Origin of the sequence: Isoptericola halotolerans, from assembly GCF_003003075.1 — a bacterium.
GTDB lineage: Bacteria > Actinomycetota > Actinomycetes > Actinomycetales > Cellulomonadaceae > Isoptericola > Isoptericola halotolerans_A.
On record NZ_PVTX01000014.1, the window covers coordinates 1 to 57671 of the forward strand.

The 57671-nt window shown below is 73.9% G+C and carries 46 protein-coding genes and 1 tRNA gene (1 of these 47 running past the window's edge); 23 read left to right on the forward strand and 24 right to left on the reverse strand.

The window, feature by feature from the left end:
• Positions 1-341 precede the first annotated feature (341 nt).
• Positions 342-431, reverse strand: a tRNA-Ser gene (locus tag BCL65_RS16555).
• 367 nt (positions 432-798) lie between these two features.
• Positions 799-2544: a glycosyl hydrolase family 18 protein gene (locus BCL65_RS18380; RefSeq protein ID WP_106269626.1), complete on the reverse strand. Its 1746-nt coding sequence runs from the start codon at positions 2542-2544 to the stop codon at positions 799-801.
• A gap of 248 nt (positions 2545-2792) precedes the next feature.
• Between BCL65_RS18380 and BCL65_RS16565 the strand changes: the two genes are divergently transcribed.
• From BCL65_RS16565 to BCL65_RS16580, 4 genes are all read left to right on the forward strand, one after another.
• Positions 2793-3452: a PAS and ANTAR domain-containing protein gene (locus BCL65_RS16565; protein ID WP_243401133.1), complete on the forward strand. Its 660-nt coding sequence runs from the start codon at positions 2793-2795 to the stop codon at positions 3450-3452.
• Between the two features lie 260 nt (positions 3453-3712).
• Positions 3713-4354 (forward strand): DUF4956 domain-containing protein, encoded by a 642-nt coding sequence (locus BCL65_RS16570; protein WP_106269628.1) that lies wholly within the window; start codon positions 3713-3715, stop codon positions 4352-4354.
• 35 nt (positions 4355-4389) lie between these two features.
• A complete protein-coding gene (locus BCL65_RS16575; protein ID WP_165800057.1) occupies positions 4390-5160 on the forward strand; it encodes a polyphosphate polymerase domain-containing protein in 771 nt (256 codons plus the stop codon).
• A gap of 20 nt (positions 5161-5180) precedes the next feature.
• Positions 5181-6833 (forward strand): carbohydrate-binding domain-containing protein, encoded by a 1653-nt coding sequence (locus tag BCL65_RS16580; RefSeq protein ID WP_106269629.1) that lies wholly within the window; start codon positions 5181-5183, stop codon positions 6831-6833.
• 50 nt (positions 6834-6883) lie between these two features.
• Here the strand turns inward: BCL65_RS16580 and BCL65_RS16585 are convergent, their stop codons facing one another.
• Both BCL65_RS16585 and BCL65_RS16590 read right to left on the reverse strand, forming a co-directional pair.
• A complete protein-coding gene (locus BCL65_RS16585) occupies positions 6884-10651 on the reverse strand; it encodes a right-handed parallel beta-helix repeat-containing protein (RefSeq protein ID WP_106269630.1) in 3768 nt (1255 codons plus the stop codon).
• Positions 10652-10767: 116 nt separating this feature from the next.
• Positions 10768-12246 carry a hypothetical protein gene (locus BCL65_RS16590; RefSeq protein WP_125206571.1) on the reverse strand — a complete coding sequence of 493 codons (1479 nt, stop codon included), beginning with the start codon at positions 12244-12246 and terminating at the stop codon, positions 10768-10770.
• A 107-nt stretch (positions 12247-12353) separates the two neighbouring features.
• Between BCL65_RS16590 and BCL65_RS16595 the strand changes: the two genes are divergently transcribed.
• From BCL65_RS16595 to BCL65_RS16605, 3 genes are read left to right on the forward strand one after another with little or no spacing between them, the layout of a single operon-like run.
• Positions 12354-13262 carry a Sir2 family NAD-dependent protein deacetylase gene (locus tag BCL65_RS16595; RefSeq protein WP_106269632.1) on the forward strand — a complete coding sequence of 303 codons (909 nt, stop codon included), beginning with the start codon at positions 12354-12356 and terminating at the stop codon, positions 13260-13262.
• Positions 13263-13265: 3 nt separating this feature from the next.
• On the forward strand, positions 13266-15401 hold the full coding sequence (locus tag BCL65_RS16600; RefSeq protein WP_106269633.1) for an acyltransferase family protein: 2136 nt from the start codon (positions 13266-13268) through the stop codon (positions 15399-15401).
• A 9-nt stretch (positions 15402-15410) separates the two neighbouring features.
• Positions 15411-16868: a phytoene desaturase family protein gene (locus BCL65_RS16605; protein WP_106269634.1), complete on the forward strand. Its 1458-nt coding sequence runs from the start codon at positions 15411-15413 to the stop codon at positions 16866-16868.
• A gap of 16 nt (positions 16869-16884) precedes the next feature.
• Here the strand turns inward: BCL65_RS16605 and BCL65_RS16610 are convergent, their stop codons facing one another.
• The 4 genes from BCL65_RS16610 to BCL65_RS16625 form a co-directional block, all read right to left on the reverse strand.
• Positions 16885-17814: a DUF4097 family beta strand repeat-containing protein gene (locus tag BCL65_RS16610; protein ID WP_106269635.1), complete on the reverse strand. Its 930-nt coding sequence runs from the start codon at positions 17812-17814 to the stop codon at positions 16885-16887.
• Positions 17811-18470 carry a response regulator transcription factor gene (locus BCL65_RS16615; RefSeq protein WP_106269636.1) on the reverse strand — a complete coding sequence of 220 codons (660 nt, stop codon included), beginning with the start codon at positions 18468-18470 and terminating at the stop codon, positions 17811-17813. The genes BCL65_RS16610 and BCL65_RS16615 overlap by 4 nt, the downstream gene beginning before the upstream one ends.
• Complete coding sequence (locus tag BCL65_RS16620; RefSeq protein ID WP_106269637.1) at positions 18458-19849, reverse strand: sensor histidine kinase; 1392 nt, start codon at positions 19847-19849, stop codon at positions 18458-18460. Before BCL65_RS16620 ends, BCL65_RS16615 begins: the two co-directional genes overlap by 13 nt.
• 70 nt (positions 19850-19919) lie before the next feature.
• The gene (locus tag BCL65_RS16625) at positions 19920-20354 is read right to left on the reverse strand and encodes a nucleoside deaminase (RefSeq protein WP_106269683.1); all 435 of its coding nucleotides are present in this window, start codon (positions 20352-20354) and stop codon (positions 19920-19922) included.
• A gap of 260 nt (positions 20355-20614) precedes the next feature.
• On the opposite strand from BCL65_RS16625, the gene BCL65_RS16630 reads away from it, so the two are divergent.
• A complete protein-coding gene (locus BCL65_RS16630; RefSeq protein ID WP_125206572.1) occupies positions 20615-22432 on the forward strand; it encodes a hypothetical protein in 1818 nt (605 codons plus the stop codon).
• Positions 22433-22555: 123 nt separating this feature from the next.
• Positions 22556-23191: a uracil phosphoribosyltransferase gene (gene upp / locus BCL65_RS16635; RefSeq protein ID WP_106269639.1), complete on the forward strand. Its 636-nt coding sequence runs from the start codon at positions 22556-22558 to the stop codon at positions 23189-23191.
• Between the two features lie 3 nt (positions 23192-23194).
• Here the strand turns inward: upp and BCL65_RS16640 are convergent, their stop codons facing one another.
• Positions 23195-27190, reverse strand: a complete 3996-nt coding sequence (locus BCL65_RS16640) for a sigma-70 family RNA polymerase sigma factor (protein ID WP_106269640.1) — start codon at positions 27188-27190, stop codon at positions 23195-23197.
• A 187-nt stretch (positions 27191-27377) separates the two neighbouring features.
• Here BCL65_RS16640 and BCL65_RS16645 point away from each other — a divergent pair, with 187 nt between their 5' ends.
• Complete coding sequence (locus BCL65_RS16645; RefSeq protein ID WP_243401134.1) at positions 27378-28139, forward strand: hypothetical protein; 762 nt, start codon at positions 27378-27380, stop codon at positions 28137-28139.
• Between the two features lie 67 nt (positions 28140-28206).
• Here the strand turns inward: BCL65_RS16645 and BCL65_RS16650 are convergent, their stop codons facing one another.
• From BCL65_RS16650 to BCL65_RS16675, 6 genes are all read right to left on the reverse strand, one after another.
• Positions 28207-28515: a DUF1540 domain-containing protein gene (locus tag BCL65_RS16650; protein ID WP_106269641.1), complete on the reverse strand. Its 309-nt coding sequence runs from the start codon at positions 28513-28515 to the stop codon at positions 28207-28209.
• 160 nt (positions 28516-28675) lie between these two features.
• Positions 28676-29128, reverse strand: a complete 453-nt coding sequence (locus BCL65_RS16655; RefSeq protein WP_106269642.1) for a heat shock protein transcriptional repressor HspR — start codon at positions 29126-29128, stop codon at positions 28676-28678.
• Positions 29129-29170: 42 nt separating this feature from the next.
• Positions 29171-30175 carry a DnaJ C-terminal domain-containing protein gene (locus BCL65_RS16660; RefSeq protein ID WP_106269643.1) on the reverse strand — a complete coding sequence of 335 codons (1005 nt, stop codon included), beginning with the start codon at positions 30173-30175 and terminating at the stop codon, positions 29171-29173.
• Between the two features lie 73 nt (positions 30176-30248).
• Positions 30249-30905, reverse strand: coding sequence for a nucleotide exchange factor GrpE (gene grpE, locus BCL65_RS16665; RefSeq protein WP_106269644.1), 657 nt, complete (start codon positions 30903-30905; stop codon positions 30249-30251).
• Entirely contained in the window at positions 30902-32788 is a 1887-nt protein-coding gene (dnaK, locus tag BCL65_RS16670) for a molecular chaperone DnaK (protein ID WP_106269645.1), read from the reverse strand. Before dnaK ends, grpE begins: the two co-directional genes overlap by 4 nt.
• A 497-nt stretch (positions 32789-33285) precedes the next feature.
• Positions 33286-34230, reverse strand: coding sequence for a cold-shock protein (locus BCL65_RS16675; RefSeq protein WP_106269646.1), 945 nt, complete (start codon positions 34228-34230; stop codon positions 33286-33288).
• Positions 34231-34416: 186 nt separating this feature from the next.
• Here BCL65_RS16675 and BCL65_RS16680 point away from each other — a divergent pair, with 186 nt between their 5' ends.
• The 4 genes from BCL65_RS16680 (at position 34417) to BCL65_RS16695 (ending at position 39165) form a co-directional block, all read left to right on the forward strand.
• Positions 34417-35697: an ATP-binding protein gene (locus BCL65_RS16680; protein WP_106269647.1), complete on the forward strand. Its 1281-nt coding sequence runs from the start codon at positions 34417-34419 to the stop codon at positions 35695-35697.
• Positions 35694-37442 carry a tetratricopeptide repeat protein gene (locus tag BCL65_RS16685; protein ID WP_106269648.1) on the forward strand — a complete coding sequence of 583 codons (1749 nt, stop codon included), beginning with the start codon at positions 35694-35696 and terminating at the stop codon, positions 37440-37442. Before BCL65_RS16680 ends, BCL65_RS16685 begins: the two co-directional genes overlap by 4 nt.
• A 35-nt stretch (positions 37443-37477) precedes the next feature.
• The gene (locus BCL65_RS16690; protein ID WP_106269649.1) at positions 37478-37840 is read left to right on the forward strand and encodes a hypothetical protein; all 363 of its coding nucleotides are present in this window, start codon (positions 37478-37480) and stop codon (positions 37838-37840) included.
• 101 nt (positions 37841-37941) lie between these two features.
• Complete coding sequence (locus BCL65_RS16695) at positions 37942-39165, forward strand: glycosyltransferase (RefSeq protein WP_106269650.1); 1224 nt, start codon at positions 37942-37944, stop codon at positions 39163-39165.
• Positions 39166-39175: 10 nt separating this feature from the next.
• Here the strand turns inward: BCL65_RS16695 and BCL65_RS16700 are convergent, their stop codons facing one another.
• Positions 39176-39844 carry an O-methyltransferase gene (locus BCL65_RS16700; RefSeq protein ID WP_106269651.1) on the reverse strand — a complete coding sequence of 223 codons (669 nt, stop codon included), beginning with the start codon at positions 39842-39844 and terminating at the stop codon, positions 39176-39178.
• Positions 39845-40122: 278 nt separating this feature from the next.
• On the opposite strand from BCL65_RS16700, the gene erm reads away from it, so the two are divergent.
• The 5 genes from erm (at position 40123) to BCL65_RS16725 (ending at position 44045) form a co-directional block, all read left to right on the forward strand.
• On the forward strand, positions 40123-40908 hold the full coding sequence (erm, locus tag BCL65_RS16705) for a 23S ribosomal RNA methyltransferase Erm (protein WP_106269652.1): 786 nt from the start codon (positions 40123-40125) through the stop codon (positions 40906-40908).
• Positions 40909-40983: 75 nt separating this feature from the next.
• Positions 40984-41808, forward strand: a complete 825-nt coding sequence (locus BCL65_RS16710; protein ID WP_106269653.1) for a hypothetical protein — start codon at positions 40984-40986, stop codon at positions 41806-41808.
• A 10-nt stretch (positions 41809-41818) separates the two neighbouring features.
• Entirely contained in the window at positions 41819-42889 is a 1071-nt protein-coding gene (locus BCL65_RS16715; RefSeq protein WP_125206573.1) for an AI-2E family transporter, read from the forward strand.
• A gap of 9 nt (positions 42890-42898) precedes the next feature.
• Positions 42899-43474 carry a 1-acyl-sn-glycerol-3-phosphate acyltransferase gene (locus BCL65_RS16720; protein WP_106269655.1) on the forward strand — a complete coding sequence of 192 codons (576 nt, stop codon included), beginning with the start codon at positions 42899-42901 and terminating at the stop codon, positions 43472-43474.
• A gap of 4 nt (positions 43475-43478) precedes the next feature.
• The gene (locus BCL65_RS16725; protein ID WP_106269656.1) at positions 43479-44045 is read left to right on the forward strand and encodes a GNAT family N-acetyltransferase; all 567 of its coding nucleotides are present in this window, start codon (positions 43479-43481) and stop codon (positions 44043-44045) included.
• Positions 44046-44090: 45 nt separating this feature from the next.
• On the opposite strand, the gene BCL65_RS16730 is transcribed toward BCL65_RS16725, so the two are convergent.
• Entirely contained in the window at positions 44091-45002 is a 912-nt protein-coding gene (locus BCL65_RS16730; RefSeq protein WP_106269657.1) for a universal stress protein, read from the reverse strand.
• 126 nt (positions 45003-45128) lie between these two features.
• Here BCL65_RS16730 and BCL65_RS16735 point away from each other — a divergent pair, with 126 nt between their 5' ends.
• A complete protein-coding gene (locus tag BCL65_RS16735; RefSeq protein ID WP_106269658.1) occupies positions 45129-46754 on the forward strand; it encodes a sensor histidine kinase in 1626 nt (541 codons plus the stop codon).
• 54 nt (positions 46755-46808) lie between these two features.
• Here BCL65_RS16735 and BCL65_RS16740 read toward each other — a convergent pair whose 3' ends face one another.
• The 3 genes from BCL65_RS16740 to BCL65_RS16750 form a co-directional block, all read right to left on the reverse strand.
• Complete coding sequence (locus BCL65_RS16740; protein ID WP_106269685.1) at positions 46809-47456, reverse strand: response regulator; 648 nt, start codon at positions 47454-47456, stop codon at positions 46809-46811.
• A gap of 109 nt (positions 47457-47565) precedes the next feature.
• The gene (locus BCL65_RS16745; protein WP_165800058.1) at positions 47566-48486 is read right to left on the reverse strand and encodes a universal stress protein; all 921 of its coding nucleotides are present in this window, start codon (positions 48484-48486) and stop codon (positions 47566-47568) included.
• A 197-nt stretch (positions 48487-48683) separates the two neighbouring features.
• The gene (locus tag BCL65_RS16750) at positions 48684-49226 is read right to left on the reverse strand and encodes a hypothetical protein (RefSeq protein ID WP_106269660.1); all 543 of its coding nucleotides are present in this window, start codon (positions 49224-49226) and stop codon (positions 48684-48686) included.
• 198 nt (positions 49227-49424) lie between these two features.
• Between BCL65_RS16750 and BCL65_RS16755 the strand changes: the two genes are divergently transcribed.
• Both BCL65_RS16755 and BCL65_RS16760 read left to right on the forward strand, forming a co-directional pair.
• Entirely contained in the window at positions 49425-50009 is a 585-nt protein-coding gene (locus BCL65_RS16755) for an RNA polymerase sigma factor (protein ID WP_106269661.1), read from the forward strand.
• On the forward strand, positions 50006-51319 hold the full coding sequence (locus tag BCL65_RS16760) for a hypothetical protein (protein WP_106269662.1): 1314 nt from the start codon (positions 50006-50008) through the stop codon (positions 51317-51319). The genes BCL65_RS16755 and BCL65_RS16760 overlap by 4 nt, the downstream gene beginning before the upstream one ends.
• Positions 51320-51323: 4 nt before the next feature.
• On the opposite strand, the gene BCL65_RS16765 is transcribed toward BCL65_RS16760, so the two are convergent.
• Positions 51324-53447: a hypothetical protein gene (locus BCL65_RS16765; RefSeq protein WP_106269663.1), complete on the reverse strand. Its 2124-nt coding sequence runs from the start codon at positions 53445-53447 to the stop codon at positions 51324-51326.
• Positions 53448-53613: 166 nt separating this feature from the next.
• Here BCL65_RS16765 and BCL65_RS16770 point away from each other — a divergent pair, with 166 nt between their 5' ends.
• The gene (locus tag BCL65_RS16770; protein ID WP_106269664.1) at positions 53614-53874 is read left to right on the forward strand and encodes a hypothetical protein; all 261 of its coding nucleotides are present in this window, start codon (positions 53614-53616) and stop codon (positions 53872-53874) included.
• A 31-nt stretch (positions 53875-53905) separates the two neighbouring features.
• On the opposite strand, the gene BCL65_RS16775 is transcribed toward BCL65_RS16770, so the two are convergent.
• From BCL65_RS16775 to BCL65_RS16785, 3 genes are all read right to left on the reverse strand, one after another.
• Positions 53906-55042 (reverse strand): dipeptidase, encoded by a 1137-nt coding sequence (locus tag BCL65_RS16775; protein WP_106269665.1) that lies wholly within the window; start codon positions 55040-55042, stop codon positions 53906-53908.
• Between the two features lie 100 nt (positions 55043-55142).
• A complete protein-coding gene (locus tag BCL65_RS16780; protein ID WP_106269666.1) occupies positions 55143-55502 on the reverse strand; it encodes an RNA-binding S4 domain-containing protein in 360 nt (119 codons plus the stop codon).
• A gap of 135 nt (positions 55503-55637) precedes the next feature.
• A protein-coding gene (locus tag BCL65_RS16785) for a beta-xylosidase/alpha-l-arabinosidase (protein ID WP_106269667.1) crosses the window boundary here: on the reverse strand, positions 55638-57671 show its 3' portion. 420 nt of this gene lie beyond the right edge of the window; only the last 2034 of its 2454 coding nucleotides appear in the window; the start codon falls outside the window, past its right edge; the stop codon is at positions 55638-55640.

Genomic DNA, 57671 nt, shown 5'->3' on the forward strand with positions numbered 1-57671 from the left:
CGCCACACCGAAAGCCGCCCCCGACCCCACCAACCGAACCGACAGCCACGACCGGCTCCGCCGCGACAAGATCGACAAGACCGGATGCGTCACCCTGCGCATCGCTGGCAAGCTCCGACACATCGGCATCGGACGACCCCACGCAGGAACCCACGTCCTGCTGCTCGTCCACGACCACGACGTGCGCATCATCAACGCCGCCACCGGCGAGATCCTGCGCGAGCTCACCATCGAACTCACCCGCGACTACCAGCCACGCGGCACCACCACCACCGACACAAGACAAAGGCCCGAACCCACATTCGTGGGTCCGGGCCTTGCCGATGTCCTGAGACATCACATGGCGGTAGCGGTGGGATTTGAACCCACGGTGGCTTTGACACCACACAGCATTTCGAGTGCTGCACCTTCGGCCGCTCGGACACGCTACCTCGCCGGACCAACCGGCCCACCGAGGATACCGAACCAGGCGGCATCCACGAAATCCGCGGCGCTGCGACCTCGATCACCACGCAGCAGGCGATGAGGCACGCGCGCGCCGCATCGTGCGAGGCACCGAGACTCGAGCCCCAGCGGCGAGTTCCGGGGCCAGTACACGCACTGGTCCACAGGACTGGAACCTCGACGACGTCCAGCTGGACCGAGCCCGCCGCTGACGCCACGTGCCGCCGTCGGGCACGACGACGGGCGCCGAAGCGAACCCTCGCGGGGCTACTACCTCGGCGCCCGTCGCACTACCTCGGCGCAAGCGCCCCTACCTCGGCGAGCGGGGCCCTACCTCGGCGGAGGGTGCTGCGCTCAGGCGCAGGGCACGCCCGCGTCCCACGCCCCGGTGACGGACGTGCCCGGCACCTCGCCGCGGGTCCACCACATCGCCGTGTGGTTCACGCCGGCCCGTGAGACGACGTCGCCGGACGTGTAGGTCGCGGAGGCGTCGAACGCCTCGCGGCACTCCTCGGCCGCCACGGGGTTGTCTCCGTGCACCCCGACCTCACGCCACGGGTCGCGCTTGGCATCGGCGCCCGGCTCCTGGTTCCGCGTCCACCACTTCGCCTCGTACTCGACGCCGTTGTGCGACACCACGTCGCCGGCGGTGTACACCCCGGAGGCGTACCAGGGCGCGGCCCCGTCACCGGCCACGAGCGGTCCCGGTGCCGCAGCCCGGAAGGTGTCGGCCAGTGCGCCGCCGAGCTCGTTGCGGTAGTCCCCGGCGATGTCCCAGAAGTACGCGCCACCGAACCCGTTCTCGGCGAGCCACTCGGCCTTGGCCGTCACGGAACGCGGCGTGTCGAGGCTCCACCACTGGTCGCCGTCCCACCGGTAGGCGGCCACGGCCTCGTCGTCGTAGTACTCCTCACCGACGGTGCGCAGCTCGGAGTAGTTCTTCACGCCGATCGCCCCGCTCGCCGGTGCGCCCGGCGTCGGGTCCTCCACGCCCTCCCAGCCCTGCCCGTAGGCGGCGAGGCCGAGCACGATCTGCTCGTCGCGGTACCCGGCGGCCCGGTAGGCGCCGAGCAGCCCGTCGGCCGCGAGCCCCCAGTTCGCGTCCTGGTCCGGCGCGTCCGGCCAGGAGTACGGGTGCAGGTTGCCCTGGTGCCCGGTCCGGTCCGCCACCCAGGTGCCGTGGTAGTCGTAGCCCTGGATGTTGAGGAAGTCGACGACGGCGGCGAGCCGGGGGTCCACCCAGCCTCCGTTGGTGCGCGGGGCCCAGCCGGCCGGCGCGAACCCGGTCAGCAGGTAGTCCTCGCCGTCGACGGCGGAGCGCTCGTCGAGCTCGGCGCGGAACAGCTCCATGAGGGCCAGGAAGTTCTCCTGGTCCACCTCGGGGTTCGGCGACGGGTGCTCGCCGGTGGCGGCCGGCCACTCCCAGTCGACGTCGAACCCGTCGAAGATCCCGGCGGCCACGCCCTCGCCGCCCTGGTCGCCGTAGACGGGCAGGTTGCCGTCGAGGTAGATGTCCAGGCAGGACTCGACCAGCCGCTCGCGGCCGGCAGCGGTCGAAGCCGCCTCGGAGAAGTTGTCGGACCAGGTCCACCCGCCCAGCGAGACCATGATCTTGAGGTCGGGGTACAGCTCCTTGAGCTTGCGGAGCTGGTTGAAGTTCCCGGCGAGCGCCTGCCCCTCGACGTCGGCCACGCCGTCGACGGCGTCCTCCGCGCCGACGAGGCGCAGGTAGTCGTTCTCCGGGTCGCCCTCGGGCTGGCCGGGGTCGACGCCGTCGTCGGGCACGACGCCGTCGCTGATGTCGCAGACGAGGTCGCTGGTGACGTTGCCGAACGCGTACGTGAGGTGGGTGAGGTCGGCGGCGGCACCGGTCCGCACGAGGTCGGCGACCTCGTAGTCGTGGGCGCTGCCGGGCGCCCAGCCCGGGAAGTAGCCGAGCGTGGTGTAGCCGTTGACGCCGTCGGCGTCATGGGTGGATCCGGCGTCGGGCGTGGGGGTCGACTTCGCCGCGGCGGCGGGCGCGGCGAGCGCTCCGGCGGTGAGCGCGGTGACGGCGGCGGCGGTGGTCAAAGTGGTCAGGACGGACGTGCGCTGTTTCATCGGGAGCCTCGCTGCTTCCTCGGGGTGCGACCCGGAACCGGGTTTGTTCGGTCCCCTGCACATTAGCGGCGCGCGGTCGCGGGCGCTAGAGGCCCGTGAACCGCAGCGCTCGCCAGGGTCGCGTGAGGGCTTCGTGAAAGGGGGCCGCTCAAGACGCTCCGCACCACGGCTCTCGGTAACGTCCAGAACTCCGAGGGGGCGATCTGTTGCACGACCCGGCGGCGCCGGCCGCTACACAGGAGGAATCGATGAAAGCAGGACCACCGACGAAAGCACTCGAGAACAGCATCGCGATGGGCGATCGCACGCCCGCCGGCCGTTACGCCGTCGAGCTCGCCACCGAGGAGTGGTGGTGGTCGGACGACACGTATCGCATCCACGGCTTCGAACCCGGCGAGGTCAGGCCGACCACCGCACTGGTCCTGGCCCACAAGCACCCGGACGACCGGCACCGCGTGGTCGGCCTGTTCGACGACGCCCAGCGCACCGGTGAGCCCTTCTCCACCGTGCACCGCATCGTCGACGCGCACGGTGCGCCCCGCGTGGTCTCGGTCGTCGGCGAGGCCCGGCACGACGCCCACGGGGCGATGACCAAGCTCGCCGGCTACGTGCTCGATCTGACGGGGAGCGTCGACCGGTTGGCCGCCGAACGGGCCGACTCCTCGATCCGAGCAGCGGCCCGCAGCCGTCGAGACATCGAGCAGGCCAAGCTGCTCGTCACGCTCGCTCTCGAGGTGGACGACGACGAAGCCTTCAGCGTCCTGCGCCACCACTCCAACACCACGAACGTGCCGCTGCGCGCCTTGTCGCAGCGGCTGGTGCGCGAGGTCGTGTCGGCGCCCGACCGGCCGTTCGAGGCCTCCCGAGTGCTCGCCGTGCTCGAGGCGCCGACGCCGGCCCTGCACTGACGCCTCGCAAGGCCGTTCGTGGCACGAGCGCCCGGCGTCACGCACCGACGCTGTCGGTGAGGTCGGCACCGGTGCTGACCCGTGCGCAGTGGCTGCAGCAGAACGTCTCGTCGTCGACGGCGTGCTAGCCCGGCCTCCAGCCGGCTCCCAGCCGCCCCAGCAAGACGCCAGGCCCGTCCCAGGTCCGGCCGGAGATCGCGGTGTCCACTGGGTGTCCGCCACACCCACGGACCGCACCGGTCCTCGACCCGGGAGCCCTGATGACACCCGCCCTCCTCTACGGCATCGACCTCGTCGCCGTCGCGATCCTGACCTTCGCGATCTACTTCCCCCGCCACCGCCGCCGTGACCTCGTCGTCGCCTACCTGGGCGTCAACGTGGGGGTGCTCGCGGTGTCGGCGGTCCTCGCCTCGAGCTCCGTCGCCGCCGGCCTGGGCCTGGGACTGTTCGGCGTGCTGTCGATCATCCGGCTCCGCTCCGACGAGCTCTCCCAGCGCGAGGTCGCCTACTACTTCGCGGCGCTGGCGCTCGGGCTCCTGGGCGGGCTCGGCGAGGCGGTCGGCTGGCTGAGCATCGCCGGGTCGGCGCTCGTGCTGGTGGTCATGGCGGTCGCGGACCACCCGCGGCTGCTGTCCCGCCACCACAGCCAGACGGTCGTGCTGGACCGGGCCGTGACCGAGCACGACGCGCTCACCGCCACCCTCGAGCAGCTCCTCGGCGGCACGGTCCACACCGCCACCGTCCAGCGTCTCGACCTCGCCGACGACACCACCCTGGTCGACGTCCGGTACGAGCTCCCCCGCCGCTCCCGCAGGACCCGGTCCGACGGCGACGCCCCGGCCGGCCGCACCGCCGTCGGCCCCCGGCCCGGCACCGTCGCCGAACCGGTGGCGGCCCGGTGAGCGGCCCGGTGAGCGGGCCGGTGAACGGGCCCCGCGTGGAGCAGCACGTGGCGAGCTGGCCCGCGGTCGGCCTCGACGAGCTCGACGACGTCGCCGCCCTCCAGACGCGCGTGGACCGCAAGTACGTGCTCGGCCCTGCCGAGGTCACCGCGCTCCTGGACGGCGTGCGCGCCGACCGGCCGCGCGTGCTGGAGATCGACGGCCGCCGCACGTTCGCCTACGCCTCCACCTACCTGGACACCCCCGACCTGACGACGTTCCACCAGGCCGCGCGGCGGCGCCGGCGGCGGTTCAAGGTCCGCACCCGCACGTACGTCGACACCGGCGGCACGTTCCTGGAGGTCAAGACGCGCGCCGCCCGCGGGGTCACCGTCAAGGAGCGCAGACCTGCAGACCCCGTGACGCTGACGCTGCGCGACGACGACGCCGCGTTCGTCGACGACCGACTCGCCGCCGCCCGGCTCGCCGCACCGCCGTCGTCGGCCGACCTGGTCCCCGTGCTCACCTCGCGCTACCGCCGCACCACCCTCCTGCTGCCGGACGCGCGCCTCACCCTCGACACCGCGCTCACGTGGAGCCTCGCTCCGCGGCCCGACGGCGGCACGCACCCCGTGGCCGACGTCGGCGACCTCGTCGTGGTCGAGACCAAGGCGGGGACCGCGCCGTCGTCGGCGGACCGTCTGCTGTGGCGGGCCGGGCACCGCCCCGACCGCATCTCCAAGTACGCGACCGGGCTGACGCTGCTCCGCCCGGAGCTTCCCGACCATCCCTGGCGCCGGCTCCGCCGCGACCGCCTCGCCGCCTGACCACCCGGAAGGAACCCCTCATGAACCGCAGCTCCCTGCCTCGCTGGGCCCGCACGGCCCGTACCCGCTTCCTCGCCCTCGTCGCCTCCGGCGCGCTCGCCCTCGGCGCGCTCGGCGCCTGCAGCACCCCGACCGGCGAGGCGGCGGCCGCCTCCGACGGCTCCGTGTCCCCGAGCGGCGCCGCCGACCAGGTGGTCACCACCTCCAGCTCCGGGCTCACCGCGGCCGAGGTGCTCGCCGAGAACCTCGACGCCTCGCAGACCGTCGCGCTCGCCGACACGGCGTGGGAGACGGATGACGAGGTCGCCGTCGACCTGGACGCGCCCGCAGCGACCGACGGCGTGGAGGTGGACGGCGAGACCGTCACCCTCACCTCGCCCGGCACCTACCGCCTCTCGGGGACGCTCGCCGGGCAGGTCGTCGTCTCCGCCGAGGCCGACGGCGTGGTGCGGCTCGTGCTCGACGGCGCCGACATCACCTCGGCCACCGGCGCCGCGATCGACGTGCAGGACGCCGACCAGGTCTCCGTGGTTCTCGCGGACGGCTCGGCGAACCGGCTGGAGGACGCGACCGAGTACGCCGACACCACCAGCGAGAACGCGGCGAACGCCACGCTCTACTCCACCGCGGACCTGGCGATCTCGGGCTCCGGTGCGCTGGAGGTGGTGGGCCACGCGAACGACGGCATCACCGGCAAGGACGGGCTCGTGATCACCGCGGGCGACCTCACCGTGGACGCCGCCGACGACGCCGTCCGCGGCAAGGACTACCTGGTGGTCGCCGGCGGCACGCTCGACCTGACCGCGGGTGGCGACGGGCTCCGGTCCGACGACGACTCCGACGCCACCGCCGGGTACGTCGCGCTGCTCGGCGGCGACGTGACCGTGGCCGCGGGATCGGACGGGGTCCAGGGCTTCACCGACGTCGCGGTCTCCGGCGGCAGCCTGACCGTCACCGGCTCCGAGGAGGGCATCGAGGCGGCGGTGATCGCGATCTCGGGCGGCACGGTGGACGTCACCGCCACCGACGACGCCGTCAACGCGACCGTCAAGGAGGCCGGGTCCGACTCCGAGGAGTCCACCGCGGACGCCGACGCCGACGGGTCGGCCACGGAGGAGTCGGCCGAGCAGGCCGGTCCGGGCGGCGGAGGCGGCGAGGCCGTCCAGGCCGGGGCGTCGCTGACCGTCACCGGCGGCGTGCTGACTGCGTCCGGCGGCGGCGACGGGCTCGACTCCAACGGGGTCATCGACGTCTCCGGCGGCACCATCGCCGTCGCCACGTCGGCCGCCGGCGGTGGCGAGAGCGCGGTGGACGCCAACGGCACGGTGACCAGCACCGGCGGCTGGCTGCCGCTCGACGCCGCGGCCGACGCCGGTTCCACGATCACGGTGCTGGCCGACGACGGCACGCAGGTGGCGTCCGTCGACACCACCACCGCCGCGCTGCCCTCGCTGAGCCTCACCGCGGACGGCATCACCGCGGGCGAGAGCTACACCGTCGCCGTGGACGGCGAGGAGGTGGGCACCGCGACCGCCGAGGAGTCCCCGGCCAGCGCCATGGGTGGCATGGGCGGCGGCCCGCCGGCCGGAGAGGGCCGGCCGCCCGCCGACGGCGAGCTGCCCGACGGCGAGCTGCCCGGCGGGGCCCAGCCGCCGTCGGGCGCCGACGCCTGACGCAACGGGTGCGGAGCGGCCGGCGTCGGCCGCTCCGCACCCCGGGTGGCTCAGCCGATCCCGAGCAGGCGCCAGAGCCAGTCGAGCAGGCGGTCGGCGATGTCGCCGAGCCAGCCGCCATGGCCGCCGTCGTTCCCTCCGCTGTGACCCTTGCCCTCGACCGTCACCGGTTCCGAGACCGCCACGACCGGGTCGGCGCCCGCGGCCACCGCGGTGACCTCGACGGTCAGCTCGTGGCCCACGTCCGCCCGCTTGACGCGGTAGGTCTCCTCGGCGCCCTTCCGTCCGATCGGCTCGCCGTCCCGCAGCCACCGGTAGGAGTACTCCGCCGGGACGGACCACTCGCCCGGGTCGGCGACCAGGCGCGCACCCTTGACCGCGTCACCGGTGATCGAGGGCGCCACCGTGTTCTCCAGCGGCGCCTGGACCTCCGGGAACAGCTCGATCTCGGTGGGTTCCGGGTTCGCCACGAGGCGCGCCCCGGTGTCCGACGGCGCCACGTCCGTCAGCTCGTACAGCCCGTGCATCTCGATCGAGCCGTCGGCGGCGATCTCGGGCCGCACCGCGGAGGAGTCGGTCGTGACGAACCAGTCCTCGCCCACCTCGGCCGGGCGCCCGTCGGAGGTGTCCGCCGTCGTGCCGTCGAAGTAGTTCGACGGGTCGGTCAGCAGCGACGTGTCGTCCTGGGCCAGCGCCAGCACGTCCGCCGCCGCGGACCGCCACGACAGCACCCCGGTGGCCTCGTACGCCGTCGAGCTCGCGTTGGTCTCCAGCCGGACGCCCCGCTCGTTGTCGACGGAGGTGACGCCGTCGAGCCGGATGTCCGGGCCCGAGTTGGACGTCACGCCCGTGGCGAGGTTGCCGAAGCTGACCGCGTTGCGCAGCAGGTGGTCACCCGGCATGGACTCGCCGCCGAGCTTGAACCCGTTGCCCTCGCCGGTCCGTGCCGGGTCGGCCTCGAGCCAGCCGTTGTCGTACGCGACCGAGTCCTCGACCACCACGGTGCCGATCGGACCGGTCGTGGACTTGGCGAACAGGTCCCAGCCGTCGTCGATGTTGTGGTGGGCGATGTTATAGCGGAACACGTTGCCCTCGCCGACGGTGAGCTTCGCCGCGAACCCGTCCGCGTCGTTGCCGCCGTCGTCGGCGTTGTTGTGCGACACCGAGGACACCACCAGGTTGTGCGACGGCCACATCGACGGCGGCTCCGTAGACCGGCCCGAGATCTGGATGCCGGTGTCCCGGTTGTGGTGCGACTCGACGCGCTCGACCACGTTGTGGTGCCCCTCGACGAGCATCGGCTTCTGCTTGTCCGCGGACCCCGTGATCTCGAGGCCGTACACGTGCCACCAGTCGCCGCGGATCACGAGGCCGCCGTCCGGCGACGCCGACAGGTCGAGCACCGCGCGGGTGCCCGGCTCCGACATGATCGTGATCGGCGCGTCCTCGGTGCCGTCGCGGCCGCGCTCGGCCACGACCGCCCGCTGCGGCGTGTAGGTGCCGTCCGCCAGCACGATCTGCTGCCCCGGCTGGGCGAAGCCGACGGCGGTGTGGAGGTCGAGCGGGTCGGCCTGCGTGCCCGCACCGTCCGGCGAGCCGTCGGGCGCCACCCGGATCGACTCGCCCGGCTCACCGTAGGAGCGCACCGTGAACGTCAGCGGGACGTCGACCGGGTCGGTGGACTCGATCCGCTCGTACTCCCCGAGCTGCGGCTGCTCGGCGTCGGGCAGCAGCCGCGCGGTGAAGGAGTTCTCCCCCGGCTCGAGGCCCACGGTGACGAGCTCCCGCTCGCCCGGCGCGAGGTCCACGCCGTCGACGACGACGTCGCCGTCGGCGTCGAGGATCTGCCCCTCGCCGTGCATCGTGGACACCAGCGGCACCTCGATCTCCCGCAGCGGCGTCGTGGACGTGACGTCGACCTGGAGGTCGGCCGGCACGTACTCGATCGGACGCTCCTGCGCGGGCTCGTCGTCGTCCGGGTGGATCGTCGTGAACTCCCAGTCGGTGACCGTCACCTGGATCTTGCGGGCGGCGGCCATGCCCACGTAGAAGGCGTCGGGGTCCTGCTGGAGCAGCATCTCCGGGTCGTACTGGATGACCTCGATGTCCTCGCCGTTCTCCCCGGCGCCGTTCCAGACGGCGTGGAACCCGGTGTTCGACCTGCGCAGCGTCAGCTCGTAGACGTCGCCGTCGCCGAACTTCGGGCCCGTGATCTCCGGCCGGTAGCCCGGGTCGAAGACCACCGAGTCGCTCTGGTCGCGGGAGCCGGCCGTGTTGTCGTCCGTGGCGCCGGTGTAGCCGTGCACGAACCGGGCGCCCGGCATGCCGTTCACCACGTCCTCGGTGCCGTCGCCGAACCGGGTGAGCAGCGCGCCCGCCGAGTTGAAGTACCGGTGGGGCGAGGACTCGGCCACCAGGTCGTCGATCGCCACGACGCCGAACCCGGACTGGTTGTCCTTGGCCGCCGAGTCGTCCACGCGGAACGTGGCGGTCAGCGTGAAGTTCTCCGTCGCCGGGTCGATCTTCGTGAAGTAGTACTGGAAACCGTCCTCGGAGGTGGCCAGCTTGGTGGAGCTGTCCCGGGCGTCGAAGGTGATCGTCCCGTCGCCGTTGTCCGTCACGGAGCCGCCGGATCCCGCGTTGGAGCCGACGTCCGCGATCTGCCAGCGCTCGACCGCGTCGGCCACGGTCACCTCGAAGGGTGCCCCGGCGGCCTCGTCGGTGCCGCGCTGCGCGACGACGCGCACCTGGTACGTCTGGCCCACCGTCAGGCCGGTGACCTCCGCGCCCGTGCCGGTCACGCCGTCGACGGCGGTGGTGAAGGTGGTGCCGTCGGTGCTGGTCTGCACGGCGTAGGTCTCGGCCTCCGGGGTGGCGCCCCACTCGACGGACACGGTGCCCTGCCCGCCGGAGACGGCGGTGGTGAGCGCGCCGGTGACCTCGGGGCCCACCAGGGGCAGCGAGAACGCGCCGGTGGGCACCCGCTCCGAGACGAGCGCCTCCGCCTCGCCGGAGCGGGTCAGCCGCACCTCGACCTCGTACGTGCCGGAGGCCGGCGGGGTCAGCGAGATCGTGCCGGACGGCCCTTCGGCGGCGGTGAAGTCGCGGTCGACGAGCTCGCCGGCGCCGTCGAACAGCAGGGCGTGGGCGATGTCGGCGCCGTCGGTGCCGACCAGGCCGCTGTAGGTGACGTCGAGCAGGGCCGGGTCCTCCGGGTCGACGGTGACGCCGTCGACCACGGGGGCCGCGACGTCCGCCCACGGGGCGCGCGCCACGTCGTCGTCGGCACCGAGCTGGGCGGCGTAGACGTTGACGCCCGAGGAGGGCGAGGACAGCCAGTAGGTGCCGGCCGCGGGGACCTCGAGGACCTCGGTCGCGACGGGGACGCCGGAGTCGTCGGCGAGGGCGGGCACGGAGTCGACGACGGTCCAGGACTCGTCGAAGAGCGCGAGCGCACGGTCGCTGCTCCCGCTGCCGGAGCGCGCGTGGACGACCACCTCGGTGGGGGCGTCGGCGGTGAACTGCAGCGACCGGTGCTCGGCCGTGCCGGAGCCGTTGAGCTTGAGCCGCTGGGTGAACTCGTCGCCGCGGTCGGAGGTGCGGCTGCTGCCGTCGACGTCGACGTCCTTGCCCTCTGCGGCCTTGACGGTGAAGTCGCCGGCGACGACGTCGCTCGTGTACTCGCCGGCGGCGAGGTCGTCCGCGCGGAAGGCCGTCTCCGGGCCGGCGGCGACCGCCGCGACCGCGGAGCTGACGGTGAGGGCCGCTGCGGCGACCACCGCCCACGACGCACGGAACCTGGTGGCTGTCGGTGTCATGGCTCTCCTCGTCGAGATGCGCATCGCTCGGCGTCGAGCGTGCGAGAAACCGGTTTCCCGTACGGTAATCGCATTCCCGGCTCGCGGTCAAGGGGCCACCGGCCGCGAGGCGCGCTTCAGCGCGCCGTGACCGCCACCTTGGCCTTCGACGGCCGCAGGTGCGCCACCGGCGACCCGGGGTACTTCACGATCCAGGTACCCGACGCCCTCACCACGAAGGACCGCCGGAACCGCCCGTCCGCACCCACGGTGTCGGTCCCCTTGAACACCGGGCCGCGCGAGCCCTTCGGGTCGAAGTAGAACTTCACCTTCTCCCCCGCGGCACCGCGCCAGCCGCCCAGGTTCCACCGGTCCAGCTGCGACGGCTTGCGCAGCGTGCCGGACACGGCGACCCGCTCACCCTTGCGGACCGACGCGTCGCTCACCCGCACGTTCGTCCGCGTCGCCTTGCTGACCCGGAAGCTCCCGGTCCACGAGGTCGGGAAGTAGGTGAGCGACGTCCCCGACGACGTCCGGACCTCCGGGTCCGCCCACACCTCGACGTCGTAGATCCCGGCAGGTTCGTCCGGCCCGAGGTACAGGTGTGCGTACACCTTGTTCGCACCGTCCTTGCGCACCTCCGAGCAGCTCCCCTCGTAGCTGCCGAGCCGGCTCTCCACACAGACGTCCGTCGTCCGGTGATCCAGCCGACCGGGTCCGGAGGCGGACCACTCGACATCGACACGGGTCTTCGTCGACGACCCCTTGACGACCACGTCCCGCGTGCGGACCTTCATCGTCACCTTGGTGCCGTCCGTCGTCCGGCTGCGCGTGAACCGGTGGTCGACGGCCGGTTCCTTCGCCCCCGTCGGCCGTGCCCACGACGGCGCCTGCTTCGCGCTCCCTCGGTAGGAGGCGCTCCACCGCCCCTTGCCGCGGTCCCGGAGGACCTTGCGGAACCGGCCGTCGCTGTCGGTGCGGACGGTCGTCACGTACCGAGCCCCGGCCTTGCCCTGCGGGTCGAACGACAGCCGCACCGTGGCCTCCGCGACGGGTCGTCGAGCGAGCGCCGTCCGGTACTCGACGTCCTGCCAGCGCGTCACCTGCCCGGTGACGACGGCCTTCCCGCCCGACCGCTTCGCCGTCGCCGACGCCTGGGTGGCTCGTCGCACCTGGAACGACACGGCGTTCTCGCGAACGATCTGGTAGGGCTGGCCGTCCACCGTCGTCCGCAGCTCCACGATGGCGACGTAGGTCCCGGGCCGGTCCTCGGCGGACATCACGAAGTCGGCGTAGGCGCGCCGCTCCGACGTCTTGACGAGGTAGACGGCCCCGAGCGAGCTGGAGCCAGGTCCCTGGGCGGACACCACGCTCGTGCCGTCGCCGTCGAGCGACAGACGCTCGCGTGGGTGGTCGAACGTGAACCACATCCGGGCCACCCTCGGCGACGGTCCCACGACGACGTCGGCCATCGACACGGTGACCTGGAGGTCGACCTCCCTGTCCGTGAACGTGCCGGTCCCCCGGGGCGCGGCCGCCTCGGCCGGCACCAGACCGACGAGGAGGAGCGAGAGGGCGGCGAGGACGACGGTGACCACACGGGACGCTCGATGCACGTCCAGACGATCCCAGCCCGCGCCCCGCATGTACACCAACCGCAGGTGAACTTTCCGGGGCAGCCGTCCGCCCGCCGTCCGCCCCGCGTCCGTCGTACGCTCGAACAGTGCAACCCGCCGCCCGTCCGCTCGCCCCCACGTACCAGGAACGCCGCTGGGAGCTGCCGCCGGACGCGGTGATCCACCACGGCACGGTGGACGACGCCGCCCGCCTTCTCGAGGGCCGCACGCTCACCGCCCTGACCGGCGCCGGGATCTCCACCGACTCCGGCATCCCCGACTACCGCAGCCCCGACTCCCCGCCGCGCAACCCGATGACGTTCCAGCAGTTCGTGGGCGACGACGCGTTCCGCCGGCACTACTGGGCCCGCAACCACGTGGGCTGGCAGCACGTGCGCCGCACGCACCCCAACGCCGGGCACCGCGTGCTCGCCGAGCTGGAGGAGCGCGGCATCGTGCGCGGCGTCATCACCCAGAACGTCGACCTGCTCCACGAGGACGCCGGCTCGCGCACCGTCATCGACCTGCACGGACGCTACGACAGCGTGATCTGCCTGCAGTGCGGGCGCACCATCTCCCGCGCCCACCTGGCCGAGCGTCTCGACGCGCTCAACCCGGGCTTCGTCGAGTCCGTGCTCGACGGCGGCACCACCGTCGCGGACATCGAGGTCGCCCCGGACGCGGACGCGGTCATCGCCAAGACCTCGCACTTCCGCCCGGCGGACTGCGAGTTCTGCGGCGGGGTGCTCAAGCCGGAGATCGTCTACTTCGGCGAGAACGTGCCCCGCGCCCGGGTGGACGAGGCCTACGCGCTGGTCGAGTCCGCCGACGCCCTGCTCGTCGCGGGCACGAGCCTGACCGTCATGAGCGGGCTGCGGTTCGTGCGCCGGGCCGCCAAGGCGGGGCAGCCGGTCGTCATCGTCAACCGGGGCGAGACCCGCGGCGACCCCCTCGCCACGGTCAAGGTGGACGCCGGCGTGAGCGAAACCCTCGTCGCCCTGGGTGAGATGCTCTGACGCGTGCCAGCACCGTCCTCCCCGCGGACCGACATCCAGGGCCTGCGCGCCCTCGCCGTCGCCGCCGTCCTCGGCTTCCACCTGTGGCCCGCGTCCGTCACCGGTGGCTACGTCGGCGTGGACGTGTTCTTCGTGGTCTCCGGGTTCCTCATCACGAGCCACCTGCTGCGCCGCCCGATCCGCAGCGGTCGTGACCTGCTCGGCTTCTGGGCCCGCCGGGTGCGCCGGCTCATCCCGGCCGCCAGCCTGGTGCTGCTGGTCACCCTGGTCGCGTCGGCGGTCTGGCTGCCCACCACCACGCTGGTGCAGGTCGGGCGAGAGGTCCTCGCCTCCGCGCTCTACGTCGAGAACTGGGCCCTGGCGAGCGCCGAGACGGACTACCTGGCCGCCGACCAGCTCCACTCGCCCGTGCAGCACTACTGGTCGCTGTCCATCGAGGAGCAGTTCTACCTGGTGTGGCCGCTGCTGCTCGCCGCGGTCGCGTGGGCCGGCCTGCGCGCCCGGCGCCGGCGCCGCGACCCGGAGCGCACGACGGCGGCACTGGCGGTCGCGCTGACCGGTGCGGTCCTGGTCGCCTCGCTCGGCTGGTCGGTGTGGATGACGTGGGCGGAGCCCGCCGCCGCGTACTTCGTGTCCACCACGCGGTTCTGGGAGCTGGCCCTCGGCGGCCTGCTGGCGGCCGTGCTGGCGCGGCGGGCCGTCCGGGCGCCGGTCCCGGCCCAGGTGGGTGCCGAGCCGGGCACGCCGCGCTCGGCCGGCGTGCTGCGCGTGACCGCCGCGTGGGCCGGGCTGGCCATGATCGCCGTCGCCGTGCTGACCTTCGACGCCGCCACCCCGTTCCCCGGGTACACCGCGCTGCTGCCCACCGTCGGTGCGCTGCTGGTCATCCTCGCGGACGCCGACCGCCTGCGCGGCGGGCCCGGCGGTGCCCTGCGGTGGCGGCCCGTGCAGTGGCTGGGCGACACGTCCTACTCGGTGTACCTGTGGCACTGGCCGCTGATCGTCGTCGTCCCGTTCGCCCTCGGGCGCGACCTCGGCACCGTCGACCTCCTCGCGATCCTCGTCGGGACCCTGCTGCTGGCCTGGTTCTCCCAGCGGCACGTCGAGGACCGCCTGCGGTTCCATCCGGCCCTCACCCGCCGCCTCGGGGCGACGTTCGCCCTGCTCGGGGCATGCGTCGTGGTCGTCGGGGGCGCCGCCGTCGGCGTCTGGGTGACCGCGAGCGCCGCGGAGCGGGACGCCCTGGCCGAGGCGCGCACCGCCGTCGCGCAGGCTGCACCGTGCGTCGGTGCGGAGGTGGTGCGTGACGACGACTGCGCGGACCCCGGCCTGCTGCTCGGGCCGACGGCGGCCGCGCAGGACAAGCCCGTCGTGTACGCCGACGGTTGCTGGAACAACGCCCCGTTCACCACGCGGAACACCTGCACCTACGGCCCCGGGACGACAGACGACACCGAGGGCACCGAGGGCCCGACGGCGCGTCTCGCCCTGGTGGGCAACTCGCACGCCGGGCACTGGGTGCCGGCGCTGGAGGACGCGATCGCCACCGACGGCTGGCAGCTCGACACGTACCTGCAGTCCGTCTGCTACACCGTGGACGCGCCGATCGAGTTCCCCGGCGAGGGCGTCTCGGAGGCGTGCCAGGCCACGAACCGGTGGGCCGTCGGCAGCATCGTGGCGGGCGGCTACGACCTGGCGATCATGTCCGACCGCACCGACCAGCACCTGGCGGGCGTGCCCCGGGAGCAGCAGGACGCCGCGGCGGAGGACGCCTACCGCGAGACGCTGGCGACGTTCACGGACGCCGGCATCCCCGTGCTGGTGCTGCGCGACACCCCGGCGATGCCTGAGAACGTCCCCGACTGCCTCGCCCAGCACGCCGGCGACCCGGACGCGTGCGGCGCCCCGCCCGCGCAGGCGCTCGAGCCCGACCCGCTCGCGGCGGCAGCACGCGCCGACACCACCGGCCTGGTCTCCGTGACCAGCGTGGACCACCTCATGTGCGACGAGATCTGCCACCCGGTGGTCGGCGGCATCACCGCGTACTTCGACCACGGTCACCTCACCGCCACCTTCGCCCGGACGCTGGCGCCCGAGGTGACGGGCGCTGTCCGCGCGGCGCTCGAGGGCCCGCCGTAGGCTGCAGAGATGCTGGACGCCGTGGTGGTGGGGTCGGGCCCGAACGGGCTCACGGCCGCCGTCACGCTCGCACGCGCAGGCCTGGACGTCACGGTCCTGGAGGCACAGCCCACCGTCGGCGGAGGTTCGCGCACGCTCGACCTCGGCCTGGCCGACGGGATCGTGCACGACGTCTGCTCCGCCGTCCACCCCATGGCGTGGGCCTCGCCCGTCCTGCGCGCGTTCGACCTGCCGGCCCACGGTGTCGAGCTGCTGACCCCCGAGATCTCCTACGCCCAGCCGCTGCCCGGGGGGCGGGCCGGCCTCGCGTACCGCGACCTCGGGCGCACCGTCGAGCACCTCGGGACCGACGGCGCCGCGTGGCGCTCGCTGCTCGGCCCGCTCACGGAGCACTGGCAGGCCGTGGTCGCGCTCGCGATGAGCGACAAGCGCTCCTGGCCCCACGGACTCTCCGCCGGCGGCGGCGCGGTGGCGGCGGCACGCTTCGGCCTGGCGGTGGCCGAGCAGGGCACCGAGATGTGGGGGCGGCGGTTCCGCACCGAGGAGGCGGCCGCGCTCCTGACCGGGGTCGCGGCGCACGCCATCGCACCGCTGCCGTCGATGGGCGCCGCCGGGACGGCGCTGCTGCTCGGCACGCTCGCCCACGTGGGTCACGGCTGGGCCGTCCCGCGGGGCGGGTCGGGCGCGATCACCGCAGCCCTGCAGGCGGAGCTCGAGCTCCGTGGCGGCACCGTGGTCACCGACCACCCGGTGCGGTCGCGCGCCGACCTGCCGCACGCCGCGACCTACCTGTTCGACACCTCGCCCGACACCCTGCTCGACGTGATCGGCGAGGACCTGCCACCGTCCCGGCGGCAGGGGCTGGCACGGCTGGGGCGCGGCGACGCCGCCGCGAAGGTCGACCTGGTCCTGTCCGGCCCGGTGCCGTGGACCGAGCCGGAGGTCGGCCGGGCGGGCACCGTGCACGTGGGCGGCACCCGCGCCGAGATGGCCCGGGCCGAGGCGGCCGTCGCGGCCGGCGACCACGCCGAGCAGCCGATGTGCCTCGTCAGCGACCCGACCGTCGTCGACCCCTCCCGGGCGGCCGGGGGCCTGCGCCCGCTGTGGACGTACGCGCACGTGCCCGCCGGCTCGACCCGCGACGTGACGGACGACGTGCTCGACCAGCTCGAACGCTTCGCGCCCGGCGTGCGGGACGTCGTCGTCGCCTCCCGGTGCACCCCGGCCGCCCGGCTGGCCGAGCACAACGCCAACCTGACCGACGGCGACATCGCCGGCGGGCGCGTCACCCTGTGGCGGATGATCGCCCGGCCGACCGCCCACCCGAACCCCTACCGGCAGGGCGTCGGCGTCTACCTGTGCTCGGCGTCGGTGCCCCCGGGGCCCGGCGTGCACGGGATGGGCGGCTGGCACGCCGCCCGGCACGCGCTACGGGAGGTCTACGACCTCCACCCGGCGGCCCTCTGAGCCGGGCGGTGCGGGCTCACGGACCGAGGTAGGCCACGTCACCGTTGGAGCTGCGGACCTCGACCGTGCGGGTGGCGGACGGGTCCGTGTCCCCCTCGACGGTCTCGCTGCCGTTCGACGTGCCGATCGTCAGCGCCACGGGCTCCCCGTCACCGATCACCGTGACCGAGCCGTTGCTCGAGCGGGCCACGACGTCCCCGCCGACCGCGGACACGTCCACGGACCCGTTGCTCGTCCGGGCCAGGACCCCCTCCCCGACGTCGAAGACCTCGACGTCCCCGTTGCTCGAGACCGCCGAGACGCGGCCCTCGACCCGCTCGACCTCGACCTCGCCGTTCGCGGATCGGGCGTCGACGTCACCGCCGATCTCGTGGAGCGACAGGTCCCCGTTCGCCGAGCGGGCCTCGAGGTCTCCCCCGATGGCACCGGCGACCACCTCGCCGTTGGCCGAGCGCAGCTCGGTGTCGGCGTCGAGCCCGGACGCCCAGACGTCCCCGTTGCCGGTGCGGGCCTGCACCGCCGTCGCGGGCGGCACGACGGCGTGCAGCTCGCCGGAGCACACCCAGGAGAACCAGGCCCACGCCGGGCACTCGTTGGTCAGCACCAGCCGGTCGCCCACCTGCTCGACCGCGTACCGCGGGGAGACGAGGCCACCGTGGGCGACGACCTCCACCTCGATCCCGGTGATCGCGTCGTCGGCGCGGACCTCGACGTCGCCGCCGGCCACCAGGTCCAGGGCGGCCGTGGCGTCGTAGTCCTCGCGGGTGGTGGTCGTCGAGGACAGCCCCCAGTCGACGAGGTGCAGCGCGGCCCAGGCGACCAGCAGGCCGCCCAGTGCCAGCCCGACGGTGAGCAGCACGCGCCCCCGCGGGCCGCCCCGCGGGGCGGGCGGTGAGCCCCCCGGTGCGGGCTCGGCCGGTGCGAGGTCGGGGGTCGAGGTGGTCATCGCAGGTCTCCGTTCAGGTCGAGCCAGCGCAGGACCACGAGGACGCGCCGGTGCGCGTCGGCGTCGGGCGGCAGGCCGAGCTTGCTGAGGATGTTGGTCACGTGCTTCTCGACGGCGGCCGGTCCGACCACGAGCCGGTCGGCGATCGCGGCGTTGGACCGGCCCTCGGCCATGAGCGCGAGCACCTCGCGCTCGCGGGGCGTGAGGTCGGCCAGGTCGTGGCGCGAGCGGGCGAGCACCTGGGAGACGACGTCGGGGTCGAGGACGGTGCCGCCGCCCTCCACGCGCTCGACGGCGTCCAGGAACTCGTCGACGTCGGCCACCCGGTCCTTGAGCACGTAGCCCAGGCCGCGGGTGCCGCGCGCGAACAGCTCGGCGGCGTAGCGCTGCTCCACGTACTGCGAGAGCACCAGGACCGGCAGGTCCGGGTGCAGGCTGCGCAGGTGCACGGCCGCCCGCAGGCCCTCGTCGGTGTGGGACGGCGGCATGCGCACGTCCGTGACGAGCAGGTCGGGCAGGGCGGCGCCCGGGGCCGTCAGGGCGGCGACCATCTCCTCCGCGGTGCGGTGGCCCGTCACGGCGTGCCCCTCGGCCTGCAGCAGCCGGGTGAGGCCGTCGAGCAGGAGGACGGAGTCCTCGGCGATCACGATGCGCACGGGAGCTCCACGGTCAGTCGGGTGCCGGCGTCGGCCGGGCTGGTCAGGTCGAAGGTGCCGTCGAGGGCGGCGACGCGCCCCCGCAGGCCCGCGAGCCCGCCCCCGGGCGCGGTCCCGGCACCGCCGCGGCCGTCGTCGGTCACCTCGACGCGCAGGGTCGGCCCCGCAACCGCGGGGTCGTCGGAGGCCTCCGGGACGACGACGTCCGCCCGCACGTGGGCACGTGACGCGCCGGCGTGCTTGGCGACGTTCGTCAACGCCTCCGCGACGACGAAGTAGGCGGCGGCCTGCGCCGTCGTCCCCGCCGCCTCGAGGCCGGACGTCTCGACCCGGACCAGAACCGGGCTGCGGGCCGCGAGCGCCGAGAGCGCGGCGTCCAGGCCGCGGTCGGAGAGCACGGCCGGGTGGATGCCGCGGACCAGGTCGCGCAGCTCGGCGAGCGTCTCCTTGACCTCGCCGTGCGCGTGCTCCAGCGCGGCGACGGCGGCGGCCGGGTCCCGTTCTGCCGCCCGCCGCGCGGTGCCCAGCGTGACGCCCAGGGCCACGAGGCGCTGCTGGGCACCGTCGTGCAGGTCCCGCTCGATGCGGCGCCGCTCGGTGTCCGCGGCTTCCAGGGCGGCGGCGCGGGTCTCAGTGAGGACGTCCGCGCGCCGGGCGGCCGCGGCGGCGGCCGACTCGGCCACGCGCGCCTCGGACTCGGCGACGGCCTGGGCGGCCCGCGCCTCCGCGGCGGCGGACGGGCCGAGCAGCGCCCGCGCGAGGCGCAGCGTGGTCAGCGTGCCGGCCTGGGCGCAGAACGCGGCGAACCAGGGGGCCGCCACGACGGCGAGCGCGCCGAGCAGGAGCAGCAGGGCTCCGGCCGTGGAGGCGTCGCCGGTGCCGCCGTCCAGGAGGAACCGGACGGCCAGCACCACGCCCCCGACGGCGCCGGCGGCGAGCGCCACGACGAACGCGAGGTAGACGCTGGTCAGCACCAGCACCACGGCGGCGTAGGCCGTGGCCCGCCAGCCGACAGGATCGGTCGAGGCCGCCCACAGCCGGGCGGTCCAGCGCCGTTGGGCGGGACGTCGTCGGGCGGGGGCAGGGACGACGACGCCGGTCTGCGCGGCGAGGCGGGCCCGCTCGACGTCGCCGTACGCCCGGGCGAGGGCGAGCGTGGCCGGCAGCAGGACGAGCCCGAGGCCGAGCACCGGGACCATGGCCGCCGCGGTGACGACGGCGATCACCACGAGGAGGCCGGCCGTCAGGGCCCAGGTCCAGCCGACGGCGAGCTGCGCGACACCGCGGTACGTGGCTGCGGCGAACGGGGCGCGGAAGAACCCGGGGTGGGTCGTCAGCGCCGGCGCGACCCGGTGGCCTACCGGCTCCGTGGTGGTCATGCCATCGACCCTACGGAGGTGGGGACCCGAGCGGAATGCGGTGCACCCACGGGTCGGGGTCGGGTTGTCCCTACCCTCGGCGGGAGTCGAAGAACGCGCGCAGCACGGCGGCGCACTCCGCGGCGCGCACGTCCGCCACGACCTCGACCGCGTGCAGCGCGCGCTGGTCGCGCACCATGTCCCAGACGGACCCGGTGGCGCCGGCCTTCGGGTCCCACGCGCCGAGCACCAGCCGGTCGACCCGCGCCGCGACCAGCGCCCCTGCGCACATCACGCACGGCTCCAGCGTGACCACGAGCGTGCAGCCGTCCAGCCGCCACCCGCCACGCGCCGACGCCGCCGCCCGCAGCGCCAGCACCTCGGCGTGGGCCGTGGGGTCGCCCGTCTCCTCGCGACGGTTGCGCCCGGTGCCGAGCACCCGTCCGTCCGGGCCGACGACGACGGCGCCCACCGGCACGTCGCCCGTGGCGGTCGCGTGGGTCGCCTCGGCCAGGGCCACGCCCATGAGCTCGTCCCAGACGGCGCGGCGGGCACCGAGGGAGAGCGGCGGGAAGGCGTCGTCGCCGCCCGGGGCTGGCCGGTCGGCCGGGAGCTGCTGCACACCGCCAGGTTACCGAGCGCGGTCTGTTGCCCAGGACAATTTCAGCCAGGTCGGATCTTTCACCCAGGGTAGACATGATGCTCTAATAGCATGCGTCCCCGTTTCCTGCCCGCTGAGCGCCTCGGTCCGCGCTCGCGTCCACCCGCTGAAGGGATCACACAGCCGTGAAGAGAATGCTCGCGAGCGCCGCCACCGCCGCGCTCGCACTGGGGGGGCTCGTCGCGACCGCGATGCCCGCCTCCGCCCATACGCCGAACGTCGACGCGAACTGCACGAGCCTCTCGCTCGACCTCAAGTGGTACCAGGAGGGCGGTGACGGCAAGACCAACACGGTGACGGTCACCGTCAACGGCGAGACGGTGCACGAGGAGCCGTTCGGCGACGGGTACAGCACGTCGGTCCCGCTCGACCCGACCCGGGACAACAAGTGGGTCGTCCAGGTCGACGCCTGGGACGGCGACACCGGCACCGAGTACGACGAGACGCGGGACGGCACCACCACGGCCTGCCAGGAGCCCGAGCCCGAGCCCGAGAAGCTCGAGACCGCGTTCTACGTGTACCCGAAGCTGCGCGCGAACGAGCCCGCGGCCTGGCACAACTCGGGCTTCCAGACGCTGATCACGACGCGCGACGGCGAGGAGTTCTGGGAGACCCTGCCGGAGGAGTACCCCGGCGACCACTTCAACATCGAGGACCTTCCGGCGGACGCCTGCGAGTCCTGGGGCGTCCAGCAGGACGTCGTCCGGACGCAGGGGGACTTCGCGTGGTCGGAGTTCATCCACATCACGTACCCCGACGGCCCGCTCTTCGACTGGCGTCTCAAGGCCGACCGCCACACCGACCTGAGCAACTTCCTGCCCGAGTGCAGCGACGAGCCGACCGAGACGCCGGAGGAGCCCGAGAAGCCGGAGGAGCCCGAGCTCCCCGAGACGCCCGAGGCCTCTGAGCCGCCGGAGGCCCCCGAGCCCGTCACCCTGCCGGCGCCCTCGTCGGTGGAGGACTGCGAGGTCGGCAACTCGGTCGACCTGCCGGAGACCGCGCACGCCACGTACACCGAGAAGTGGAACGACGACCGCACCGAGGTGACGGTCACCGCCACGCCGGCCGAGGGCGTCCAGCTCGCCGACGGCGCCGAGACCGAGTGGACCTTCACCTTCACCGGTGAGATCTGCGCGAGCGAGCCCGTGGTCGTGACGCCGGAGCTGCCCACCGTCGTCGACCTGTGCGGCACCGAGAGCGACGACATCCGCGTCCCGGTGGACTCGGACGAGGTCACCTACGAGAAGACCTCCGAGGGCATCGTCGCCACCGCCGCCGAGGGCTTCGCCTTCGACGAGCTGCCGGCCGGGTACAGCGCGGTCGACACCACCTCGGCGCTGTACACCGTCTCCGAGAGCACCTTCACCGACGAGATGTGCGAGCTCGTCCCCGGGGACATCGGCGCCGTGTGCGACGCCGAGACGCCCTACCTCGTCTACGGCGTGACCCTGCCGGAGGGGGCCCCGGCCCCGGGCGAGAACCCGCTGACCGTCACGTTCATCAACCCGGGCGGCGGGAACGACCACGTCACCACCGATCTCCCGCTCGAGGGTCGTCTGCTGTGGCCGGGCGCCTCCGCCGAGGAGCCGCTGCAGTGGCCGGGCTGGGAGCGTCTCGAGGACGGCTCGTACGTCGAGACGGACGGCAACTTCGCCTGGACCCGCGACGGCGTCCAGGTCCGGTTCGAGGTCAACCCGGACTACTCGACCGTGGTCGAGTACCCGCCGGCCTCCGAGGAGTGCGCCGACGCGCCCGCGGACATCCGTGAGGCCGCCGCGCAGACCGTCGTCGACGTCCCCGAGGACGCGCCGGAGGTCGCCGCCGAGGAGGACGAGCTCGCCCTGACGGGCGCGACCGTCGGCGTCGCCGCCGCGGTGGCGCTCCTGCTGGTCGCCGGGGGTGCCGCACTGTTCATCGTGCGTCGCCGGCTCCACCAGGGCTGACCCGCTCCCTGAGCACTGACGGCGAGGGGCCCGACCGGTGATCCGGTCGGGCCCCTCGGCGTACTGGCGGCCGCGCCGCAGTACGCCCCGGTGCGCCCCGGTGCGCCCCGGTACGGTGTGACCATGCGCCTGCACGTCACCGACCACCCGCTGGTCGCCCACAAGCTCAGCGTCCTGCGGGACGAGTCGACGCCCTCCCCCATCTTCCGGCTGCTGGTCGACGAGCTCGTCACCCTGCTCGCGTACGAGGCGACCCGGGACGTGCGGACCGAGCCCAAGGAGATCAGGACCCCGGTCACCACGACCACGGGGGTCAAGCTGAGCGACCCGAGCCCGATCGTCATCCCCATCCTGCGCGCGGGCCTGGGGATGCTGGACGGCATGACGCGGCTGCTGCCGACCGCCGAGGTCGGGTTCCTCGGCCTGCAGCGGGACGAGGAGACGTTCGAGGCGGTGACGTACGCCAACCGGCTGCCCGACGACCTCACCGACCGCCAGGTGTTCCTGCTCGACCCGATGCTGGCCACCGGCGGCACCCTTGTCGCGGCGATCGACTACGTGCTCGAGCGCGGCGCCCACGACGTCACGGCCGTGTGCCTGCTCGCCGCGCCGGAGGGCCTGCAGGTGGTCCAGGACGCGATCGGCGACCGCGTGGACGTGCAGGTCGTCGTCGCCGCCGTCGACGAACGGCTCAACGACAAGAAGTACATCGTGCCGGGCCTCGGCGACGCCGGGGACCGCCTCTACGGCGTCGTCTGACCGTCAGCGGTACTCGCAGAGGCCGATCTTCTCCCACTGCCTCCACTGCCCCATCCACACGCCGTCCCACTGCCCGGACTCGTACCAGCGCTTGCCGTTGCCGTTGCCATGGCCGTTGCCGTTGCCGTTGCCGTTCCCGCCACGCTCCCCGCCGGGCGGCGTGCCGTCCCAGCCGAGGTAGCGGTAGGCGTTCCCGTTCCACGACCGGACGTCGCCGGGGGCGTAGGTCGATCCCCAGGCGACGCGCGCCGGGCACCAGCCGGCCTCCGCGGCGGTGAACGTCTCGACACCGAGCTGGGTCGACCAGTCGCCGGCGGACACCGTCCAGGTCGCTCCGCGTCGCCCGTCGACGCGTCGGCTCTCGACCGTCCCCGTCTCGCCGGCCGCCACGACGACCTCCTCGTCCAGGCCGTGCGGGCCCACCACGTGGAACGTGGTGCGCACGTTCGATCGGGTGTTGTCGAGGATCACGCCGGCCTCGCGCCACGACGTCGCGTAGTCGCCGTACCGGTCCATCTGGACGTCACCCTGGTCGAGACGCGCGTCGGGGTCACGGACCACGCAGCGGGCCGAGTCGTGCGACGCCTCGCGGTCCGCGGTGAACTGGTTCCCCTCGATGGTGCGCTCCAGGTGCACGGTCACGGTCCCGGGCTCGACGCTCAGCGACCCGGTGTCGACCACGAACCGGGTGGAGCCGTGCGCGGCGAGGTCCTGCGTCCCGACCGCCTCCCCGTGGCGCAGCAGCGTCGCCGCCCAGGACCGACCGTCGTCGCCGGCGACGTCCACGACGACCTGTGCCGTCCCGGCGTCGCACTGCGCGGTGGCGGACACGTCGACGGTGGCCGGCCACCCCGGGGCCTCGGCACAGCTGCCGAAGCCGACGTCGATCCCGCGCAGCTCGCCGCCGTCGGTGGACACCGTGCCGGAGCTCGTACCCCAGGGCACCCGGAGCTCGAGGGAGCCCTTCGCCCCCGCGGCGAGGCGGACCTCGTCGACGCTCCCGCCGGCCCGCGCCGTGAAGACCACCGGCAGCGTCGAGCCCGAGTTGTCCACCGGGACGGTGAAGGTCCGCCAGGAGGTCTCGCTCCCGGCGTCGTAGGTGCAGGTGCCCGCCGGCTCGGCCTGGCCGGCCGCCGGCGCGATGCGGGCGCCGTCGTGGGCCGCCGTCGGCGCGACGGCCGGGACGACGCCGGAGGTCGGCTGATCGCCGTCGGAGTCGGTCACCCAGCGGTACAGATGGAACGTCGCGGTGCCCCCGGCGAGGTCGGTGCCGCCGGTCGTGCGGCCGAGCGTGACCGTGTCGCCCGCGCCGAGGCGCACCGCGTCGGTCGTCCCGCCCGCGGCGGTCATCGAGGCCTGCATCGGCTCGCTCGTGCGGTTGGTGACCGTGCCCTCGACCCGGACCTTCCCGCCGTCGTTGAGCACGGTCGCGGCGGTCTGCACGTTCCAGCTCGGGTCGTAGCACTCCGCGGCACCGTGCGACCCGGCCGAGACCGTCCGGCTGTACGTGGCGCCCCCCACCGACGTGGACAGCGTCCACGTCCCTCCCCCGGAGGGGACCCGCAGCCCGTCGGGTGCCGTGAGCGTGACCGACTCGCCGGGCGCGAGGCTGGACGACGTCGAGACCGTGGTGCCTGCGGCCTCGAAGGTGGCGGAGATCGTGCGGCCGGTGAGGTTCGTGTAGGTCCCGACGACGACGGCGTCCGCGGTGGCCAGCCCGCCGGTGGCACGGCACGACGCGTGGATGGACGCCGCCCCGGCGTTGGCCCCCTCCCACGCCCGGGCAGCGGAGACGACGGCGACCGAGCGCACCGTCGGGCCGCCACCGGGCAGCTCGGGGACGATCTTGACGTCGTAGCTGCCCTGGGCCGTCGTGCCGTCCGCGACCACCGTCGCGCTGCCCGAGGCCGACTCGCCGGGAGCGAGCTCGTCACCCGTGCACAGCCAGACCGTGGCGTCGGTCCCGTCACCGTCCCCGGCACGGCACCCGAGCTTCCCGCCGACCCCCTGCGGCACGAGCCCGGCGGGGACCCGCACCTTCGCCGTCCACCCGGCGGCGACCGGACGGTCGCCGCTGTTGCGCACCGCGAAGGGGATCTGCGCGAGCCCGGGGTTGGCGACCGAGACGCTGCCGGCGGCCTCCGCGGTGAGCTCCGGACCGAAGTACTCGACCTGCACGGGCTCCAGCGCGGCGCTACGCGTCTCCACCCCGTCGGCCCAGGTCTGCGCGGTGACGGTGTACGAGCCGCCGTCGCGGACGACGAGCGGGACGGTGACCGTCCGCGTCTCGCCCGGCGCGAGCGTGCCGAGGGTGCAGAGGGCGTCCTGCGGCGCCGACGTGGGGGTGCAGGCGAGCGACTCCGACGTCAGCCGGACACCGGCGGAGGCCCCGGACGGCGACGAAGCCGACGCGTACTGCACACCGGCGGGCAGCGTGAGGAGCACGTGGGAGCCGGCTGCCTCCGTCTCGCCGGGGTTGCTGACCCGCAGCGCCAGCTGGTTGGTGGCCCGCGGCGTCAGCGCGGCGTCCGGCTGGGCGACGGCGACGACCACCTCGGCGGGCGTGGGGACGACGACGTCGTCCATGACCAGGTCGGCGTCCGTCAGGAAGGGGAAGTTCACGGGGTCCGTCGGGTCGTCGCTCGGCTCCGGCGTCGGCTCGTCGCTCGGCTCCGGCGTCGGCTCGCCCGTGGGCCACGGCTCGCTCTCGGCCACGTGCAGCGGCGGGTCCGGGACCGCCGGCACCTCGTCGGAGCCGATCGCCCCGAGCACGCTGACCACGCCGGCGGTCGCGACGGCGACCGCGCCGGTGGACGCCGCGACCGTCGCTCCCGAGACACCGGCGGTGGTCGCGGCGACGGCGGTGGTCGCGGTCGTGGTGGTCACCGTGGTGGCTCCGGCGGCCGTGGCGGTGGCGGCCGTCGCAGCGCCTCCGGTCGCCGCGCTCCCGGTCGCCGCACCGGCGGTCGCCGCTCCGGCGGTGGTGGCGCCGGCGGTCGTGGCACCGGCGGTCGTGGCACCAGCGGTGGTGCTGCCGGCGGCCGCGCCGACCCCGGCCGAGGTACCCGTGGTGGCTCCCGCCGTCGCACCGCCCGCCGAACCCGTGAGCCCGACGCCGACGCCGCCGGCAGCGCCGCTCGCAGTCCCGGCAGCAGCGCCGGCACCGAGGGCTCCCCCGGTGACCAGGCCGAGGGGCAGCGCGCCCAGCACGGCCATCCCCGCCACGCCGACGACCAGCGGTCCGATGACGCCGCGCATGCCGTGCGCGACGTCGGCGAGCTCGAGCGCCAGCGTCCGGCAGTCACCGCACACCTCGAGGTGGGCGTCGACCTGCGCGACCTCGCGGGAGGCGAGGCTCCCCCGGACGTACCCCCCGAGCAGCGCGTTGACCTTGCGGCACGAGTCCGCGGGCTCGGTGGTGAGGTGCTCCTGCAGGTAGCCGACCCGCAGACCCTCGCGCGCGCGATAGGCGAGCGCCGAGACGCCGTTGGGGGTGAGGCCCAGGATCGGGGCCACCTGTGCCGGGGTGAGCTGCTCGATCTCGGTGTACCAGAGGACCGCCTGCCACCGCTCCGGCAGGCCCTGGTAGGCGCGGGCGACGACCGTGTTCTCGAACCCGGCCAGCGCGGGGTCCTCGGGCGAGGCCGACGGGCCCAGCGCCGACTCGAAGGTCCCGTCGTCCGCCGTCGGACGGGTGCGGCGCGCACGGCGGGCGAGGTCGGCGGCGAGCCGCCGCACGACGGTGAAGAGGTAGGCCCGGAAGTGCGTGTCCGGACCGTCGCCCTGCTGCAGGACCCCGAGCACGCGGTGGAACGCCTCGGCGACGACGTCGTCGGCGTCGCTCACCGTCCTGACGTACTGACGGGCGAGGACCTGGGCCGCGGAGGCGTGCCGCTCGTAAAGGGCACCGTAGGCGTCGAGGCTGCCGCCGCGCACCTCAAGGATCAGCTCACCATCGCTGGGAGCTGTTCCGTCCGAACCCACGTAGACGTCGGCCACGTCGCAACCCGCTTCTTCGTCTCTCCCCCGAGCGTGCCCGTACCCGGCAGGGCACGGACGGCGTCACTCTACGCCGGATAGCCGCCGGCGGGGCGGTCGCGGGCGGGTGAATCGCCCGTGGCGCGATTCACCCGCTCCTCCGGGCCAGAACTGCGTCATGATGGAGTCCTATGAAGGTCCCTCCATCATGAGCCTCCCCTCCAGCGGCGCACCCGCCGCCGACACCCGTGAGCGCTGGCGCGCGGCCAGCCTCACGGAAGTATGGCTGCGGCCCGGCGACTGGTACCACCCTGCCGTCGACGCGCTGGTCGAGGCGGTCGAGGCGGGGCGTTCCCCCGAGGCGGCGGCACACCGCCTGGGCACCGCGCGCAGCGCCGCCGGCATCGGTCTCGACGAGACGCTGGACGACGTCGCCTGCCTGTACCGGGCCGTCGGTGCACCGCTCGACGTCGACGCCGTGCGCGGCGCCGCGCAGGGATGGGTGCTGGTGCGCGAGCGGGACCCGGCACCCAGCGGCGTCCGGGACCCGGCGACCGGGCTCCCGACGTCCGACTACCTCGGAGAACGGCTGCGGGAGACCTACGGGCGCGCCGCGGGCAACGAGCAGAGCGTCCCCGAGTCGCACTGCCTCGTGGTGCTCGACGTGGCGGTGGACCAGCTGGGGGCCTGGCAGCGGATGGCCCGGGCCGCCTCGGTGGGTCGGACGCTGGACCAGGTGTTCGGCGACGGCCACCCGATGGCGTCGCTGAGCGACGGCGTCTTCGCGGTGCTCTGCGAACGGAGCCCCGAGACCGCGCGGCTGGCGCAGTCGGTCCGCAAGATCGTGGAGCGCAACGCCGAGGTGCTGGGCGTCTCCGGCAGCATGCGCCGACCGGTGCGCGTCTGGGTGGAGGGGCTGCCGGAGTCCCACCAGCTCGCCCTCGAGCTGATCCGGCACCTGCGCCGCTGATCCGTCCCTGAGCCGCGACGAGGGCCCCGGACAGTGGAGTCCGGGGCCCTCGTCGCGTCCCGACCTGTCAGGTCGTGGCGAACGTGAGGCAGTCCGCGTGGCTCGGGTCCTGCGGTCCGGCACCGACGCGGATGGCGCTGGCGGCGCACTCGAGGTCCTCGTTGTGGACGCAGTCCGTGCGCTGGCAGGCACCGACGTGCGCGACGACCTTCTCGAGCCCGCCCTTGGTGCTGAGCGGGATGAACGTGGCGCAGGAGGCGTCGCCCGGCACGCCCGCGATCGTCACGGCCCCTGCATGACAGTCGTGGTCATGGTTGTAGCTGCAGCCGTCCACGGTGCAGCTGGTGACCTCGGGCATCTCCATCAGGGTGCTCATGATTCCGCTCCTCGTGTCAGGTCTCGTCGTCGCCGATATCTCGATCATAGGCGCGAATTCGAATCCTGCACAGGTAGCGGCGACATTCTCTCGACAGTAAGGAAAGCCTTACCAGAGAAGAATTCATTAACGAAAGAATGTCATGCCGGAAAGCATGTCCTCAGTCCCGGTGCGGCGTCGGGCGCCAGAGGACCAGCGCACCGCCCTGCTCGCGGCGCGACTCGACGTACAGCTCCGTGCGCCGCACGCGCTGCCCCCGCTGCACGGCCACGACGTCGCCGCCCGTGCCGGCGGCGAACACGCGCCCCTCCGCACGCTCGCGCTCCGCCAGGAGGCTCGCCAGCTCGTGCAGCCGGTGCTCCAGCACCGCGACGTGCTGCTCGAGGTCGAGGATCCGCTTGACCCCGGCGAGATTGATCCCCTCGTCCTGGGCGAGGTGCTGCACCTCGAGCAGCCGGGCGACGTCGCGGCGGGAGTAGCGCCGTCCGCGGCCGCGCGTGCGCCGCGGCGTGACCAGCCCGAGCCGGTCGTACTGGCGCAGGGTCTGCGGGTGCATGCCCGTGAGCTGCGCGGCCTGCGAGACCGTCAGCACGGGTGCGTCGTCGGTGACCATCTGGACCTCCTTCGCTCCCGTCGTGGTCCGGCGGACCCGACCTTACTGGGCGGCCTTGGCCGCGAGCTCGGCGCGGACGTCCTCGCCGTCGGCCTCCGCGGCGAAGTCCTCCAGCGCCTTCTTCGCCGCCCGGCTCAGCTTCTGCGGCACCACGACCTGCACGGTGACGAGCAGGTCCCCGGTGCGCTTGGTCGTCGCCACGCCGCGGCCCTTGACGCGCAGCACCCGGCCCGACGGCGTCCCTGACGGCACCTTGAGCCGCACCGTCTCGCCCGACATCGTCGGCACCTCCACGGTGGTGCCCAGCGCGGCCTCCGCGAAGGTGACCGGCAGGGTCATGCGCAGGTTCGCGCCGTCGATCGAGAACACGGGGTGCTCGGTCACGTGCACCACGATGAGCAGGTCCCCCGCCGGACCGCCGGCCGATCCCGGACGACCCTTGCCGCGCAGCCGGATCTTCTGCCCGTCGTGCACGCCGGCCGGGATGCGCGCCGTGATCTTCTTGCCGTCCACGGTCAGCTCGACCGTGGTGCCCTCCACGGCGGCACGGAACGGGAGCGTGGCGCGCGTCTCGACGTCGGCCCCCTTGCGCTGCTGCGGCCCGCCGAACCCGGCCGGGCGTCCGCCGCCCATGCTGCCGCCGAACATCGAGCCGAGGATGTCCTCGAACCCCGCCCCGCCGGACTGGTACTGCTGGTACTGGGGCCGGGCTCCGGGGCGCGCGCCGCCGGCGCCGCCGAACATCGAGCTGAAGACGTCCTCGAACCCGCCGGACGCGCCGCCGGGACCGGCGTTGAAGCGTGCGCCGCCGCCCGCCATCGACCGCACGGCGTCGTACTGCTGGCGCTGCTCGCTGTCGGACAGCACCGAGTAGGCCTCGCCGATCTCCTTGAACCGGGACTCGGCGGAGGCGTCGCCCGGGTTCTGGTCCGGGTGGTACTGGCGCGCCAGCTTGCGGTACGCCTTCTTGATGGCCGCCTGGTCGGCGTCCTTGGGGACGCCGAGCGCGGCGTAGAAGTCCTTCTCGATCCAGTCCTGACCGGTCACGACGTCCCTTCCTGGTCTGATCGGACGCGGTGGGCGCGACCCCCGGCGAGGCCGAGGGCCGCGCCCACCGTCGTCACTCGGGTCCGACGACGCCCACGCGGGCGGCCCGGACCACCTTGTCACCGATGCGGTAGCCGGGCTCGACCACCAGGTTGATCGTGGTGGCCTCGGCCTCGGCGTCCGTGTTGTGCATCAGCGCCTCGTGCAGCGTGGGGTCGAACTCCTCGCCCACACGGCCGAACCGCTCGATGCCGAACTTCACCAGCGACGCGTCGAGCTTCTCCGCGATGGCCGCCATCGGGCCCGACAGCTCGGCGTGCTGCTTGGCACGCTCGATGTCGTCGAGCACCGGCAGCAGCGCCGCCAGCACGTCCTGCGTGCCCTGGGTGCGCGCGGCCTCCTGGTCGCGCAGCGCCCGGTTGCGGTAGTTCGTGAAGCTCGCGCGCTCCCGCTGCAGGGCGTCGAGGTTCTCCGCCGCCTGGGCCTTGGCCCGCAGCAGCTCGGAGTCCTCGACCGCCTCGCCCGAGGGCTCGAAGTCGAGCGCCTCCAGCGGGTCGCCGGCGTCGGCCGCCCCGCCCGCGGCGTCGGACGCGTCCGACGGCGTGGCCTCCGGACGCTTCTCGCCCGAGGTGGGGTCGACCTTGCGCTTGTCCCGGAAATGGAAGGGGGTGTCCCCCGAGCGGCCGTCCTCCGGCCGCTCGGGGGTGCCCTGCGTGTCGTCAGACGTCACTTGGCGTCCTTCTTGTCGTCCTCGTCGTCCACGATCTCGGCGTCGACGACGTCCTCGTCGGAGCTCTCGGGCTCCGGCGTGGTGCCGTCGGCCGGGGCGCCCTCCGCACCGGCACCGGCGCCCGCGGTCTGCTCGGCCGAGTAGAGCGCCTCGCCGATCTTCTGCGAGGAGGCACCGAGCTTCTCGTAGGCCGACTTCACGGCGTCGGCGTCCTCGCCCTCCAGGGCGGTCTTGACGCCGGCGATGTCCGCCTCGACCTCGGTGACGACGTCGGCGGGGAGCTTGTCACGGTTGTCCGCGACCTGCTTCTCCATCGAGTAGGCGAAGGACTCCGCCTGGTTGCGGGTCTCGGCCTCCTCGCGACGCTTCTTGTCCTCCTCGGCGTGCTCCTCGGCCTCCTTGACCATCCGGTCGATGTCCTCCTGCGGGAGGGCCGACCCACCGGTGATCTTCATCGACTGCTCGGTGCCCGTGCCGCGGTCCGTGGCGGACACGTGCACGATGCCGTTCGCGTCGATGTCGAAGGTGACCTCGATCTGCGGGACGCCGCGCGGCGCCGGCGCGATGCCGGTCAGCTCGAAGGTGCCCAGCGGCTTGTTGTCCCGGGTGAACTCGCGCTCGCCCTGGAACACCTGGATGGCCACGGACGGCTGGTTGTCCTCGGCCGTGGAGAAGATCTCGCTCCGCTTGGTCGGGATCGCCGTGTTGCGCTCGATGAGCTTGGTCATCACGCCGCCCTTGGTCTCGATGCCGAGGGACAGCGGGGTGACGTCGATGAGCAGGATGTCCTTGCGCTCACCGCCGATGACACCGGCCTGCAGGGCGGCGCCGACGGCGACGACCTCGTCCGGGTTGACGCCCTTGTTGGGCTCCTTGCCACCGGTGAGCTCACGCACGACGTCGGCCACGGCCGGCATGCGGGTGGAACCACCGACGAGGACCACGTGGTCGATCTCCGAGATGGAGACGCCCGCGTCCCGGATGACCGCGTGGAACGGCTCCTTGGTGCGGTCGATGAGGTCCTGCGTCATCTGCTGGAACTGCGCGCGGGTCAGCTTCTCGTCCAGGTGGACGGGGCCGTTCTCGCTCATGGACAGGTACTGCATCGAGATGTTGGTGCTCGTCGCGGACGAGAGCTCCTTCTTGGCCTGCTCGGCCGCCTCGCGCAGACGCTGCAGGGCGATCTTGTCCTTGGACAGGTCGACGCCCGCGGAGTTCTTCACCTGCTTGATGAGGTGCTCGACGATGCGCTGGTCCCAGTCGTCACCACCGAGGCGGTTGTCACCGGAGGTGGCGCGCACCTGGATCGTGGAGAAGTCGTCCTCGTCCTTGCCCACCTCGAGCAGGGAGACGTCGAACGTGCCGCCACCGAGGTCGAAGACGAGGATGAGCTCGTCCTCCTTGCCGCGGTCGAGCCCGTAGGCGAGCGCCGCGGCGGTCGGCTCGTTGACGATGCGCTGCACGTTGAGGCCGGCGATCTGGCCGGCGTCCTTCGTGGCCTGGCGCTCGGCGTCGTTGAAGTACGCCGGGACGGTGATGACGGCGTCGGTGACGGCCTCGCCGAGGTACTCCTCGGCGTCACGCTTCAGCTTGCCCAGGATGCGGGCGCTGATCTCCTGCGCGCTGTACTTCTTGTCGTCGATCTCCTGCGACCAGTCGGTGCCCATGTGGCGCTTGACCGAGCTGATGGTGCGGTCGACGTTGGTGACGGCCTGCCGCTTGGCGACCTCACCCACGAGGACCTCGCCGTTCTTGGAGAACGCGACGACGGACGGGGTGGTGCGGGCGCCCTCGGCGTTCGCGATGACGGTGGGCTCGCCGCCCTCCAGGACGGCGACCACCGAGTTGGTGGTACCGAGGTCGATGCCGACTGCACGAGCCATGGTGGTTGCTCTCCTTCGTGACGTGGATTGAGTCGTCTGCACTCAACTTAGGACGCGGCGTCGGAGGTGTCCAGCCAGGGCGGTCAAAGTTGAGCCTGCTTCACTCAACCTCCACCGCGCGGCGACTATTCCGCCTGCTGGGAGTGCGTGTTCGCCGTGAGCGAACTGCGGCGCAGCCGCAGGGGCCGAAGCCCGGGCGCCGAGGACCGGCGACGGCAGCCGAGGCCCGGCGTCGGCAGCCGAGGCCCGGCCGAGCAATGGCACGGCGAGAGGTGTGCGCGCGGCGGCATTCGTGACGGCCGTGCGCACCTCAGATCACGCTGTGCATGAATCTCACGCGCAACGCGATTGACGTGCGCTGCGCGTGAGCCAGTCACGCCGAGCGGACACCTCTGATCCGCACACCGACAGCCCCGCGCCGCGGCACGACGACGCGCCGGACCCAGTCAGGCGGCGCCCGCGGTCCGGGCGGCGTCTGCCACCACCTCAGGCGGCGCTCACACCAGCTCGACGCCGTCGGCCTGCGGCCCTCGGTCGCTCTGCCGCACCTTGAAGCGGACGCGGTCGCCCTCCTCCAGGATCTCGTCGCCCCGCACGACCGACACGTGCACGAACAGGTCGGCGCCCCCCGAGTCGGGCGAGATGAAGCCGAAGCCGCGGTCCGCGTCGTAGCGCGCGACCGTGCCCTCGCCGCCGCGCACCGGCCCGCCGGACCGCGCGGGGCGGCTCGTGCGACCACGGTCCGCGGCCCGGTCTCCGCCACCGCGCCCACCGGAGCCGCGCACGAGCCGCACGTTGCGGGCGTTCGGCCCCTTGTCGCCGTCGACGACGTCGTACGTCACGCGCGCCCCCTCGGTGAGCTCGCTCAGCCCGCCCGCGAGCGCCTTGGCGTGGACGAAGACGTCCTCCCCGCCCGCCTCGGGGACGATGAACCCGAAGCCCTTGGTGCCGTCGTAGAAGGTCACCGTTCCGTCCGCGCCGTCCGCGGGGGCGGCACGCCGGGCGGCTCGAGCCCCGAGCGGGACCAGGTGGTCCGCCTGCGGGCCCTTCTCCCCGTCGACGACGAGGAACGCCACCTGCTGCCCCTCCGTGATCACACCGCCGGTGACGATGGCCGAGCTGTGCACGAAGATCTCGCCGCGACCGTCGTCGGGCGTGACGAACCCGTACCCCTTGGCCGGCTCGTACCAGGAGACGGTGCCGAGCACGCCCACGGGCGCGTCGGCGGCCACGTCGCCCGTGACACGCACACGGCGCGCCTGCGGGCCCCGGTCACCCTCGCCCACCTCGAACTCGACGACCTGCCCCTCCCGGAGCACCTTCGGTCCGTCGTCGCCGACGATCTCGGACGCGTGCACGAACAGGTCGTCGCCCTCGTTCCCGAGGTCGATGAAGCCGAACCCTCGGTCGGCGTCGAACCATCGGACTGTTCCCTGGGACACCTGGGACTCCTCACATCGGCAGACATTGCTGTCTCCCAGTGTCCCCGACGGAACCGCGGCCAGGCGGCCCCAGCCCCCTCCCGGGGCGAGACACTTCCCACGGTGTCGCGGCAGGCGCGGGCGGTAGCATCCACACCTGTCCGGTGCGCCACCCCGTGTCCTGCAGCCAGCCGAGGAGCCCCTCCCGTGTCCGACATCCTGGAGCACATGGCCGTGGCCGTGCAGGCCGCCCCCGAGAACGCGCCCCTGCGCGTCCAGTACGCCCGCCTGCTGCTGGAGCACGGCCGCCACACGGAGGCGCTCGAGAACGCCAGCACGGCCCTGCGTCTCGACCCGGCGGACGGCGCCGCGCTCGCCCTCGTCACCGAGGCCGCGACCGCGCTGACGACCCGAGCACCGGCGGACCCGCCGGCGCCGGCCGAGGACGCGACGTCGTCGGGCGCTCGTGGTTTCGACTGGGATCGGGTGGAGGCCGAGCTGGGCGTCGACGTGCCGCAACCGTTCGTGGACGACGCAATGCCCGCGGGCCCGGCCGACGAGGCGCCCCTCGTCCCCGCCCGCGACGAGAGCCCCTCGGCCGACGGCCTGCTCGAGGTCTCCCACGAGACGATCACGCTGGACGACGTGGGCGGGCTGGAGCCCGTGAAGAAGCGCATCCGCGAGGCGTTCCTCGAACCGATGCGCCACCAGGCCATCGCCAAAGCGTTCGGCAAGTCGCTGCGCGGCGGGCTCCTGCTGTACGGGCCGCCCGGGACGGGCAAGACGTTCATGGCGCGGGCGATCGCCGGCGAGCTCGGCGCGCGGTTCCTCACCGTGACCCTCGCGGACGTCCTCGACAAGTTCCTCGGACAGAGCGAGCAGAACCTGCACTCGCTCTTCCAGCGCGCCCGGGCGCTGGCGCCCGCCGTCCTGTTCCTCGACGAGGTCGACGCGATCGGGGGCAAGCGCACCCAGTACACCGGGTCGTCGGGCATGCGGACGGTCGTCAACCAGCTCCTGCAGGAGATGGACGGCATGGGGTCGGACAACGACGGGCTGTTCGTGCTCGGTGCGACCAACCACCCCTGGGACGTCGACAGCGCCCTGCTGCGGCCCGGCCGGTTCGACCGCATGATCCTCGTGCTCCCGCCCGACGCGCCGGCACGCCGCTCGATCCTGCACCACTACCTGGAGGGCCGGCCCGTCGCGGGCATCTCGCTGTCCACGATCGTGGACCAGACGGACGGGTTCTCGGGTGCCGACCTCGAGCACCTCTGCGCCTCCGCCGCCGAGAAGGCGATGACCGACTCGATCGCCAGCGGCGAGATCCGCCCCATCTCCATGGACGACGTCCAGGCAGCCCTGGCCGAGGTGCGCCCGTCGACGACGGCGTGGCTGCAGTCGGCGCGCAACGTCGTGTCGTTCGCCAACAACGACGGACGCTACGACGAGCTGGCGGCGTACCTGCGCTCGCGCCACATGCTGTGACCGCCGGGTCACCGCCCGGGCACGACCCGGTGGCCGGGCAGGTCACCCGTGCCGAGATGCTGGTCGACGCCGGCCGGCCCGAGCAGGCGCTCGACGGCATCACCGCGGCGCTGGCCGAGCACCCGGACGACGTCCGGCTGCACCTGACGTCGGGCTGGCTGCACCTGCGTCTGCAGCGCTCCGCGGACGCACGGCGGATCCTCGAGCAGGTCGTGGCCGGAGCGCCGGACCTCGCGCAGGGCCACGTGCTGCTGTCCGTCGCCCTGCAGAACTGTGGACGGCTCGCCGAGGCGCGTGCCGCCGTCGAGCGCGCGCTCGAGCTCCGGCCCGACGACGCCGCGACGCTCGTGCAGCACGCTGACGTCCTCCTGAGCGGTCGCGCGCGGCCCCGGGACCGTGAGCTGGCGAGGGACCGGGTCGCCCGGGCTCTCGAGCTCGAGCCGGACAACCCGAGCCGGCTGCTCGGCGCCGCGTCGATCCACGTCCGGCTGGGAGAACGTGACCGTGCCCGCGCCCTCGTGCGCCACGGCCTGGCGACGGCACCGCAGCACGAGGGCCTGCTCTACGCCGACGCCCAGCTCTCGGTGGACGACGGGCAGCACTCCCGCGCGCTCGTCGGGATCCTCGCGCAGAACCCCGAGCACGCCGAGGCGGGCTACGTGCTGTTCCTGCGCGTCTGGCAGCGGCTGCTCGCACCGATGGACACCGCCGTCGCCGTGCTGACGGCCAGCGCGCTCCTCGTGGCGTGGTTCATGAGCGACTCGCTGCACGGCTCCCTGCGGGTCTGGGCCGTGGTGCTCGCCGTGGCCCTCGGCGTCTCCGCGCTGCGGTCCTGGTCGGTGCTGCGCCACGTGCCCCGTGTGCTGGTGCGCCGCAGCCTGCTGGACGGCACCTGGTCCGGACGGCTCGGCGCGGCCGGGCTGGTGGTGGGCTGGGTGGGCTCGGTCCTCGCGCTGGCCGCCCTCCTCGGGCTGCGCGACGCCGTCGCCGTCCGGTGGTTCCTCGTCCTCCTCGCGCTCGCCCTCCTGGTCGCGGGGACCGGGTCGGCCGTGCTGGCGGGCACCATGCTGCGGCACGCGCGGAGCTCCGGGTACCTCGCCGCCTCGGAGCTCGGTCTGGCCCGCGCCGACGCGCTGCGCGGCAGCTACCGCGCGGCCACGGTGCGCCGGGCCGTGGTGGTGGCGCTCGTCGCGCTGCTCAGCGCTGCCGCCGCGGCGGGGTCTGCCCGTCCGGACGCGCTGCCCGTCGCGGCTCTCGGCGCCGTCGCGTGGCTCCTCCCGGGCGTCCTGGTCGTCTGGCGACTCCGTGCGCTCGGCACGGCGCTACGTCGCGAGGGTGCCGAACCCGCGGGCAGCGTGGGCACCGCGCGCACCGCGGTCGCCGGGCGTGCGCGCGGTGCCGGCGGCCTCGCGGTCCTCGCCCTGGCCACCGTGGCGCTCGGCGCGGCCGGGCTGGTCGCCGTCGCACACGTGCCCGTCCTGCCGAACGAGCACGACGCCGACGGGCGGTACGCCACGACGCCGGACTCCGGCGACTCGGACCCGACCTGCAGCGGGTCGCGCTACACCTGGATCAGCTGCGCCCTGCGGGACAACCGGGAGCAGATGGAGGACTGGGAGGATCGCGAGCCGATCGACATCCCGACCTTCGACCTGGAGGTCCCGGACATCCCGGAGCTCGACGTGCCCGACCTCCCGGAGGTCGAGGTCCCGGACATCGAGGTCCCGGAGGACACGACGAGCTGAGGCGGGTCGGAGCGGCACTGCGCTACATTGCGCCGATGAGACCGCGGGCGCTGACAGCCACCGTCCGGGGAGCGGCGTCGACCGCCGCCGTCGCCGCGGTGGTCACCTTCGTCTTCCTCCTGCAACCCTGGCGGACCTGCCCCGACGACGACGCGCCCGCGGGCTGCCCCGCGCTCCCCCAGGACGCCGCGGTCGTGATGGTGGCGGGCACGGTCGCGCTGATCGCTCTCTTCGTGATGGTCGTCGCAGCGGTCGCGCGGCGTGATGCCGCCACGTCACCACCGTCGACGACGTCCCCGCGCCGCACGCGGCTGCGCGCCGTCGCTCTCGCGGCCTTCGCCGGACTGTGTGCCGCCGTGTACGGCTGGGGCTACCTCAGCGGCTTCTCGCCGTACTGATCGGACGGCGGAGCGCGCCTGTCGGGAGACTGGCGCCGCCCGGTCGCAGGTGACATGTTGAGGACGGCGTCCGGACCCGCATCCCTCGACGAGAGGCACGCATGAGCACCGTCCTGTTCTGCCCGGTGATGTTCAACCTGGCCGAGACCACGCGGATGATCCAGGTCGCCCGCGCGCTCGACCCGGCGCACTCGCCGGTGTTCATGGGCTACGAGCACGACTACGTCGACCTGGTCCGCGACGCCGGCTTCAGCTACCGGGCGTGCGAGCCCGCCTGGACGCGTGCCGAGCGGGACCAGGCGCTCGCGTTCGACCAGGGGCGATCGTTCCGCAGCCCGTTCACCACGGAGCTGGTGCGCGAGCGGGTGCGGGTCGAGCGGGCCCTCGTCCGCGAGACCGGCGCCCGAGCGGTGGTCACCGGCTCGAACCTCACGTCGTTCCTCTCGGCGACGGCGGAGGGTGTCCCGCTGTACTACCCGGTGCCGTTCGCGCTGACCGCTCCGCAGGTCCGGCAGACGCCGCGGATGGGGTTCGTCGCCGGTTCGAGCGGTCTGGCCAGGACCGCGGACCGGGCCGCGACGTCGGCCTTCCGCTGGGTCTACACGTCCGCACCGCTCGCCCCGAGGGCGTTCGCCACCGTGGCGCGGGAGAACGGCGTCCCCGCGCCGCGCAGCGTCGCCGAGCTGATCCGCGCGGACCACAACCTGCTCACCGAGATGGACTGGGAGCTCGACGGCTTCGACCTGCCGGACGACTTCGAGCGGGTCGGCCCGATCTTCGCCCACCTCGACACCCCCGTGCCGCCCGTCGTGGAGGAGCTGGCCGCGGCGCCGGAACCCCTGGTGTACCTCGGGCTCGGGTCGTCGGCGAGCAGGTCGCTCGTGCTGCGGACGGCGCGGGCGCTCGGCGACCTGCCGGTGAACGTCGTCGCGCCGGTGCGGCACTACCTGCGGGACGACGACGTCCTGCCGCCCAACGTCCACGTCACCGACCTGCTGCCGGCCCACCGCCTCGGCGGTCTGGTCGGTGCCGCCGTGCTGCACGGCGGCCAGGGCACGGTGCAGACCGCGTGCGCGACGGGCGTGCCGTTCGTCGGCATGGGCCTGCAGCCGGAGCAGACCTGGCACGTGCGCCGCTGCGAGGAGCGCGGCAACGCCGTCGCGGTCTCGCCGCGCCGGGTCGGCACCCAGGGCTTCCGCACGGCACTTCACCGCGCGCTGTTCGACCCCGCCGTGCGGACGGCCGCCGCCGAGGTCAGCGAGGCCTACGTGGACGAGGACGGCGCGGCGGCCGCCGCCCGCGTCATCGAGCGGGATCTCGGCTGAGACCGGCCGCTCAGCGGACGCGCGCGATCGCGAACCCGTCCCAGCCCTTCGAGCCGACGGTCTGCAGCGCCGTCGCCTCCAGCCTCGGGTCGGCACCGAGTGCGCGCAGGAACGCTCGTGCGCCCCGAACGCTCGGGTCGTCGCTCGAGGAATCGACGACGGCGCCCCGGCGCACCACGTTGTCGCCGACGACGACGCTGCCGGAGCGTGTCAGCCGCAGCGCGAGCTCGAGGTAGGCGGCCATGTTCGCCTTGTCGGCGTCGATGAAGACGAGGTCGTACGGCTCGTGCGCGGCGTCGGCCAGTTCGGCGAGCACATCGAGCGCCGGCCCCACCTGGATCCGCACCCGGTCACCGACACCGGCATGGTCGAGGTTCTCCCGCGCCACCTCCGCATGCCGCGGGTCCAGCTCGACGGTGGTCACGTGCCCCTCGGCGCCGACGGCCCGCGCGAGCCAGATGGTGCTGTACCCGGCGAGCGTCCCCAGCTCGAGGACGCGTCGCGCGCCCGCCATCCGTGCCACGAGCGCGAGGAAGGCGCCCTGGTTCGGTGCCACCTCGATCGGCGGCAGCCCCCGCTCCCGTCCCAGCGCACGCGCCGCGACCAGGGCCTCGTCCTCGGTGACCAGCTCACCGGCCAGGTAGTCGTCGACGTCGCTCCACTGCTCCCCGGTGTCCATGCCCCGATCCTGGCACGCGGCACGGCCCCGACGACGGCTCACCCCGATATCCGCTGGACCGGGTCTCGGCCCCGCCCTAGGGTGCCGGCCATGGGAACACTGTGCTGCGCGCCGTCGACGGCGCTGCTCTTCCGCGACCGCCGCGCCTGACGGCGCGTCCGCGGGTCCACCACGCCACGCGCCGTCGTCCGGGACGTCCTCGCACCCCGGCCGCGCGTCACCTCGTCATGTCCTGACGCCTGTCGGGGTGCTCCGTTTCTCTCGTTCGGAGCGCACCCGTGCCCACCCGTTCACACCATGGCGGCCGCCATGAGCTCGGCCAGAACTTCCTCGTCCACCGCCCCACGATCGACCGTCTCGTCGCCCTCGTCGTCGCCACCGACGGCCCCGTCCTCGAGATCGGGGCCGGGGACGGCGCCCTCACCGTCCCGCTCGCCCGGCTCGGCCGGGACCTGACGGCGCTCGACCTCGACGAACGCCGCGTCCGGGCGCTGCGCCGTCGCCTCCCGACCGTCCGGGTCGAGCATGCCGACGTGCTGCGGCACCCGCTGGACCGACCCGTCGTCGTCGGCAACGTCCCGTTCCACCTGACCACACCGGTGCTACGACGGCTCCTCGGCCGCGACACCTGGCGCCACGCCGTCCTGCTCACCCAGTGGGAGGTGGCCCGCAAGCGTGCCGGTGTCGGTGGGGCGACGATGATGACCGCCCAGGCCGCCCCCTGGTTCACCTTCGCGCTGCACGACCGGGTCCCGGCACGGCACTTCCGGCCCGTCCCCGGGGTCGACGGCGGCCTCCTGACCGCGACGCGCCGCCCGGAGCCGCTCGTCCCGGCCCGCGAACGCCGCGCCTACGAGGCGTTCGTCCGTCGGGTCTTCACCGGGCGGGGACGCAGCCTGGCCGACGTCCTCACCGGTGCGGCCGGTCTGCCCCGTCGCGCGTCGGCTACGCTGCTGGCCGACTGCGGCGTGACCGCGAGGGCGCTGCCGCGAGACCTGCGCGCGGAGCAGTGGGCCCGTCTGTGGCGAGCCGTCCCGCGACGCTCCGGCGTGGGCCGTGCGTGAGGACTGGGTGCGGCCTCGGTCGACCACGCGGTGCGGATAGCCTGCCCCTCGCCGGCCGAGGACGAGGAGACGGACATGGCGCGGGACATCGAGGACGCACAGCGGGCCGGACCTGCCGGAGCCGAGGTGACCGTCACCCCGGCCCGGCGGGCGCTCCGCCCCCTCGGCTACCTCCTCGTCGGGCTCGTGTGGACGGCGCTGAGCGTCGTGGTGCTGGCGCTGGGTCCGGGGATCCTGGTCTTCGTCGCCCTCGAGGGCACCATGGAGGTCGGCGGGATCTGGGCGGACCTGACCACCCAGCCCGGCGAGATGACGGCGTTCGCGCTGAGCGTGCCGCTGCTGGTGGCGATCTGGGGACCCGGGGTGCTCTGGTACCTGCCGTGCGCCACCTGGCCGCTGGCCGCGCTGTCGTTCGTGTACGTCGGCCGCTCCCTACGGCCCCGGTACGCCGCAGAGCCGCTGTCCCGCACGCGACGGGTCGGGCGCGGCGACGCTCTGGGCCTGCCGACGGCGTCCGGCGTCGCGCTCTCGCTGCAGCCCGCGCACCCGTCGCGGACCACCCGCTCGCTCATGCGGTGGTACGCCTCGGGCTGGCTGCCGGACGGGCACATGTTCGTCGCGATGCTGCCGGCGGGCGGTGCCTGGTTGCTGACGCTGGTCGGTCTGGCCTCGGACGTCCCGGTGCCCGCCCGGACCGTCCTGCTGGTGAGCGCCGCGTGCCTGGCCGCGTGGAGCGTCGTGCTGGGCCGGCGGGCCTGGCGACGGCGCTTCCACGGCGTCGGTCCGGGCGACGGGCCGGACGTCGCGCCGACGTCGCTGAGCCCCGAGGAGCGCCGGGCCCGGATCGCCGAGCTCCGTGCGCGCCGGGACGCGCGAGCCCGGGTGGGCCCGCTCGGATAGGTTCAGGTCCATGCCACCTGCCGCCGCCTCCGCCGTCGGGCACGACGGGTCCACCCTCGAACGCTGGGGACGCCGCGCCTGGGCGTTCGTCGGGCTGGCCCTGGCCTCGGTCGCGGTGTACCTCGGCACGTCGATGATCTCCGGGCTGGTGATCCCGCTGGTCGTCGCCCTGGTGGTCGGCGCGCTGTTCGCCCCGCTGTGCTCGTGGCTCGGCCGGTGGATGCCGCGGCCGCTCGCCGCGCTCGTCGTGCTGCTCGGGCTGCTCGCGGTCGCCGCCGGGACCCTCGGCCTGGCCGTCCGCGGCGTCGTGCAGCAGGCCGCCGAGATCGGCCGGCAGCTCACCGAGGGGTTCGAGGCCCTCCAGGCGTGGGCGGCCGACCTCGGGGTCGAGCTCCCGGACGTCGGCGCCGGCGAGGCGACCGGCCTCCCCGAGTGGGGCACGATGCTGCTCTCCGGCTTCACCGCTCAGCTCGGCAACGTGTTCTCGGGGACCGCGGCGCTGGTGATGGGCACGTTCGTCGGCGTGTTCCTGCTCTACTTCATCCTGGCGGACTGGGACGTCCTCATGCGCTGGACGGCCCGCCATCTGGGGGTCGCCGAAGACGTCGGGGCCGGGATCATCGACGACGGCACCTGGGCGATGCGCCGGTACTTCCTGGCGCTGACCGCATCCAGCGTCGTCGTGTCCGTCATCGTCGGCGTCGCCGCCTGGCTGCTCGACCTCCCGCTCGCCTTCACCATCGCGGTCGTCACGCTCATCACCTCGTACGTGCCGTTCATCGGCGCGATCGTCTCGGGCGCGTTCGCGGTGCTCATCGCGCTCGGGTCCGGCGGCGTGGTCCCCGCCCTCGTCATGCTCGTCGTCATCCTCGTCGCCCAGAACGGCGTGCAGACGATCATCCAGACCTTCATGACCCAGGGTGCCCTGAAGATGCACCCCATCGTCATCCTGGGTTCCACCATCGCCGGCGGTGCGCTGTTCGGCCTGCTCGGGGCCGCGCTGTCCACCCCGGTGGTCGCCATCCTCATCAAGATCACCGAGCGGCTGCGCGCGCTCGAGAGCCCGCCGGCACCCGACTAAGATCGGTCGATGCTCACCACGTTGCGACGCGCCGTCGCCGGCCTCTTCTGGCGGCTCAGCCGGTGGACCCTGCGGAGCGAGCCGGCGCCCGACCGGGCCGGCATCCTCATCGGTGCGCCCCACACGTCCAACTGGGACTTCGTGCTGATGCTCGCCATCTCGTGGCGGCTCGGCCTGGACATCCGCTGGCTGGGCAAGCACACGCTGTTCAACGGCTGGAAGGGCCCGCTCATGCGGGCGCTCGGCGGCATCCCCGTCGACCGCCGTGACCCCTCGCGGGTGGTCGTCGACGTGCTGGACCACGTGTCCCGCGGCGAGGTCTTCCACCTCGTCGTCACCCCGGAGGGCACGCGCTCGGGCGACGGCTGGAAGTCCGGCTTCTACCGCATCGCCCGCGAGGCCGGCCTGCCCGTCACGCTCGGCTACGTGGACCGCACCACGATGACCACGGGGCTCGGGCCGACGCTCGAGCTCACGGGCGAGGTCGGCGCCGACATGGACCGGATCCGCGCCTTCTACGCCGACAAGTCCGGGTACAACCCGGAGCTGCGCACCGAGCCCCGGCTGCGCTCGGAGGAGGGCTAGCACCGTGCCCGACGACGTTCCTCCGGTCGCGCTGCCGGCCGGCGTGACGCTGCGGCTCCTGCACCGCGACGACGGCCCCGCCCTCGCCGCCGCCTACCGCCGCGACCGCGAGCACCTGGAGCCGTGGGAGCCGGCCCGACCCGCGGCGTTCTACGAGGCCGCTTATCACGCCGCCCGCATCCCCGTGCAGCTGCTGGAGCACCTCAACGGGCGCAGCACGCCCTTCGTGCTGACCCGTGGGGCGGACGTCGTCGGGCGGGTCACGCTGAGCGACGTCGTCCGAGGATCGTTCTGCAACGCTCACCTCGGCTACTGGCTCGCCTCCGACCTCACCGGACGCGGCGTGATGACCGCGGCGGTCGAGGCGGTCGCCGTCTTCGCCCGCGACGACCTCGGGCTGCACCGGCTGCAGGCGGCGACGCTCCTGCACAACACGGCCTCCCAGCGGGTGCTCGATCGCACCGGCTTCGCACGCATCGGTACCGCCCCGCAGTACCTGCGCATCGCCGGCCGCTGGCAGGACCACGCGCTGTTCCAGCGCATCCTGCCGGACGACGAGGCTCCCGCCTGACCGCGAGGCGGTAGCGGCCAGACGGGAGGTTCGCGGGCGCCGGGGCTAACCGTGCGCCACGATGACGGGGCAGGGCACGTCGCGGGTGAGCCGGTCGGCCACCGACCGCAGGACGCGGCCGGTCAGCGGCGTGTGCCGGCGCCCGCCCACCACGACCAGGTCGTGGCGGCTGAGGCGCGAGACCAGGACGTCGACGCACGATCCGTGCCCGAGCTCGACCGACCACTGCACACCGGGGTACTTCTCCCCCCAGCGCCGCATCTCGTCGTGCACGCTCGCGAGCGCCTCGTCCTGGTACTGGTGGACCCAGCCGCCCGCCGCGGCGTAGGGCCCCGCGACGAGGTCCCTGGTCAGCGCGTGCACGGCCGCCAACGGCGCCCCGGCGTGCCGGGCCTCGTCGAACGCCAGGTCCAGCACCCGGTTCAGGTGGTCGTCGAAGTCGACCGCGGCCACGACCCGCCACACCGGCCCGACGGCGTCGGCCGGGCACGCGGACTGCAGCGCGACGGGGTCGATCGGCACCACCGCGACCGGGCCACGGGCCATCGCCGAGACGGCCGACGACACCGAGCCCAGCACCAGCCGGTCGAGGGCGTGCCGCCCGCGCCGTCCCACGACGACCAGGTCCGCCACGGCCGACCGTTCGACCAGGACCCCCGCGGGCGCCCCCTCGACGACCTGGGCGTCGATGTCGTCGGGGACCGAGCCGGGCCGCAGGCGTCGCTTCTCCGCGAGGCGACGCAGCGCCCTGTCGGTCACGTCCTGCGCCTCCGCCCGCAGCGCTGCGGGACCGAGGCCGTACCCGTCGGCGGAGGGCGTCGCCGTGACCTCGTAGGCGGTCACCACGGTCAGGCACGTCCGACGACGCACAGCCTCGGCCGCCGCCCATTCCAGGGCCTGGTCACCGGCCGACGACCCGTCGATCCCGGCGACCACTCCGTACCGCGTGGTGCTCATGGCGTCCTCCTTCGCTCCTGGCACCAGTACGCCACGGCGCCGCAGGCCTCCGGCAGGGGCGCGCGCCCCCTCCCGGCGGGTCGAAGGTCCCGGGCCGGACAGCTCGCGCGCCGCTACGGTGGGCCCATGACCGACGACGTGGACGTCCTGCTCGAGGCCGTGCTCTCCGTCGGTCGTGGACCCGAGCTCGAGGGCACCCTGCACCGCGTGGTGCAGACGGCCGCGGACGTGGCCGACGCCCGGTACGCGGCCCTCGGCATCATCGGTGAGGACGGCCGGATCGCCCAGTTCCTCACCGCCGGGCTCAGCGAGGAGGAGATCCGGGCCATCGGTCCCTACCCGCGTGGACGCGGGCTCCTGGGTGAGCTGATCCGGCACCCCGTCCCGCTGCGGCTGCCCGACATGAGCGCGGACCCCCGATCGGTCGGGTTCCCGGCCCACCATCCACCGATGCGGTCGTTCCTCGGGGTGCCGCTGCAGGTCCACGGCAGACCGTTCGGCAACCTCTACCTCACGGACAAGCGCGGCGGCGGGGAGTTCAGCCCGCACGACCAGCGCCTCGTCGAGGCGCTGGCCTCCGCGGCGAGCGTCGCCGTCGAGAACTCCCGGCTGTACGACGAGGCGACGCTGCGAGAGCGGTGGGCACGCGGCAACGACGAGATCTCCCGGCGGGTCCTGGAGGGCGATCCCCCGGAGCTCGTGCTCGACGCCGTGGCGCAGGAGGCGATGCAGGTCGCCGGAGCGGACGTGGCGGTCCTGGCGACCGTCGCCGTGGACCAGGACGACCACCTCCAGGTACGTTCCGCCCACGGTCCCGGCACGGAGGGGCTGGTCGGCACGCTCGCCCCGCTGGAGGGCACCTTCGCCGCCGAGGCCTACGCCGCGGGCCGGCCGGTCGTCACGCACGACGCCGCGTCGGACCGCCGTCAGACCATCTCGTTCAACCCGCCGAGCGTCGTCGGTCCGTTGGCCGCGCTGCCGCTCGGCGGGCCGGGCCGGACGTCCGGCGTCCTGACCGTCGGGCGCCGGCTCGGCACGCCGCCCTTCCCGCGGGTGGTCATCGACGCGCTGGCGGCGTTCGCCGCGCAGGCAGCCGTGGCCCTCGAGCTCGCCGAACGACGCCACGACGCCGAACGGCTCGCGGTCGTGCGCGACCGGGACCGCATCGCCCGGGACCTGCACGACCTCGCGATCCAGCGTCTCTACGCCACCGGTCTGTCGTTGGAGGGTGTCGGCCGTCGCCTGCAGGACCGGTCCGACGCGACGGCCGACGCGGAGCGGGTAGGCCGCGCCGTGACCGACCTCGACGAGACGATCAGCCTGATCCGCACCACGATCCGTGGGCTGCAGCCGTCCACGGGCACGGTCCGGCGGGTGGGCCTGCGCGCCCGCCTCGTGGCCGAGGTCGACGCCGCGTCGCACGCCCTGGGCTTCACCCCGGCGCTGCACATGGCCGGCCCCGTGGACACGCTGGTACCGCCCCCGACGGCGGACCACCTCGTGGCGGTGCTCCGGGAGGCGTTGTCCAACGTCGCCCGGCACGCCGGCGCCCAGCGGGTCGGTGTCGAGCTCGTCGCGGGCGACGACGTCGTCCTCACCGTGTCCGACGACGGCCGCGGGATCCCCGCCGACGCCCGGCGCAGCGGTCTGGCGAACCTCGAGCGCCGCGCCCTCGAGCTGGGCGGGACGCTCACCGTCGCATCTGCGCGGCCGGGCACCACGCTGTGCTGGCGCGTCCCGCTGGACGGGTAGGGCCGTCGTCGGCGGGACCGTCCGTCGTCGGCGGGACCGTTCAGGGCCGCGGGCTCACGGGCGCTGCTCGAGGCGGGTGGCGAGCACCGCCGCCTGGACCCGGCGCTCCAGGCCGAGCTTCGCCAGCACGCTGGAGACGTAGTTCTTGACCGTCTTCTCGGCGAGGAAGAGCTCGGCACCGATCTGGCGGTTCGTCAGTCCCTGACCGATCAGCGCCAGCACGCGCCGTTCCTGGGCCGTCAGGTCCCCCAGCGGGTCGGCCGCGGGGTGGTCCTGCGCCCGCATGCGCTCCATGACGAGGCGGGACGCCCGCGGGTCGAGCGTCGACCCGCCCGCCGCGACCGTGCGGATCGCCGACAGCAGGTCGTGCCCCCGCACCTGCTTGAGGACGTAGCCCGCGGCGCCGGCGAGGATCGCGTCGAACAGGGCCTCGTCGTCGTCGAAGGACGTGAGCATGAGGCAGGCGACGTCGGTGCTCGACCGCAGCTCGCGGCAGACGCTCACGCCGTCGCCGTCCGGCAGGCGGACGTCCAGCACGGCGACGTCCGGCCGCAGGGCCGGGATCCGGGCCAGCGCCTCGGCGGCGGACCCGGCCTCGCCGACGACCTCGAGGTCGTCCTCCGCCTCGAGGAGGTCGGCGACACCGCGACGGACCACCTCGTGGTCGTCCACGAGGAAGACCCGCACGGCCCGTTCGCTCATGGTGACCACGCTACGCACCCTGCGCTGGATCGGGTAGCCCCGGGCCGGGCAGACCCTGCCCGCCTGACCGTCTCAGGGGGATTCACGGTCAGGCGGGAGGCGTGAGTCGTCAACGCTGTTCGTGCGCGACGAGGATCGGGCACTCGACGTCCCGACCGAGGCGGTCGGCGTCGGACCTGAAGATCCGACCGAGGATGGGCGCGTGCGGCCGGCCGCCGACCACGACGAGGTCGTGCCGGCTGAGCCGTCGCGTGAGCACGTCGACGATCGACCCGCGGGCCATCTCGATGGTCGTCGGCACCGTCGGGTACTTCTGCTCCCACCGGCTCAGCTCGTCGTGGAGGCGAGCCGTCGCCTCCTCCGCGTACTCGTGCACCCACGCGGTGTCCATCGCGTACGGCCCGGCGATGAACTCCGAGTGGAGCGCGTGGACGAGCAGCAGGGGGACCCCGGCGTGCTGCGCCTCTTCGAACGCGATGTCGAGCACCCGCTCGAGGTGGTCGTCGAAGTCGACGGCGGCCGCGACGCGCCACACCGCACCGACGACGTCGCCGGGGCAGGCCGTGGCCGCCGCGACGGGGTCGAACGGGACGATGGCCACCGGACCCTTCGCCCTGGCCGACAAGACCGCGGACACGGACCCCAGGACGACCCGGTCGAAGGCGTTCAGACCACGGCGTCCGACGACGAGCAGAGCGCTCGTCGCGGAGTGCTCGACCAGCACGCCGGCCGCTGACCCGCGCACCGTCTCCCAGCTGATGTCGTCGGCCTCCGGCACCTGGCCGGCACACTCCTCGCGGGCCTTCGCCAGCCGTTCGGCCGCCCGTCCGACGACGACGGTGGCCTCGTCCCGCATCGCGTCCGGACCGATCCCGTAGCCGGCGCTGCCCGGGACCGTCGTGACGTCGTACGTGGTCAGCACGGTCAGGGTGGTCCCTCGGCGGACGGCCTCCGCCGCCGCCCAGTAGAGCGCCTGGTCGCTGTCCGTCGAGCCGTCCACGCCGACGACGACTCCGTGTCGCTCGCTCATCACGTCCTCCTTGGTCCCTCTTCTCCATCGGACACGGCCGCCGGATCGGACCGGCAGTGCCGCATGTCCCGACCTCATGGGCCGAAAGTCCCGGTCCGGGCACCGCGAGCCGCGGTCCCCGAACCTGGCTCACCGACGGCCTCGAGGTCGGGGACGACCCCGAGGCGGTCAGCGGCACGGACGATCTCGCTGCCCGCTCAGCGCAGGATCGGGTAACGGCGGACCAGGTCGGTCGCCGCCCAACGACGCCCGAGCCCGAACGTGTCCCCGGCCGCGACGGCAGCCAGACCGATCAGGACGACGGCTTCGATGAGGTGGTCGTCGAGGAACGGGTTGACGTCGATCGGCAGGGCGGCCATCCACATCATGACCAGCAGCAGCGCACCCGCGCCGGCGGCGATCCGCATCCCGATGCCGAGCGCGAGGGCCAGACCGATACCGAGCAGGCCGAGCATGAACAGCCAGTCGATGACGACGACCCCGGCCATCGCTCCGAAGAAGTCGGCGAACGGACCCTCGACGTTGCTGAGGAAGCCCTCCGTCGGCGAGCCGCCGGAGATCCACGCGTTCTCGGCCGGCGTGGCCAGCCCCAGACCGAACGTCTTGTCCGCGAAGGCCCACAGGAACTGGAAGGCGATGAGCAGACGGAGCACCGCGAACGTGATCGCCGCGGTGGGCGACAACGCGGTGCGCTCCGGTGCGGTGGGTACGCTCTGCGCGCCCCGGACGGTGGTGGTCATGGCTTCCTCCTCCGGCCGGGGGGAGCCCGGCCCTCGCTGCCCGGTTCTCTCCCGGGCGACACGTTCAGCATCGCCGTCGGGCACCGCGCTACGGCAGGGTGCAACGGTCCTGACCTGCGGGTACGTCGGCCCTGCCGCGAGGGCCGAAGGTCCCGATCGGGGCACGTAAGCCCCGCGCGGCCGGGGACACTACGTGGTGTGAGCACTTCTTCCCCCGGTGACCCGGCACCGGCCGACGGCGATCCTGCCGAGCGCCTCGCCGCGCTCTGGGACGCCCACGCGGTCCGCGTCCAGGCCTACCTGCTGCGCCACACCGACCCGGACACCGCTCAGGATCTGCTGTCCGAGACCTTCCTCGTCGCGTGGCGGCGTCTCGACGACGTCCCGGCCGAGGCCCTGCCGTGGCTGCTCGTCGTGGCGCGCAACCTGCGGTACAACGCGGCGCGGTCCCAGGCGCGCCGGCGGCTGCTCACCACCGAGCTGACCCGGCTCGAGAACGCGGCACCGTCGGTGTCCGGGTCGCCCGAGTCCCTGGCCACCGAGCGCGACCAGCTGCTGCGCGGGCTCGCCACGCTCACCGACCGGGAGCGCGAGGCGCTCCTCCTGGTCGCCTGGGACGGGTTGGCGCCGTCCCGGGCCGCGGACGTCGCCGGGTGCACGACGGCGGCCTTCCACGTCCGCCTGCACCGCGCGCGACGCCGCCTGGCCGCGTTCGTCGACGACGACTCTTCCGCGCTGCGCGCTGTCGGCAGCAGCACACCAGCCACCCGGAGGTCCGCATGAGCACCTCGAACATCGACGACCGGCTCGCCCGTCTCGCCCCGACGTCCTCCCCCGACCCGGAGCGTCTCGCGGCGGCGCGCTCCGCCGTCTTCGACACCACCGAAGACGAGCGGTGCGGCTCGCGTCGAGGCCGAGCGCACGACGGCGCCCACGTGGTCGACCTCCACGACGCGCCCGACGACGTCGTCACTCCGCTCGGCGCCGCCCGCCGGCGCCGGAACCGGCACCTCGGGGCCGCAGCGGCGGCTGCCGGGGTCGTCGGCGTGGTCAGCGTCGGGATCGTGCTCCTCCCCGGGGAGGCCGGGATCTTCCCCGCGTCGCCCGAGAGCACGTGCGAGGACCAGCTGCTGCGCCATCTCGGCCCGCTGCCCGAGGACGCCGAGGAGCCGGTCTGGCGCACCGTCGCGAGCGAGTCCACCGACACCACCGACACGACCCTCCTCGTGCTCGACGGCGGCGGGCTCGCCGGGGCGTGCTCCGAGATCCGGGGAGAGGGTGGCGGGTTCACCTCGACCGCCACCTGGTCGCTGCCCGACGTCGAACCGGCGGCGGACGAGATCCTCCCCCGCGGCATCACGACAGGCCGCGCCCCCGTCGTGTGGGGCGTCGCCGATGCGAACGTCACCGGCGTGGTGGTCACGCACGAGTGGGACCACGGCACGTCCCGCAGCGTCGTCGAGGCGCGGGTGACCGACGACGGCTACTGGTCCGCGTTCTTCTCCCCGGAGGATCGCATCCCGCAGGACGCGGAGCCGAGGTTCACCTGGCAGCTCGAGGACGGCACCGAACGGTCGATGGCGCTCGACGAGGCCTGGCCGGGGGTCGACGCCAGCACGCCGCTGGCCGAGGCGCGGCGCGAGGCGTGCGGCATGACGTTTCCGTCCTCCTCGCCGCGGCTCGTCCTCGAGGAGGTGCGGGACGATGCCGGTGTCACGTTCCTGGCGGATGGCGCCGGGCCCTCGGTCCTCTGCCTCCAGGACGCCGGGCCGCCCTACAGCGTCCGGCTCGCCAGCGGCGGCACGACCCTCGAACCCGAGACATCTCCCGCCGAGGAAGAGGCTGTGGCGGACTACGGCGGCGCCGGGAGTCGCGGAGCGGCACTCGTCGGCCGCGCCGGGGACGACGTGGCGCGCGTCCAGGTCACCACGACCGACGGCCTGCCGTTCGACGCGGAGGTCGTCGACGGCTACTGGGTGGTCTGGGGCGCGGCCCTGGGCAGCGAGGAGGGCGACGACCCGTGGCAGGACGCCACGCTCCGCTGGTACCTCACCGACGGGTCGCCGGGCGGCGAGCGCACCGTCTTCGAGTAGGCGCTCAGCCGCCGACGGGCGCCTTCGCGTCGTCCGTGCCGCCGTCGGCCGCGTCCTCCGTAGCGTCCTCCGTCGCGTCCTCCGGCATGGTGCCGTCCGGCGCCGCACCGGGCGCAGGGATGACCGCCACCACCTGGGGTGCCGTCAGCCCGGCCGCTCGCCGACGACGACGGCGCCGGACCAGCAGCACCGGCACGAGCACGACGAGCGCGAGCAGGAGCAGACCGCCGACGATCACGGCCAGGCCGATCCACAGCGCGCGGTCGGCCTGCGCGGTGGTCTCCTCCGCGAGCGCCGCCGCCTGGTCGAGCTCGCCGTCCGCGAGAGCGGCCCGCGACCCGGCCGCCGTGGCGTCGGCGTCGAGCAGCAGCTCGCCGAGCTCGGTGACCGGGTCGCTCTCTGCCGCCACGGCCGCCGAGGCGCGGCTGACCTGCTCCATCGTGGTGACGGTCTGCGGCAGCAGGCTGCCGAGCTCTTCGTACTCGGCGGGGGTCTCGGCGTCCTCGTACGCGGCGCGCACCGTGTCCGGGACGCCGAGGCCGGTGGTCTCCGCCGCCTCCTGGACGGCGACGGCCTCCGGTGCGAGCACCTCGAGCGTGCCGACCTCGTCCGCGGCCTGGTCGAAGTTCCAGTTCGTCATGTCGCGCCGCAGCCCCAGCGGCACCTGCCACGCGCCGTCGGACTCGTCGAGCTCCGCGTAGGCGTCGCGGGCGTCGGCGCGCTCGGCGAGGAGATCGGCCCCGTCGCCGTCGACCACCCACTTCTCGTAGGCCCGCGTGCCGTCGACGCCGCCCCGTTCGGCGACGAGGTCGAGGAACCGCTGCCAGTCGACCCGCCCGTGGTTGTTGCGGGTGCTGCCGGCCACCTCGTAGGCGCCCTCCCCCGCGTACGCCGCGGAGACGACGGCGGTGAACGTCTCGTCGTCGAGGTCCCCGAGCAGCCGGTGCACCGCGGTGTACGCGGCGGCGTAGGCGTACGTCTCGGTGGCCGGGTCGCGCTCCGTCTCGGACCAGTTCACCAGCGGCAGGGCGACCTTCGCCCGGCGGCTCGGCGCCGGGCGTGGCTCGCCCTCGCCGTCGACGGCGTCGATCACGCGGTACGCCGTGGTCTCGGTCAGGCCCTCGTAGAGCCAGCGGCCCTCGAACCGTCCGTCGTCGAACCAGGCGTGGCCGAGCTCGTGGAAGAGCGTGGCCTCGTCGAGCTCCTCGCCCAGGACGATCTCGTCACCGACGTCGTCGAACCAGGCGTAGCCGAGGACCTGCGGGGAGACGTCCTCGCGGATGACCGCGATGCGACCCGGCCACGGTTCGCCGAGGAACGACTCCAGGACGGGCAGGCCCACGGTGACGCGGTCGGCGGCGAACTTCCGCCACGTCTTGTCCCCGGGGAAGCTCTGCAGGGTCAGGGCGGCGTCGCCGACGGTGACCTGCTTCTCCTCGGTCTTGGCGGGGTCGCGCACCGACACGGCGGCCCAGACGCCCCACTCGTCGGTGGCCTCGTCGAGCGTGTACACGGTCTTCTTGCCCCGCTGGTCGGGCGTGAAGTCGGCGGTGGCGTCGAACGTCATCGCCTTCGGCACCACGACCTCGACGCTGACGGCGCCGGGATCGCCGGTCGCCTGCGCGGCGAAGGTGCCGTAGCCGGGACCGACGCGGGTCCACCGCTCGGAGCGGATCGGTGCGCCCCCGATGTCGTACGTCCACACGATGGTGCGGCTGCGTCCGTAGCGCAGCGGCGAGAACCGGGCGGTGGCCCACTGGACGTTGGGGTCCTCGGGCTCCGCCTGGAAGCTCACCGGCAGCGACGACCCGCCGCTCGTGGCCCGCACGTTCTTGGCGCTCGCCGGCACGCCGATGCCGTAGGAGTCCCAGTAGTAGTACGTGTTGCCGCGGTCCGGGGTGACGTTGGTGATGGTGGTCGTGACCTCCGCCGTGACGCGGCCCTTGCCCTGGACGACGAACCGGGCGTGCGACTCCTCGGTGATCCCGTTCGCGGCGGCGGCGGGCACGACGGCGGCCGGTGCGACGAGCAACCCACCGAGCCCCAGCGCGAGGGCGAGCGCCGCCGTCGTCGTGCGGCGGAGCAGGCGCCCCGGCAAGCTCTGTCGGGTCCGGTCCGCGCGCGCCACGTCTGCTCCGTCGTGTTGTCCGTCCGACGACCCGGCGGTCGTCGGGCCGATCGTAGCGGTACCGGGTGACCGGTCGGTATCCCCGGGCGCCGGAGATCGACGTCCCCGGCTCGCGCCACGCTCGCGCGTGGGGTAGACCGGAGTCACACGAGACCGGGGGGTCGTCATGTTCTCAGAGGCCGGATCTACCACCATCGCGCTGCTGACGGCGTGCACCGATCCCGACCTGGGCATCCGGTCACGGATCGTCCAGGAGCTGCTCGACGAGGCCAGCCAGGATCCCCGGCTCGCCCGCCAGGTGATGACGACGATGCTCACGGCGTCGGTCATGTCGCTGCGCGCCTACTCCGACGCCGCGGACCGCGACCCGCACGAGGTGCTCCAGGCGCTCGGCCTGTCCTGGTCCGCGCGGACGCTCGGCGTCTGAGCTCGCCGCCCGGCGCCCGACGCCCGGGCCCTCAGTCCAGATGGGCCGCCACGCCCTCCGCGGTGCGCATCACGCGCAGCATGTTGCGGCTGGTGAGATGCCCGAGATCGGTGTCCGTCCACCCGCGGTCCGCCAGCGCCTCCAGGAGCGCGGGATACCCCGAGACGTCGGCGAGCTCCGGCGCGAACCCGTCCGCGCCGTCGTAGTCCCCGCCCAGGCCGACGTGCTCGACGCCCGCCACCTCGCGCACGTGCTCGATGTGCGCGACGACGTCGTCGAGCCGGGTGGGCGGCGCCGGGTTCGTCTCCCGCCAGCGGGCCAGGAAGCGATGGAAGGCCGGGTAGTCGGTGGCCGAGACTCCCTCGGCCACGGCGGCCTCGGCGGCCTGCTCCTTCCAGCGAGCCACCTCCGGCGTCACGAACTGCGGCACGAAGGTGACCATGCAGACGCCGCCGTTGTCCGCCAGGCGGGACAGGACGTCGTCGGGCACGTTGCGGGGCACGTCGCAGACCGCGCGGGCGCTGGAGTGGGAGAAGATCACGGGTGCCTCGCTGACGTCGAGGGCCGCGTGCATGGTGCCGACCGCGACGTGGGACAGGTCGACGAGCATGCCGAGGCTGTTCATCTCGCGCACCACCTCGCGGCCGAACCCGCTCAGCCCGCCGTGGTCGCCCGGCTCGTCCGTGGCGGAGTCCGCCCACGAGGTGCTGTCGTTGTGGGTGAGCGTCATGTACGACACGCCCAGCGAGCACAGCATCCGCAGCACGCCGAGGGAACCGTCGATCGAGTGGCCGCCCTCCGCGCCGAGCAGGCTGGCGATCCGGCCGTGCGCCCAGGCCTCCTCGACGTCGGCGGCGCTGGTGGCGAGCTGGAGCTGGTCCGTGTTGCGGGCGACCATCCGGTGCACCGCGTCGATCTGCTCGAGCGTGGCGACGACGGCCTCCGCACCCGGCAGATTGGTCGGCACGTAGACGGACCAGAACTGGGCGCCCACGCCCCCGGCACGCAGCCGCGGGATGTCGGTGTGCGTCCGGCCCTTCGTCGAGCCGGAGATGTCGAGCCGGTCCCAGTCGTAGGCGACCTGCTCGCGGGCCTCCCACGCCAGGTCGTTGTGCCCGTCCCACACCGGTTGGTCGGCCAGGAGGTCCCGCACTCGTTCACTCACCATGCTGGCGACACTAGCCCTCGCGCGCTCCCGGCGTCGGCCGGGGGCCCGACAGCGCCCGTCGCCGAGGTAGTGGCTCGCGCGCCGAGGTAGTGCGGCCGGGCTACCGCCGTCGTCCGCGGAGCTTGTCGATCTCCCGCCGCTCCCGCTTGGTGGGCCGGCCGGCACCGCGTTCCCGCAGCCCGACGGCGGCACGCTCCTCGCGCGTCGGCACCGGCGGGCTCTGGTCCTCGTAGGCCTTGACGGCGAGGGGCGCGCCGACCCGCTTGGGGATCAGCTCGCGGACCACGACGACGCGTTCCCGCAGGGGGTCGCGCCAGGTGATGCGGTCGCCGACCGCCACCGACGTCGCCGGCTTGGCCACCGTGCCGTTCACCCGCACCCGGCCGGCGCGCAACGTGGAAGCCGCGACGGAGCGGCTCTTGAAGAGCCGCACCGCCCACAGCCAGATGTCGACCCGCATCCGTCTACTCTCCCACGACCCCGCGCCCGGCCGCCCTCCCTCGGCGACGGCCGCACTACCTCGGCGCGCGAGCCCCTACCTCGGGGGGAACCGCACTACCTCGGCGACGGCCGCACTACCTCGGCGCGCGAGCCCCTACCTCGCGACGGCGGCGGTGGCGATCCGCTCGTCCACCGCCGTCACCGGATGGACCGGCCCGGTCAGCGTGAGCGTCGCCCGCGGCGTCGCCGTCCCGGGCAGGTCCCGGCGGGTGACCGCCTTCTCGTTGGTGATCGCACCGCCCGTGGCCTCCTCGAGGACCTCCCGACCGGCGCCGTCCGTCGCGGCGGCGTGCGAGCCGACCCACACCTGGAACTCGCCCGGCTCGACGACGCGCTCGAGGCTGCGGTCGGTGAACGCGAACCGTGCGGTCGGCACGGCGAACGCGACGACCACCGACTCTCCCGGCGCGAGCTCGACGCGTTCGTAGGCCAGCAGCTGGGCCACCGGCCGCGGCAGCGAGCCGACGACGTCGCGCCCGTAGAGCTGGACGACGTCGGCGCCCGCCACGGCCCCCGTGTTCGTCACGCGGACGGACGCCGTGAACGAGCCGCCGGTCGGCGCCGAGGCGTCGACCGCCAGCTCCGAGTAGGCGAACTGCGTGTACGACAGCCCGAACCCGAACGGTCGCACCGGCGTGGAGTCGGTCGACGTGACGTCGCTCGGCCCGCCGAGGATCGGGTGCAGGTAGGTGTACGGCTGCGCCCCGGCCGAACGCGGCAGGGACACGGGCAGCCGTCCGGACGGGACGACCCCTCCTGCGACGGCACCGGCGATCGCCGTGCCGCCCTCCTCGCCGGGGAAGAACGCCTGGAGCACCGCGGCCGGTCGCCGGTCGCCGTCGAGCGCCCAGTCGATGGCGTACGGGCGCCCGGAGACCACGACCATGACGACGGGCGTGCCGGTGGCGACCAGCTCTTCGACGAGCCGGCGCTGCGCGCCCGGCAGGTCGAGCGACTCGACGTCGTTGCCCTCGCCCACGGTGCCCCGGCCGAACAGCCCGGCCTGGTCGCCGACGACGACGATCGCGACGTCGGCGGACCCCACCGCCGCCACGGCCTCGCCGAAACCGGACGTGTCCGTCCCCTCGACCTCGCAGCCGCGGGCGTGCACCAGCGTGGGCTGCTGCACACCGGCGTCGGCGAACGCCCCGCCCAGCGCCTCGAACACCGTCGGGATCTCGAAGCCCAGGGGCTGCTCCGGGTGGTGCGCCAGCACGTGGTTGGCGAACGAGTAGCACCCCATCAGGGCGTCGGCCCGGTGGGCGTTGGGCCCGACGACGGCGACACGGCGGGGCGACTGTGTCCACCCGCTCAGCGGGAGCACGCCGTCGTTGGACAGCAGCACCACGGACTCCTCCGCGAGCCTGCGGGCCACGGCGCGGTGCCGTGGCGAGTCCAGCTCGACGGTGCGGGGCGGCTCGCCCGTGAACGCGTCCAGGTCGAGCAGCCCGAGCTCCTCCTTCTGCACGAGGGCCCGCAGCACGGCCCGGTCCACGAGCGCCTCGTCGACCCGGCCGTCCCGCACCGCCTCGGCGAGCGGGGCGAGGTAGGCGTCACCCGTCGGCAGCTCGACGTCGAGCCCGGCGGCGAGCGCCTGCCCGGCCGCGTCACCGCGGTCCGCCGCCACGGCGTGCATCACCTGCAGGAACGCGACGCCGAAGTAGTCGGCCACGACGACGCCGTCGAACCCCCACCGCTCCCGGAGGATCCCGGTGAGGTACTCGTGCGCCGCGTGGTTCGGCACGCCGTCGAGATCGTTGTACGAGGCCATGACGGAGCGCGCACCACCGTCGCGCACCGCCATCTCGAAGGGCGGCAAGTACGTGTCGGCGATCTCGCGCGGTCCGGCGGAGACGGGCGCGTGGTTGCGCCCCGCCCGCGAGCCGGAGTACCCGACGAAGTGCTTGAGGGTGGCGTGCACGCCGGCGCCCTGGAGGCCCCGGACGTACGACGTGCCCACGGTGCCCACGAGGTAGGGGTCCTCGGCGATGCACTCGTCGACGCGCCCCCAGCGGGGGTCCTGCACGACGTCGAGCACGGGCGCCAGGCCCTGGTGGATGCCGAGCGTGCGCATCGACCCGCCGATCACGGCGCCCATCTCCTCGACGAGCGCCGGGTCGAACGAGGC

Coding starts and splice junctions, on each gene's coding strand:
- BCL65_RS16720 (WP_106269655.1), top strand. CDS start 42,899: ATGCTCACCACGTTGCGACGCGCCGTCGCCGGCCTCTTCTGGCGGCTC.
- BCL65_RS16585 (WP_106269630.1), bottom strand. CDS start 10,651: ATGACACCGACAGCCACCAGGTTCCGTGCGTCGTGGGCGGTGGTCGCC.
- BCL65_RS16735 (WP_106269658.1), top strand. CDS start 45,129: ATGACCGACGACGTGGACGTCCTGCTCGAGGCCGTGCTCTCCGTCGGT.
- BCL65_RS16750 (WP_106269660.1), bottom strand. CDS start 49,226: ATGACCACCACCGTCCGGGGCGCGCAGAGCGTACCCACCGCACCGGAG.
- BCL65_RS16710 (WP_106269653.1), top strand. CDS start 40,984: ATGGCGCGGGACATCGAGGACGCACAGCGGGCCGGACCTGCCGGAGCC.
- BCL65_RS16775 (WP_106269665.1), bottom strand. CDS start 55,042: ATGGTGAGTGAACGAGTGCGGGACCTCCTGGCCGACCAACCGGTGTGG.
- BCL65_RS16730 (WP_106269657.1), bottom strand. CDS start 45,002: ATGAGCACCACGCGGTACGGAGTGGTCGCCGGGATCGACGGGTCGTCG.
- BCL65_RS18380 (WP_106269626.1), bottom strand. CDS start 2,544: ATGAAACAGCGCACGTCCGTCCTGACCACTTTGACCACCGCCGCCGCC.
- BCL65_RS16625 (WP_106269683.1), bottom strand. CDS start 20,354: ATGGGCGTGGCCCTGGCCGAGGCGACCCACGCGACCGCCACGGGCGAC.
- BCL65_RS16760 (WP_106269662.1), top strand. CDS start 50,006: ATGAGCACCTCGAACATCGACGACCGGCTCGCCCGTCTCGCCCCGACG.
- BCL65_RS16715 (WP_125206573.1), top strand. CDS start 41,819: ATGCCACCTGCCGCCGCCTCCGCCGTCGGGCACGACGGGTCCACCCTC.
- BCL65_RS16565 (WP_243401133.1), top strand. CDS start 2,793: ATGAAAGCAGGACCACCGACGAAAGCACTCGAGAACAGCATCGCGATG.
- BCL65_RS16650 (WP_106269641.1), bottom strand. CDS start 28,515: ATGAGCACCCTGATGGAGATGCCCGAGGTCACCAGCTGCACCGTGGAC.
- BCL65_RS16605 (WP_106269634.1), top strand. CDS start 15,411: ATGCTGGACGCCGTGGTGGTGGGGTCGGGCCCGAACGGGCTCACGGCC.
- BCL65_RS16645 (WP_243401134.1), top strand. CDS start 27,378: ATGAGCCTCCCCTCCAGCGGCGCACCCGCCGCCGACACCCGTGAGCGC.
- BCL65_RS16610 (WP_106269635.1), bottom strand. CDS start 17,814: ATGACCACCTCGACCCCCGACCTCGCACCGGCCGAGCCCGCACCGGGG.
- BCL65_RS16740 (WP_106269685.1), bottom strand. CDS start 47,456: ATGAGCGAACGGGCCGTGCGGGTCTTCCTCGTGGACGACCACGAGGTG.
- BCL65_RS16770 (WP_106269664.1), top strand. CDS start 53,614: ATGTTCTCAGAGGCCGGATCTACCACCATCGCGCTGCTGACGGCGTGC.
- BCL65_RS16700 (WP_106269651.1), bottom strand. CDS start 39,844: ATGGACACCGGGGAGCAGTGGAGCGACGTCGACGACTACCTGGCCGGT.
- BCL65_RS16570 (WP_106269628.1), top strand. CDS start 3,713: ATGACACCCGCCCTCCTCTACGGCATCGACCTCGTCGCCGTCGCGATC.
- BCL65_RS16580 (WP_106269629.1), top strand. CDS start 5,181: ATGAACCGCAGCTCCCTGCCTCGCTGGGCCCGCACGGCCCGTACCCGC.
- BCL65_RS16695 (WP_106269650.1), top strand. CDS start 37,942: ATGAGCACCGTCCTGTTCTGCCCGGTGATGTTCAACCTGGCCGAGACC.
- BCL65_RS16620 (WP_106269637.1), bottom strand. CDS start 19,849: ATGACCACCACGGAGCCGGTAGGCCACCGGGTCGCGCCGGCGCTGACG.
- BCL65_RS16690 (WP_106269649.1), top strand. CDS start 37,478: ATGAGACCGCGGGCGCTGACAGCCACCGTCCGGGGAGCGGCGTCGACC.
- BCL65_RS16745 (WP_165800058.1), bottom strand. CDS start 48,486: ATGAGCGAGCGACACGGAGTCGTCGTCGGCGTGGACGGCTCGACGGAC.
- BCL65_RS16655 (WP_106269642.1), bottom strand. CDS start 29,128: ATGGTCACCGACGACGCACCCGTGCTGACGGTCTCGCAGGCCGCGCAG.
- BCL65_RS16780 (WP_106269666.1), bottom strand. CDS start 55,502: ATGCGGGTCGACATCTGGCTGTGGGCGGTGCGGCTCTTCAAGAGCCGC.
- dnaK (WP_106269645.1), bottom strand. CDS start 32,788: ATGGCTCGTGCAGTCGGCATCGACCTCGGTACCACCAACTCGGTGGTC.
- upp (WP_106269639.1), top strand. CDS start 22,556: ATGCGCCTGCACGTCACCGACCACCCGCTGGTCGCCCACAAGCTCAGC.